The sequence below is a fragment of the Peteryoungia algae genome, assembly GCF_030369675.1.
Classification (GTDB): domain Bacteria; phylum Pseudomonadota; class Alphaproteobacteria; order Rhizobiales; family Rhizobiaceae; genus Allorhizobium; species Allorhizobium algae.
The window spans coordinates 780,919-835,118 of sequence record NZ_CP128477.1; the positions used below are offsets into that span (position 1 = coordinate 780,919).

Annotated in this window: 59 protein-coding genes and 5 tRNA genes (2 of these 64 only partly in view); 39 read left to right on the forward strand and 25 right to left on the reverse strand. The window is 60.5% G+C overall.

All coding sequences use genetic code 11. From position 1 onward, the window contains the following. From QTL56_RS03985 to recJ, 3 genes are all read left to right on the forward strand, one after another. Positions 1-578: the 3' end of a homoserine dehydrogenase gene (locus tag QTL56_RS03985; RefSeq protein WP_245136948.1), read on the forward strand. The gene continues 742 nt to the left of window position 1, outside the view; only the last 578 of its 1,320 coding nucleotides appear in the window; its start codon lies beyond the left edge, outside the window; the stop codon is at positions 576-578. Positions 579-746: 168 nt separating this feature from the next. Next, positions 747-944, forward strand: coding sequence for a hypothetical protein (locus QTL56_RS03990; protein ID WP_229576302.1), 198 nt, complete (start codon positions 747-749; stop codon positions 942-944). A gap of 140 nt (positions 945-1,084) precedes the next feature. Next, the gene (gene recJ, locus QTL56_RS03995; protein WP_245136947.1) at positions 1,085-2,890 is read left to right on the forward strand and encodes a single-stranded-DNA-specific exonuclease RecJ; all 1,806 of its coding nucleotides are present in this window, start codon (positions 1,085-1,087) and stop codon (positions 2,888-2,890) included. Between the two features lie 36 nt (positions 2,891-2,926). Here recJ and QTL56_RS04000 read toward each other — a convergent pair. The 5 genes from QTL56_RS04000 to gloA form a co-directional block, all read right to left on the reverse strand. After that, positions 2,927-3,001 (reverse strand) — tRNA-Glu (locus QTL56_RS04000). Positions 3,002-3,172: 171 nt separating this feature from the next. After that, positions 3,173-3,247 (reverse strand) — tRNA-Glu (locus QTL56_RS04005). A 170-nt stretch (positions 3,248-3,417) separates the two neighbouring features. After that, a tRNA-Glu gene (locus QTL56_RS04010) sits at positions 3,418-3,492 on the reverse strand. 156 nt (positions 3,493-3,648) lie between these two features. Further along, positions 3,649-4,617 carry a hypothetical protein gene (locus QTL56_RS04015; protein WP_245136946.1) on the reverse strand — a complete coding sequence of 323 codons (969 nt, stop codon included), beginning with the start codon at positions 4,615-4,617 and terminating at the stop codon, positions 3,649-3,651. A gap of 104 nt (positions 4,618-4,721) precedes the next feature. Then, entirely contained in the window at positions 4,722-5,162 is a 441-nt protein-coding gene (gene gloA, locus QTL56_RS04020) for a lactoylglutathione lyase (RefSeq protein ID WP_229576299.1), read from the reverse strand. Positions 5,163-5,345: 183 nt separating this feature from the next. On the opposite strand from gloA, the gene QTL56_RS04025 reads away from it, so the two are divergent. The 7 genes from QTL56_RS04025 to QTL56_RS04055 all read left to right on the forward strand — a co-directional run bounded on the left by QTL56_RS04025 (position 5,346) and on the right by QTL56_RS04055 (position 9,772). Beyond that, positions 5,346-5,924 carry a cold-shock protein gene (locus QTL56_RS04025; RefSeq protein ID WP_229576298.1) on the forward strand — a complete coding sequence of 193 codons (579 nt, stop codon included), beginning with the start codon at positions 5,346-5,348 and terminating at the stop codon, positions 5,922-5,924. Positions 5,925-5,928: 4 nt separating this feature from the next. Further along, positions 5,929-6,405, forward strand: coding sequence for a DUF192 domain-containing protein (locus tag QTL56_RS04030; protein WP_245136945.1), 477 nt, complete (start codon positions 5,929-5,931; stop codon positions 6,403-6,405). 105 nt (positions 6,406-6,510) lie between these two features. After that, a tRNA-Pro gene (locus tag QTL56_RS04035) sits at positions 6,511-6,587 on the forward strand. A gap of 83 nt (positions 6,588-6,670) precedes the next feature. Further along, the gene (locus QTL56_RS04040; protein ID WP_245136944.1) at positions 6,671-6,976 is read left to right on the forward strand and encodes an ETC complex I subunit; all 306 of its coding nucleotides are present in this window, start codon (positions 6,671-6,673) and stop codon (positions 6,974-6,976) included. Between the two features lie 33 nt (positions 6,977-7,009). Further along, a tRNA-Arg gene (locus tag QTL56_RS04045) sits at positions 7,010-7,086 on the forward strand. Between the two features lie 356 nt (positions 7,087-7,442). Further along, positions 7,443-8,897 carry a hypothetical protein gene (locus tag QTL56_RS04050; RefSeq protein ID WP_245136943.1) on the forward strand — a complete coding sequence of 485 codons (1,455 nt, stop codon included), beginning with the start codon at positions 7,443-7,445 and terminating at the stop codon, positions 8,895-8,897. Positions 8,898-8,902: 5 nt separating this feature from the next. Then, positions 8,903-9,772 (forward strand): hypothetical protein, encoded by an 870-nt coding sequence (locus tag QTL56_RS04055; protein ID WP_289393478.1) that lies wholly within the window; start codon positions 8,903-8,905, stop codon positions 9,770-9,772. Positions 9,773-9,906: 134 nt separating this feature from the next. Here the strand turns inward: QTL56_RS04055 and QTL56_RS04060 are convergent, their stop codons facing one another. Next, entirely contained in the window at positions 9,907-10,227 is a 321-nt protein-coding gene (locus QTL56_RS04060; protein ID WP_245136941.1) for a hypothetical protein, read from the reverse strand. A gap of 12 nt (positions 10,228-10,239) precedes the next feature. Here QTL56_RS04060 and QTL56_RS04065 point away from each other — a divergent pair, with 12 nt between their 5' ends. Next, positions 10,240-10,971 carry a nuclease gene (locus QTL56_RS04065; RefSeq protein ID WP_245136940.1) on the forward strand — a complete coding sequence of 244 codons (732 nt, stop codon included), beginning with the start codon at positions 10,240-10,242 and terminating at the stop codon, positions 10,969-10,971. A gap of 85 nt (positions 10,972-11,056) precedes the next feature. Here QTL56_RS04065 and QTL56_RS04070 read toward each other — a convergent pair whose 3' ends face one another. The 4 genes from QTL56_RS04070 to QTL56_RS04085 form a co-directional block, all read right to left on the reverse strand. After that, positions 11,057-11,830, reverse strand: coding sequence for an amino acid ABC transporter ATP-binding protein (locus QTL56_RS04070; RefSeq protein ID WP_245136939.1), 774 nt, complete (start codon positions 11,828-11,830; stop codon positions 11,057-11,059). Positions 11,831-11,847: 17 nt separating this feature from the next. Beyond that, positions 11,848-12,966, reverse strand: a complete 1,119-nt coding sequence (locus QTL56_RS04075) for an amino acid ABC transporter permease (protein ID WP_229576473.1) — start codon at positions 12,964-12,966, stop codon at positions 11,848-11,850. A 34-nt stretch (positions 12,967-13,000) separates the two neighbouring features. Next, complete coding sequence (locus QTL56_RS04080; RefSeq protein ID WP_229576293.1) at positions 13,001-14,194, reverse strand: amino acid ABC transporter permease; 1,194 nt, start codon at positions 14,192-14,194, stop codon at positions 13,001-13,003. Positions 14,195-14,362: 168 nt separating this feature from the next. After that, positions 14,363-15,391 (reverse strand): amino acid ABC transporter substrate-binding protein, encoded by a 1,029-nt coding sequence (locus QTL56_RS04085; RefSeq protein ID WP_229576292.1) that lies wholly within the window; start codon positions 15,389-15,391, stop codon positions 14,363-14,365. A gap of 354 nt (positions 15,392-15,745) precedes the next feature. Between QTL56_RS04085 and QTL56_RS04090 the strand changes: the two genes are divergently transcribed. Then, complete coding sequence (locus tag QTL56_RS04090; protein ID WP_245136938.1) at positions 15,746-16,939, forward strand: cystathionine beta-lyase; 1,194 nt, start codon at positions 15,746-15,748, stop codon at positions 16,937-16,939. 15 nt (positions 16,940-16,954) lie between these two features. On the opposite strand, the gene QTL56_RS04095 is transcribed toward QTL56_RS04090, so the two are convergent. Beyond that, positions 16,955-18,118, reverse strand: coding sequence for an FAD-dependent monooxygenase (locus QTL56_RS04095; protein WP_245136937.1), 1,164 nt, complete (start codon positions 18,116-18,118; stop codon positions 16,955-16,957). Between the two features lie 29 nt (positions 18,119-18,147). After that, positions 18,148-18,393: a zinc-finger domain-containing protein gene (locus QTL56_RS04100; RefSeq protein ID WP_112245802.1), complete on the reverse strand. Its 246-nt coding sequence runs from the start codon at positions 18,391-18,393 to the stop codon at positions 18,148-18,150. A 175-nt stretch (positions 18,394-18,568) separates the two neighbouring features. Between QTL56_RS04100 and QTL56_RS04105 the strand changes: the two genes are divergently transcribed. Then, positions 18,569-19,354, forward strand: coding sequence for an alpha/beta fold hydrolase (locus QTL56_RS04105; protein WP_245136936.1), 786 nt, complete (start codon positions 18,569-18,571; stop codon positions 19,352-19,354). Positions 19,355-19,357: 3 nt separating this feature from the next. Here QTL56_RS04105 and QTL56_RS04110 read toward each other — a convergent pair whose 3' ends face one another. Continuing rightward, positions 19,358-20,161, reverse strand: coding sequence for an enoyl-CoA hydratase-related protein (locus QTL56_RS04110; protein ID WP_245136935.1), 804 nt, complete (start codon positions 20,159-20,161; stop codon positions 19,358-19,360). A gap of 71 nt (positions 20,162-20,232) precedes the next feature. Here QTL56_RS04110 and cysE point away from each other — a divergent pair, with 71 nt between their 5' ends. From cysE to QTL56_RS04150, 8 genes are all read left to right on the forward strand, one after another. After that, a complete protein-coding gene (cysE, locus tag QTL56_RS04115; protein ID WP_229576287.1) occupies positions 20,233-21,057 on the forward strand; it encodes a serine O-acetyltransferase in 825 nt (274 codons plus the stop codon). Positions 21,058-21,196: 139 nt separating this feature from the next. Then, positions 21,197-21,400, forward strand: coding sequence for a DUF3126 family protein (locus QTL56_RS04120; RefSeq protein WP_006728476.1), 204 nt, complete (start codon positions 21,197-21,199; stop codon positions 21,398-21,400). A gap of 203 nt (positions 21,401-21,603) precedes the next feature. After that, positions 21,604-21,951 (forward strand): phasin family protein, encoded by a 348-nt coding sequence (locus tag QTL56_RS04125; RefSeq protein WP_229576286.1) that lies wholly within the window; start codon positions 21,604-21,606, stop codon positions 21,949-21,951. A gap of 241 nt (positions 21,952-22,192) precedes the next feature. Further along, entirely contained in the window at positions 22,193-22,540 is a 348-nt protein-coding gene (clpS, locus tag QTL56_RS04130; RefSeq protein ID WP_102019968.1) for an ATP-dependent Clp protease adapter ClpS, read from the forward strand. A gap of 9 nt (positions 22,541-22,549) precedes the next feature. Continuing rightward, positions 22,550-25,027 carry an ATP-dependent Clp protease ATP-binding subunit ClpA gene (gene clpA / locus QTL56_RS04135; protein WP_245136934.1) on the forward strand — a complete coding sequence of 826 codons (2,478 nt, stop codon included), beginning with the start codon at positions 22,550-22,552 and terminating at the stop codon, positions 25,025-25,027. A 73-nt stretch (positions 25,028-25,100) separates the two neighbouring features. Then, entirely contained in the window at positions 25,101-25,880 is a 780-nt protein-coding gene (locus tag QTL56_RS04140) for an AzlC family ABC transporter permease (RefSeq protein ID WP_245136933.1), read from the forward strand. Further along, positions 25,880-26,209, forward strand: a complete 330-nt coding sequence (locus tag QTL56_RS04145; protein ID WP_370660321.1) for an AzlD domain-containing protein — start codon at positions 25,880-25,882, stop codon at positions 26,207-26,209. Before QTL56_RS04140 ends, QTL56_RS04145 begins: the two co-directional genes overlap by 1 nt. A gap of 90 nt (positions 26,210-26,299) precedes the next feature. Continuing rightward, on the forward strand, positions 26,300-26,488 hold the full coding sequence (locus tag QTL56_RS04150; protein WP_245136932.1) for a hypothetical protein: 189 nt from the start codon (positions 26,300-26,302) through the stop codon (positions 26,486-26,488). A gap of 33 nt (positions 26,489-26,521) precedes the next feature. Here the strand turns inward: QTL56_RS04150 and QTL56_RS04155 are convergent, their stop codons facing one another. The 4 genes from QTL56_RS04155 to QTL56_RS04170 form a co-directional block, all read right to left on the reverse strand. Continuing rightward, entirely contained in the window at positions 26,522-26,941 is a 420-nt protein-coding gene (locus QTL56_RS04155; RefSeq protein WP_245136931.1) for an HIT family protein, read from the reverse strand. Between the two features lie 71 nt (positions 26,942-27,012). Next, positions 27,013-28,212, reverse strand: a complete 1,200-nt coding sequence (locus QTL56_RS04160; RefSeq protein WP_245136930.1) for a GNAT family N-acetyltransferase — start codon at positions 28,210-28,212, stop codon at positions 27,013-27,015. Positions 28,213-28,222: 10 nt separating this feature from the next. Then, positions 28,223-28,954 carry a glycerophosphodiester phosphodiesterase gene (locus QTL56_RS04165; RefSeq protein ID WP_245136929.1) on the reverse strand — a complete coding sequence of 244 codons (732 nt, stop codon included), beginning with the start codon at positions 28,952-28,954 and terminating at the stop codon, positions 28,223-28,225. Next, complete coding sequence (locus QTL56_RS04170) at positions 28,951-29,421, reverse strand: RidA family protein (protein WP_245136928.1); 471 nt, start codon at positions 29,419-29,421, stop codon at positions 28,951-28,953. Before QTL56_RS04170 ends, QTL56_RS04165 begins: the two co-directional genes overlap by 4 nt. A 131-nt stretch (positions 29,422-29,552) precedes the next feature. Here QTL56_RS04170 and QTL56_RS04175 point away from each other — a divergent pair, with 131 nt between their 5' ends. From QTL56_RS04175 to lpxB, 14 genes are all read left to right on the forward strand, one after another. Beyond that, positions 29,553-30,368, forward strand: a complete 816-nt coding sequence (locus QTL56_RS04175; protein WP_370660342.1) for a cell envelope integrity EipB family protein — start codon at positions 29,553-29,555, stop codon at positions 30,366-30,368. Positions 30,369-30,558: 190 nt separating this feature from the next. After that, positions 30,559-31,326 (forward strand): 30S ribosomal protein S2, encoded by a 768-nt coding sequence (gene rpsB, locus QTL56_RS04180; protein WP_245136927.1) that lies wholly within the window; start codon positions 30,559-30,561, stop codon positions 31,324-31,326. Between the two features lie 251 nt (positions 31,327-31,577). Next, the gene (gene tsf, locus QTL56_RS04185) at positions 31,578-32,504 is read left to right on the forward strand and encodes a translation elongation factor Ts (protein ID WP_229576277.1); all 927 of its coding nucleotides are present in this window, start codon (positions 31,578-31,580) and stop codon (positions 32,502-32,504) included. A 92-nt stretch (positions 32,505-32,596) separates the two neighbouring features. Continuing rightward, entirely contained in the window at positions 32,597-33,319 is a 723-nt protein-coding gene (gene pyrH / locus QTL56_RS04190) for a UMP kinase (RefSeq protein WP_229576276.1), read from the forward strand. Between the two features lie 61 nt (positions 33,320-33,380). After that, positions 33,381-33,941, forward strand: coding sequence for a ribosome recycling factor (gene frr, locus QTL56_RS04195; protein WP_245136926.1), 561 nt, complete (start codon positions 33,381-33,383; stop codon positions 33,939-33,941). 49 nt (positions 33,942-33,990) lie between these two features. Further along, entirely contained in the window at positions 33,991-34,734 is a 744-nt protein-coding gene (locus QTL56_RS04200; RefSeq protein ID WP_245136925.1) for an isoprenyl transferase, read from the forward strand. Between the two features lie 8 nt (positions 34,735-34,742). Beyond that, positions 34,743-35,576 (forward strand): phosphatidate cytidylyltransferase, encoded by an 834-nt coding sequence (locus QTL56_RS04205; protein WP_229576471.1) that lies wholly within the window; start codon positions 34,743-34,745, stop codon positions 35,574-35,576. Positions 35,577-35,642: 66 nt separating this feature from the next. Then, entirely contained in the window at positions 35,643-36,776 is a 1,134-nt protein-coding gene (gene rseP, locus QTL56_RS04210) for an RIP metalloprotease RseP (protein WP_229576273.1), read from the forward strand. Positions 36,777-36,971: 195 nt separating this feature from the next. Further along, positions 36,972-39,326 (forward strand): outer membrane protein assembly factor BamA, encoded by a 2,355-nt coding sequence (bamA, locus tag QTL56_RS04215; RefSeq protein WP_245136924.1) that lies wholly within the window; start codon positions 36,972-36,974, stop codon positions 39,324-39,326. A gap of 50 nt (positions 39,327-39,376) precedes the next feature. After that, entirely contained in the window at positions 39,377-40,441 is a 1,065-nt protein-coding gene (lpxD, locus tag QTL56_RS04220; protein ID WP_229576271.1) for a UDP-3-O-(3-hydroxymyristoyl)glucosamine N-acyltransferase, read from the forward strand. Then, entirely contained in the window at positions 40,434-40,901 is a 468-nt protein-coding gene (gene fabZ / locus QTL56_RS04225; protein WP_006728455.1) for a 3-hydroxyacyl-ACP dehydratase FabZ, read from the forward strand. Before lpxD ends, fabZ begins: the two co-directional genes overlap by 8 nt. After that, positions 40,898-41,713 (forward strand): acyl-ACP--UDP-N-acetylglucosamine O-acyltransferase, encoded by an 816-nt coding sequence (gene lpxA, locus QTL56_RS04230; RefSeq protein ID WP_245136923.1) that lies wholly within the window; start codon positions 40,898-40,900, stop codon positions 41,711-41,713. Before fabZ ends, lpxA begins: the two co-directional genes overlap by 4 nt. Positions 41,714-41,716: 3 nt before the next feature. Next, positions 41,717-42,607 carry an LpxI family protein gene (locus tag QTL56_RS04235; protein ID WP_245136922.1) on the forward strand — a complete coding sequence of 297 codons (891 nt, stop codon included), beginning with the start codon at positions 41,717-41,719 and terminating at the stop codon, positions 42,605-42,607. Next, the gene (lpxB, locus tag QTL56_RS04240) at positions 42,604-43,779 is read left to right on the forward strand and encodes a lipid-A-disaccharide synthase (RefSeq protein ID WP_245136921.1); all 1,176 of its coding nucleotides are present in this window, start codon (positions 42,604-42,606) and stop codon (positions 43,777-43,779) included. The genes QTL56_RS04235 and lpxB overlap by 4 nt, the downstream gene beginning before the upstream one ends. A gap of 3 nt (positions 43,780-43,782) precedes the next feature. On the opposite strand, the gene QTL56_RS04245 is transcribed toward lpxB, so the two are convergent. Beyond that, the gene (locus QTL56_RS04245) at positions 43,783-44,973 is read right to left on the reverse strand and encodes a GTP-binding protein (protein ID WP_245136920.1); all 1,191 of its coding nucleotides are present in this window, start codon (positions 44,971-44,973) and stop codon (positions 43,783-43,785) included. A gap of 94 nt (positions 44,974-45,067) precedes the next feature. Beyond that, positions 45,068-46,198: a zinc ABC transporter substrate-binding protein gene (locus tag QTL56_RS04250; protein WP_245136919.1), complete on the reverse strand. Its 1,131-nt coding sequence runs from the start codon at positions 46,196-46,198 to the stop codon at positions 45,068-45,070. A 99-nt stretch (positions 46,199-46,297) separates the two neighbouring features. On the opposite strand from QTL56_RS04250, the gene znuC reads away from it, so the two are divergent. From znuC to QTL56_RS04265, 3 genes are read left to right on the forward strand one after another with little or no spacing between them, the layout of a single operon-like run. Then, entirely contained in the window at positions 46,298-47,179 is an 882-nt protein-coding gene (znuC, locus tag QTL56_RS04255) for a zinc ABC transporter ATP-binding protein ZnuC (protein ID WP_245136918.1), read from the forward strand. Continuing rightward, a complete protein-coding gene (locus QTL56_RS04260) occupies positions 47,169-47,984 on the forward strand; it encodes a metal ABC transporter permease (protein ID WP_229576264.1) in 816 nt (271 codons plus the stop codon). The genes znuC and QTL56_RS04260 overlap by 11 nt, the downstream gene beginning before the upstream one ends. Positions 47,985-47,988: 4 nt before the next feature. After that, complete coding sequence (locus tag QTL56_RS04265; RefSeq protein ID WP_229576263.1) at positions 47,989-48,396, forward strand: Fur family transcriptional regulator; 408 nt, start codon at positions 47,989-47,991, stop codon at positions 48,394-48,396. Between the two features lie 12 nt (positions 48,397-48,408). Here the strand turns inward: QTL56_RS04265 and QTL56_RS04270 are convergent, their stop codons facing one another. The 6 genes from QTL56_RS04270 to QTL56_RS04295 all read right to left on the reverse strand — a co-directional run bounded on the left by QTL56_RS04270 (position 48,409) and on the right by QTL56_RS04295 (position 53,549). Further along, the gene (locus QTL56_RS04270) at positions 48,409-48,936 is read right to left on the reverse strand and encodes a gamma carbonic anhydrase family protein (RefSeq protein ID WP_245136917.1); all 528 of its coding nucleotides are present in this window, start codon (positions 48,934-48,936) and stop codon (positions 48,409-48,411) included. A 16-nt stretch (positions 48,937-48,952) separates the two neighbouring features. Then, entirely contained in the window at positions 48,953-49,225 is a 273-nt protein-coding gene (locus tag QTL56_RS04275; protein ID WP_370660322.1) for a hypothetical protein, read from the reverse strand. A 47-nt stretch (positions 49,226-49,272) separates the two neighbouring features. Continuing rightward, a complete protein-coding gene (locus tag QTL56_RS04280) occupies positions 49,273-50,667 on the reverse strand; it encodes a serine hydrolase (protein ID WP_370660343.1) in 1,395 nt (464 codons plus the stop codon). 167 nt (positions 50,668-50,834) lie between these two features. Beyond that, complete coding sequence (locus QTL56_RS04285; RefSeq protein WP_245136916.1) at positions 50,835-51,629, reverse strand: hypothetical protein; 795 nt, start codon at positions 51,627-51,629, stop codon at positions 50,835-50,837. A gap of 215 nt (positions 51,630-51,844) precedes the next feature. Continuing rightward, positions 51,845-52,453 (reverse strand): transglutaminase-like cysteine peptidase, encoded by a 609-nt coding sequence (locus tag QTL56_RS04290; RefSeq protein ID WP_229576260.1) that lies wholly within the window; start codon positions 52,451-52,453, stop codon positions 51,845-51,847. 484 nt (positions 52,454-52,937) lie between these two features. Continuing rightward, complete coding sequence (locus QTL56_RS04295; RefSeq protein WP_229575734.1) at positions 52,938-53,549, reverse strand: PilZ domain-containing protein; 612 nt, start codon at positions 53,547-53,549, stop codon at positions 52,938-52,940. A gap of 316 nt (positions 53,550-53,865) precedes the next feature. On the opposite strand from QTL56_RS04295, the gene QTL56_RS04300 reads away from it, so the two are divergent. Next, positions 53,866-54,200, forward strand: the beginning of a protein-coding gene (locus QTL56_RS04300) for a rhomboid family intramembrane serine protease (RefSeq protein WP_245136915.1). Its footprint extends 436 nt past the window's final position; the window shows 335 of its 771 coding nt (coding positions 1-335); its start codon is at positions 53,866-53,868; its stop codon lies off the right edge, out of view.

Genomic DNA, 54,200 nt, shown 5'->3' on the forward strand with positions numbered 1-54,200 from the left:
TCAAGTTGCTCGGCGTCGCCCAGAAGACCGAGAGCGGCATCGAGCAGCGCGTGCACCCGACCATGGTGCCGCTCGACAGCGTCATCGCGCAGGTGGATGGCGTGACAAATGCGGTCGCTCTCGAATCCGACATTCTCGGTGAACTGCTGATGGTCGGCCCGGGCGCCGGTGGCGATGCGACGGCTTCTGCTGTGCTCGGCGATATCACCGACATCGCCAAGAGCCGTCCCGGTGCACAGGAAGTGCCAGTCCTTGGTCGCCCGGCCCATCTTCTCGAGCCCTATCGCCAGGCTGAAATGCAGAGCCACGAAGGCGGCTACTTCATTCGCCTCACCGTACAGGATCGCACTGGCGTCTTTGCCAGCATTGCGACCCGGATGGCCGAGAATGCGATATCGCTGGAATCCATCGTCCAGCATTCCAAGGAGCCGGCCACGCCAGGTCGTCCGCAGACCATCATCCTCGTCACGCATGCCACCATGGAAAGCGCCGTTCGCACGGCAGTCGACGCGATCCAGCGCGAGGGATATCTGATTGGCGAGCCCCAGGTGATTCGCATCGAGCGTCCAAAGTCCTGATCGGGTGCATGCGCCTCGACGGCTGTTTCGGTGTCGGAGTGGCCGCGATCGGGGCGACACGGTCATTTATATGACGATTTATCGTCTCCATGTGGCTCTTCTCTCGCCAAATGGCGACAGCACGCGTAATCTGTTGCCTCTATCGGGTTCTTGGGGAGGAGCTCATCGATGGTGATCAAACGGAGCGAGCCGTGGCGGGAAGTTGGCACCGGGGCGCTGGACAATTGCGAACAATCGGGCTGTAGACCCAAAGCAGACGGCTCTTCGGCCCTCTCTTCGCACGCGCTTTCGGACTGGACGTTTCTCTTCGCATTCACGGCAATCATGATCATTCCGTTCGTCCTGGTCGCCTGGCTGATGTCCTGACGCAGTCAAACAGGTTGTCGATGGCGCGCCCGCCTCTGGTGATTTTCTCGGATCGGTATAGAACGGGGCTGGGGCACATGTGCTCCGCCTGAACCCTGTTTGCGCAGCTACATCCTCCTGCACAGCCGTAAAGAGCAGCAATGTCGACCGAACCGGTAGATCCCGTCATCCGCGCCTTCCTCGGTGTCGAGCATTCCGCCAGCGGCCAGCGCTGGATGTCACGCACGGATCAGGCAGGTCAGAACCGGGCGCTCGCCATCAGTCAGCTGCATGCCATTCCTGAACTCGTCGCCCGCGTTCTGGCCGGGCGCGGTGTAGGCGTGGACGAGGCGCCGGCCTTCCTGGACCCGACGATCCGCAACCTCATGCCGGACCCATCCAGGCTGACCGATTGCGATGCGGCCGCCAAGCGCATCCTTCAGGCGATCGACAGCAAGGAGCGCGTCGCGATCTTCGGCGACTACGATGTCGACGGTGCTGCGTCGTCGGCGCTGATGGCTCGTTTCCTTCACCATTTCGGTGTCGAGGCGGAGATCTACATTCCCGACCGCATTTTCGAGGGTTACGGTCCGAACGCGGCCGCCATCGATCAGTTGATCGAGCGTGGCGCCAATCTGCTGATCACCGTCGACTGTGGCTCGACCAGCATCGAGGCGCTGGGAGCAGCGGAGAGGCGTGGCGTCGACGTGGTCGTCATAGACCATCACCAGATGGGTCACGAGATGCCGGTCTGCCATGCTCTCGTCAATCCGAATCGTGAAGACGATCTGTCAGGGCAGGGGCATCTGTGCGCGGCAGGCGTCGTCTTCATGGTGCTGGTCGCCACGTTGCGATTGCTGCGCGAGGCTGGCCACCCGTTCGCGCGCTCGCTCGATCTGCTCGCCTGGCTCGATTTGGTGGCGCTTGCCACCGTTTGCGACGTCGTGCCGCTGAAGGGGCTTAACCGAGCCTATGTGACCAAGGGGCTGATCGCTGCCCGCCACCAGAACAATGCCGGTCTCGCAGCCCTCCTCAGGGTCGCGGGCATTGGCGGGCCGGTTACGCCTTACCACTTCGGCTTTCTCGTCGGACCAAGAATCAATGCGGGTGGCCGTATCGGCGATGCAGCGCTGGGAAGCCGTCTTCTGACCCTTGATGATGCCTCGGAAGCCGATCAGATCGCCCAGAAGCTCGACGAACTCAATCGTGAACGACAGGCCATGGAAGCGGTCATGCTGGCCGAAGCGGAGGCCGAAGCCATGGCAGAATATGGGACCGGCGAAAAGGCAGCGGTGATCCTGACCGCGAAGGAACACTGGCATCCCGGCATTGTCGGCCTGCTCGCCGCCCGGCTGAAGGAAAAGTTCAAGCGTCCCGCTTTCGCCATTGCCTTCGATCCCTTGGGCAAGGGCACCGGCTCTGGCCGTTCGATCCATGGCTTCGACCTGGGGCGCATGGTGCGTGCGGCCGTCGATGAGGGGCTTCTCGTCAAGGGAGGCGGCCATGCCATGGCGGCGGGCCTGACAGTGGAGCGGGCGAATCTCGGTCGTTTGCGTGGCTTCTTCGAGGAGCAGGCTGCAGCCCAGGTCTCTGCGCTCGCGGCGAACCAGACATTGAAGATCGACGGCGCGATCGGTGCCTCCGGGGCGACGCTCGCGCTGGTAGACCAGCTCGAGGCAGCCGGCCCTTATGGATCCGGGCATCCGCAACCGATCTTTGCCGTGCCGCTACACAGGTTGAAGGATGTGCGTCCGGTTGGGACCACGCATATCAAGATCACGCTGGAGGGCATGGACGGAAAGCGGCTGGAAGGCATTGCTTTCCGGGCCGCCGACACGGATCTTGGACATTTCCTGATGAACAATCGCGGCAATCAGATCCATGTTGCAGGCACGCTCAGCGCCGACCATTGGCAGGGCAACAGGCGCGTGCAGTTCCGCATCCTCGACGCCGCGAAGGCGCCGTAAACGGCATTCTGTTCAGCTTGTCCATGAAGATCGAAGTGGCACGCCCTAGGGGAGTCGAACCCCTCTTCCCAGAATGAAAATCTGGTGTCCTAACCGATAGACGAAGGGCGCGTGCGCTTCGGTGGCGCCCTTATGGCTGGAACTTTGGATGAGCGCAAGAGGCGTGAGCGCCGCCGCGTCGATTTTTTCCACAGGCATTGGTGCTGCACTTATCGCCAGCGCAAACAAATACTTGGCGATCTGTGGAGAACAGGACTGCAATGTCGCGAGGGAAGATCGAAGTGGCACGCCCTAGGGGAGTCGAACCCCTCTTCCCAGAATGAAAATCTGGTGTCCTAACCGATAGACGAAGGGCGCGTGCGCTTCGGTGGCGCCCTTATAGGCAGGCACCCGGAGGACCGCAAGTGGAAACTTGCTGATCCTCAACAGAAAAACTCCGGGGAATTGCAAGGGACGAAATCATCCCGAAAACCGTCGTCAAACTCGGTCCAGAGCGATTCTTGCAGCTGCGGGAGGGGTAAACGAAGTGGCACGCCCTAGGGGAGTCGAACCCCTCTTCCCAGAATGAAAATCTGGTGTCCTAACCGATAGACGAAGGGCGCGTCTGCTTCGTGGCGCCCTTATAGTCAGGCTGTTCCCGGACCGCAAGCGGCAATTTTGCGTTTCATGCAAAATTTGTGACAGATACGTCAAAGGCTGGGACAGGCAGCAAGAAAGCCAGTGATTGGAACGGCTTGCCCAGCAACATCAGCATCAGCTCAGGGTGTGGAAATGTCCGGGCTCTTCTTCTTGCCGCCCTTGAGCATGTCCGAAAGGGAAGGCAGCCAGGCCTTCTTTTTCTTCACTGCCTCGGCATCCGCCATGAGCTCCTCGGCTGGCAGGGGCTCGGCCGGATCGGCCTCTTCGACGGCGCCCAGCGCCTGCAACTGGTCCGGCGTGAGTTGGACGCGCTCAGGCATTTCAGTTGTCGTTTCACGAAGCGCGAGCATTTTTCGCTTCGGCCGAGGATCGGAGAGCTTCTTCAGCACCGGCTCCTCCGTGCTGGCCGTCACAGGATCCGTCAGTGGCAGCGACTCGGTCGCCACGGGCGCTTGATCCTGAAGTGCCTGCTGCTGCATCAGCATCGTCTGCTCTGGTGATGGGCTGAACAGGCTCTTGCGCACAGCATTGACGCCGAGCGTTGGCATCTCGCTCGGCACGAGGCTGCCGCGTGGCGACGCTTCGGTCGTTGCCATCTGGGTGGCCGTCGGATCGTTGGCTGCGGCAGGCTGGGCCCTCTGGCTGGCGGAAAACAGGCTATTGCTTCCAGCTGCAACGGTCGTCGGCTGCATGGTGAGTTCACCGAGATTGGCCGGCGCTGGGGCCTGCCCCGCCGGCTGAGCCTGTCCGGCTTGCTGCTGAAGGACCAGCACTTCCGGCGGCGGTTCGGCAATGTCGCTATAGGCGGCAGCCAACGGCACGGGTTTGCGCTTCAGGTGCGCCGGATCTGTCTCGTTTTGGGGCGGTGAAGCATCCGACGTCCCCGCGGCTTGTCCCGACATGGCAACGACATAGGGGTCCCGGAAGGCTTTCCCACTGCTGGACGGCGCCGATACCTCTTCGGAAGGCGCCGTTTCCCCGAGCGACAGCACCTCGTCGGCGCTCGTCTGGCACGAGGCGAGCAGCACGCCGCTCAAAACGGCGAGCAGACCGAATGTCGGCCTGCGAGGATCGGAATTGCGGGTCATCTGGCGTCTCCGTCGGTCACCTTGCGGGCAAGGAAAAGGGTCGCCGGGGCGACCCTCGTCTGGTGCGGAGACTAGGCGCGCAAACTTGCGCGAGGCGGTGGTCCTTACCAGGCGCCGGTATTGGCCATCGAGGCCCAGGGCTCGGCCGGCGCGAGGTTCTCGCCCTTCTGCAGGATCTCGATCGAGATACCGTCCGGCGAGCGGACAAAGGCCATGTGGCCGTCCCGCGGCGGGCGGTTGATGGTGACGCCGTTGTCCATCAGTGTCTGGCAGATCGCATAGATATCGTCGACCTCGTAGGCGAGATGGCCGAAATTGCGGCCGCCCGCATAGTCTTCTGTATCCCAGTTGTAGGTGAGTTCCAGGCAGGGGGCCATCTCGACCTTTGCGCGATCGAGATCCTGGTCAGCAGTCAGGAAGACCAGAGTAAAGCGTCCCTTCTCGTTCTCATACCGGCGAATTTCCTGCAGGCCGAACAGGTTGCAGTAGAAGTGGAGCGAGGCCTCGAGGTCCTTCACGCGGACCATGGTGTGCAGATAGCGCATGGATGTTCTCCTTTGACCCTGACGATATGGAACAGTCGCCAGCTTCGAGCAAGGCTGCGGCTGCAAAAGCAATTGGTGAAATGTAAAACTAGGGCTTGCGCAGATCCGTTGACCAAATGTTAATCTGGATTTCAAGAATCAGTTGACTGAGCAATGTGACGCGTTTTCGAGGGGCTTGGGGAAATGACGGACAGGATGCCATCGAAAGGACTCGGCGAGTTCGAAGAACTGTCCGGCGAAGCCGTCGATCTCATCGAGATCACCGGTGTCGTGAAATGGTTCGACGTCGCCAAGGGGTTCGGTTTCATCGTTCCCGACAATGGCATGCAGGATGTCCTGCTGCACGTCACCTGCCTTCGACGCGACGGCTATCAGACCATTCTTGAAGGCACCCGAATCGTGGCTCTCATCCAGAAGCGCGACCGTGGCTACCAGGCCTTCCGCATTCTCTCCATGGATCAGTCGACCGCCGTGCACCCCTCGCAGATGCCGCCGGTACGCACGCATGTGCAGGTGACGCCGACCAGCGGACTGGAGCGCGCGCTCGTCAAGTGGTTCAACCGCACCAAGGGATTTGGCTTCCTGACGCGCGGCGAGGGCACGGAAGACATCTTTGTCCATATGGAAACGCTGCGCCGATTCGGCTTGACGGAGCTGCGCCCGGGGCAGACGGTCATGGTCCGCTTCGGGCCTGGCGACAAGGGTCTGATGGCGGCAGAGATCCATCCTGACAATCCCGGCCCTGCGGCCAGGGCGCATTGACCTGATGAACCGTGTCTCGATCAATTTGAAAAGCGCCGTGACGGCGCTTTTCGTGTTTCTATGGCTGTCGGCGCCCGCGATGAGCGACGTTGTCTTCCCGCGCGGGCAACTCGCCTTCGAGACCACAGCAGGCGAGCGAATCACGATCGACGTGGAATGGGCGCTGACCGCCGAGCAGCGGGCGAGGGGGCTGATGGAGCGCCCGGAGCTTCCCGATCGGACAGGCATGCTCTTCGATTTCGGCGAAACCCGCATGGTCACGATGTGGATGGCCAACACGCCTGCTTCCCTCGACATGATCTTCATCGACGAAACCGGCAGAATCGTCCGCATCGCCGAACGCACGACACCGCTCTCCGAATCGATCGTCTCGTCGAGCGAGCCCATCCGCTACGCGCTGGAGATTCGGGGCGGTCATGCGAAGGAGCTGGGGCTCGACATCACCGCGCGTCTCGTCTTGCCGCTCGGTCTGCCGCAATGATCTCGGCCGGGCAGAGTTTTGGTCTGAAAAAACAGTGCCTGTAAAACCGATTTTTTAGTGTTGCGGCTGCAGGGTGAACCGTGTATTCCGGCTTCATTGCTTGAACGGAGTGTAGCGCAGCCTGGTAGCGCATCTGGTTTGGGACCAGAGGGTCGGGAGTTCGAATCTCTCCACTCCGACCAAGCAATCGAAGGACGCCGGCAACGGCGGCCGGGAAGTATGCGGCAGGCTGCTGTGCCGTGAAGTCTTGGAGATGGATGGGACCATGTCTGCGAAGATCTACCGCCCCGCGAAAACCGCCATGCAGTCCGGTAAAGCAAAGACCCATCTCTGGGTTCTGGAATTCGACCAGTCGGCGCCGCGTAAGATCGACCCGATGATGGGCTACACCACCTCCGGCGATACGCGCCAGCAGATCAAGCTGACCTTCGAGAGCCTGGAACAGGCCGAAGCCTATGCACAGCGCGAAGGCATCGAATATCGCGTGATCCTGCCCAAGGACGCCAAGCGCCAGCTCGTCTCCTACACCGACAATTTCCGCTATAATCGCCTGCAGCCCTGGACGCATTGATCCGGTTTCGGTCACGCCACGTGGCCTTGAGACGGTCCCTTAGCTCAGCTGGATAGAGCAAGTGCCTTCTAAGCACTAGGTCGTAGGTTCGAGCCCTACAGGGATCGCCATTTATGCCAATAAGTTGCAGATTTTACTGTTGGTGCGACCGTCTGGGGCAGAGGGTGCGACCTATATTCTGTTCTCGCACCGTTCTGGAAGCAACCGCTTTGGCCTCCGATCTGTTCAAACATGATGGGACCGAAGCGGGGCTCATTTCGTTGTAAGGCTTCCAGAAATCTTGTCGCGTAAAGTATTTTCGAAAGCACAAATATAAAACCCAATAGATCTTTTCCCAATTCGGATTGACAGCAATCCAGCGGCGAAGACTTGACCGCTCTTCTACAAAAAAGCAGTATTCTTCAGCCGTAGGATGATTGAGGTAGGGCGCATCCATCGGCGGATACTGCCTTGAAAGGGGGGGGACGTGAAGCGATTCTGGCATGCCGTTCGCGACGTCGTGGTGGGGCTGAAGGTGGATGAAGATTCGCCGGTCGCCAAATACAAAGTCGAACTGGAGCACGCGTCTGAACGTTTGAAGAAAGATCGCGAACGAGAACTTCATTTGCTCGAATTCAAGGCGAAGAATTTCATCGCTGCCCGGCAAACGGCTGTCGAGCGAACGGTTCGGCGCCTGAAGGCGGCTCATAGTCACTCGACGGCGGTCGTCGAGCGCGTTGAGAAGGAGCTTGAGGAGAAATACTCTCTCAAGACCGTTGCGCGGGCCGAACGGGAAAAAGCACAGGCCCAATTCGAGAAATGGCAGAAAGCAGTCGGCCGGCCTCCTTATCGTACTGAGCATCGGAGTCTTATCGATCGCCTACGTTTGACGCTTGAGCCCTTGCCAAGTTCCGACGGCGGCATCACTTCGATGGCGTCGACAATTGACACCAACGGCTCGCCCCCCCGTACCAGAAGTTTCATCTCGATTGCCGCTGGCATCATCGGCTTGGTGGTGATCCCGATGGATGTCATTTACGCGCTTCCAGGTTTCCGCGTCATCCTTGAGGATCCCTTCTTTGCTCAAATTGCTGCTGTGATTCTCGGATTGATGCTTATCTTCCTCGGTGGAACCTTGGCTTACCTAATTCCGCGGGCGTATTCGCACAGCGTCGATGATGCCGGAAATATTGCCGGTAAGTTCAATAAAGTCCCGCTCGCGCTGTTCATCGTTATCGCGATGTTGGGTTTGGCAACAATCTACGGGGCAACGACAATCCGCAGCATCGTGCCTGAGGCCAATGCTGCGCTTGCAGAGCAGAGCTCGATCAATATGGAGGTCAGCTCACTTCGAAGTCGCCCTCTGGGATCGACGACCCTCGAAGACAGACGCGAGGAAATCGTCCGATTAGAAGGTGCTAATTCAGGCCTGGTAGATAGAATGGCTGAGCTGAGGGTCGTCAATACTCCCCGGCTATCGGCCGACGCGCTGATTGCCATGTGTTTTTACGCGCTGGGAGTTCTCTCTGTCATGATCTCGCGTTCAGCTCATCGAGATCCAGTATTCGAGTATGAGCTTGCCGCATTATCATATGGCGGCGCGCTTGGTGCTGAGGTTGAGATTGCGAACAGCATTCAGTCTGGGCGCGCGAAAGCCGAGGCCCTATTGGCCGAGTTGAACGTGAACATAGAGGATCAAGAGAAGGAACTGGGCGACGTGCAACTGGATGAAGCGCGCAAGGCCTCTATTGAGGACAAGAAGCTGGAGATTGAGGCGCTAGAGGCCGACGACCGAGCAAAGATCAAGCGCGAAACGCTGGAGTACGCGAAGTATTTACGTCTGCTGACTCGCAGCCCTCGGCCGCTGCGCGAGTGGGAAGAACTTTACGGCGAAGGCAAAACCGAAAGTCCCAAACCGGTCATCGCGGCGGTGGCAGTATGAATCCGATGGCAGTTTTTATCCGAACTGTTTTTGTCGGCTTTCTTGTCCTCGTCGTGCCGGCGGGAATCGCCTTCGGCCAAAATTGCGATGGTGCAAGAAATATCTTGATCGTGGACCGGACATCTCAACTTAACGCCGCCGAAAGTCGAGCGTTAGAAGACGGAATAGCGATCATGTTCGAGGACAGAAGCTTCGGCGGCGAGCTGATGATTGGTGAGGTCCGTGGCAGTTCTCTATCTTCGGAATGGATTTACGAGAGCTGCGTTGCGCGGGATTACGTGCCATCCATCGCATGTGAAGGAGTTTTGTCAGATTCCAATCGGCCACAACATTTTCTAGATGACCCCTTCGACTGGATGAAAAATGCCGTGTTCGGAGGGCCCCAGCGGGAGCCTAACACCAAGGCGGTTTTACTCTGTGAGGCTGAGCGTGCTGAGGCAGAAACGCAGAGAGCAGAAGACAAAACCAAAGTTCTGGAAGAGCTGAGGCAAATCACAAAGAAGGCTGTTTCATCGTCTCCAACCGCGCTCGGCGACACCATCTTTCGAGTTGCCCAGGCAAGGTGCGCAAAGACATCTTGTAATCTTTATGTTTTCTCTAATCTCTTAGATGCCGGGTGGAAGGAACTTGTCGCCGCCGATGTGCAGCAGAGCGAGGCCGGGGCAAGGGCTGTCACGAGCTCATCGCGCTTGAATGGGGCTACAGTGAAGATAAACTCTGTAATGGTTTGGGGCTTCGGGTTTGACGAGCAAGATGGAGAGCAGAAATTCCAGCTCTCGGACGATGCTGCATTGAAACTTCTGGAATACTGGAAAGCGTTTTTCACGAAACTGTCAGGGGAAAATGTCTATATAGGCTTCGAAATGCCGCAGTAGATCTGCAGCCTTAAGCTCCCCCACCTTAGAATTTGTTCGCCAGTTGTTCTACGCCGCGCTTTGCGAGGTCTTTTCGTGCGGCCTTCTGCGTGTAGTAGCTGGCCATTCGAGGTCAGACCAGCCGAACATTGCCATCAGCTCGTGCGCGCTTGCGCCTCCTCCGCAGCGATGGTTGCGCCGGTTTTTCTCAGGCCATGGGCACGATAGGTATCCGGCAGGCCTGCTTCCTTTACTTGCTTTGCAACCCAGTTTCCGAAGCTCGCGCCGGACGCGAGGGGTTTGCCACTCTCGGTGATGAGAATGGCAACGTTGCCCGTCTTGGTCGCGTCAATCGAAGCCTTCAACGGCCGCATGATCAGAAGCTCGACGAGGGTCTTCGTCTTCTGTGTGCGCAGCGAGCTATTTCTGCCGCCGCCAACCTTTCGGAAACCCTTGCGAGCGATGATGGCCCTCATGAGAGGTTAACCATGTCCAGTCGCACCACCAGTTCCCGCCGCGCCCCCGCAAAACGCCGCAAGCCGAGCCGTTCATCCGGCGGCCAGGGCATGACGACATGGCTGGTCGTGCTCGGCCTCGTCGCCGGCGGCATCGCGCTTTACGAAAACCGCGCCACTGTGCTCAAGGACATGGCGCCGCTCCTGTCCCGGGATAAACCGGGGACCTCCCGAACGGAGGCGAAAGCGGAACCGCGCAGCGAGCGCGCTCAGAAGCCGGCACCGACCTCCGCGTCGAATAGCGCAAAGGCGCCCGTGCCACCCGCAGCGGTCGGCATGACCAAGGCCGTCGTCCCGGTATCGAGGCCGGCGGTCGCAGCCGCAGCCACCGGGCCGCTGACGGGCGAAAACTTCTCCGGCAAGTTCTATTTCTGCGGCACATCCGGCCTCGACAACTGCGTAATGAGCGGTGACACCTTCTGGTACCGGAAGACGAAGGTCGTGTTGGCCGATATTGCGGCGCCACGGACGGAGGGTGCGGCCTGCCAGCAGGAGCGAGATCGTGGTTTTGCAGCCAAGGTACGCCTGAAGGATCTGTTGAGTTCCGGCCGCTTTGATCTGGAGACCCTGAAGACGGCTGGACCCGGCATTGCGCCAGCAGTGTTGCGCGTTGCGACGCGTAATGGCCGCTCGCTCGGCTCCATCCTCGTTTCCGAGGGGCTCGCCAAACCGCGCATGGCCCGCCAGCAAGCATGGTGCCCGTAACATACGGTCAGCGATCGCATGAAAAATAAAGAGCCCGCCGCGATCGTCGCGGCGGGCTCTTTCATTGTGAACGGGTCGTGGGACCTCAGTGCAGGATCTGGCTGAGGAAGAGCTGGGTGCGCTCGTGCTGCGGATTGTCGAAGAACTCGGACGGCGAGTTCTGCTCGACGATCTGACCCTGGTCCATAAAGATGACGCGGTCGGCAACCTGACGGGCAAAGCCCATTTCATGCGTCACGCAAATCATGGTCATGCCTTCTTCGGCGAGACCTACCATGGTGTCGAGCACTTCCTTGACCATTTCCGGGTCGAGAGCCGAGGTCGGCTCGTCGAACAGCATGATCTTCGGCTTCATGCAGAGCGCCCGGGCGATCGCCACGCGCTGCTGCTGGCCGCCGGAGAGCTGGCCGGGATATTTGTTGGCCTGTTCGGGGATCTTGACCCGTTCCAGGAAGTGCATCGCCACTTCTTCCGCATCCTTCTTCGGCATCTTGCGGACCCAGATCGGGGCAAGCGTGCAGTTTTCCAGGATGGTGAGGTGCGGGAAGAGGTTGAAATGCTGGAACACCATCCCGACTTCACGCCGAACTTCGTCGATCTTCTTGAGGTCGCTCGTCAGTTCGATGTTGTCCACCAGGATCTTGCCCGTCTGGTGTTCTTCGAGGCGGTTGATGCAGCGGATCATGGTCGACTTGCCGGATCCCGAGGGTCCGGCAACGACGATGCGTTCACCCGTCATCACCTTGAGGTTGATGTCTCGCAGCACGTGAAAATCGCCGTACCACTTGTTCATGTTGGTCAGTTCGACCGCCACGTCGGTGCCCGACACGGTCTTCTGAGCGGAATTGGCTTCAGCCATGGTTGTTCCCCTTGTTCTTAGCGCTTGTGGCCGGTGTCGAGGTGCTGCTCCATGAAGGCGGAGTAGCGAGACATGCCGAAGCAGAAGATCCAGAATACGAAGCCGGCGAAGATCAGACCCGTGAGCGGTGTCACGGGTGTGGCCCAGGTGGCGTCGGTGAAGTTGAGACGGACGATGCCGAGGAGGTCGAACATGCCGATGATCGACACGAGCGATGTATCCTTGAACAGGCCGATGAAGGTGTTGACGATGCCCGGAATGACCAGCTTGATCGCCTGCGGAAGCACAATCAGGCGGACCTTCTGCCAATAGGAGAGGCCGAGCGAATCCGCGCCCTCATACTGGCCCTTCGGGATCGCCTGCAGGCCGCCGCGCACCACCTCCGCCATATAGGCCGAGGCGAAGAGCGATACGCCGACGAGCGCACGCAGGAAGTTGTCGATCGTCCAGCCGGTCGGCATGAAGAGCGGCAGCATCACGTTGGCCATGAAGAGCACGGTGATCAGCGGCACACCGCGCACCACTTCGATGAAGACGACGCAGATCATCTTGATCACGGGCATGTCCGACCGGCGCCCAAGCGCGAGCAGGATGCCGAGCGGCAACGAGACCGCGATGCCGACGAAGGACAGGATCAATGTCACCATCAGGCCGCCCCAGAGTGGGGTTTCCACCTCCGAGAGACCGAACCCGCCATGCAGCAGGAAGAAGGCGACCACCGGGAAGATGACGAAAAGCAGAAGCGCGTTCAATCCCTTGCGCGGTGCCTTGGGGATGAGCATCGGCACCAGAAGTGCCACGAACATGGCCCCGACGAGCATGACGCGCCAGCGTTCGTCGAGCGGGTAGCGCCCGAAGATGAACTGCGAGAAGCGGCTTTCGACAAAAGCCCAGCAGGCACCCGTCCAGCCGTCCGGCTGGATTCCGCCTTGTGCCAGTGTTGCACAGACCGCGCGATCTGCGCCGAACCAGGCGGCATCGAAGAACAGGAAGTTCAACGCACCCGGAAGGATGAGGGCGAGCACCGCGACCCCGATGAGCGTCAGGATGACGTCCTTGGGTGTCGCGAGCAGGTTCTTTCTGATCCAGCCTGCGATGCTGGCGTCGGAGGACGGAGCTGGCAGAGGAGCCAGCATTTCCTGGCGGATGTAAGTTAGGTCTTGTGCCATATCAACGCTCCACCAGGGCCATCTTGGCATTGAACCAGTTCATGAAGAGCGAGGTTACGATGCTGATGGAGAGATAGACGACCAGCCAGATGGAGACGATCTCGATCGCCTGACCTGTCTGGTTCATGGTGGTGCCACCGGTCGACACCAGTTCCGGAAAGCCGACCGCAACCCCGAGCGAGGAGTTCTTGGTCAGGTTCAGATACTGGCTGGTGAGCGGCGGAATGATGATGCGCATTGCCTGCGGCACGACGACGAGACGTGTCGTGGTCGAAGACTGCAGGCCAAGTGCCGATGCGGCCTCGGTCTGGCCCTTCGACACGCCCATGATGCCGGCGCGGATGATCTCCGCGATGAAGGCGGCCGTGTAGAAGGACAGCGCGAGATAGAGCGCGACAAATTCCGGGGCGATGACCGCGCCGCCGGACATGTTGAAGCGACTGGCGACCGGATAGTCGAAGGTCAGCGGTGCGCCGACGGCGATAAAGGCAAGAATCGGCAGGCCGACGATCAGAGCGAAAGCGACCCGGCCGGTGGCGAAGATCTGGCCCGTCTTCATCTGGCGCGCCTTGGCCCAGCGGGCGACACCGATTGCAGCGACGATCCCGATCAGCAAGGCGATCGGAATGATGCTCGAGCCTTCGCCCCATAGCGGCTTCGGAAAAGTCAGGCCGCGATTGTTCAGGAAGGTCGAGAACGGCAGCTCAAGCGACTCGCGCGGCTGCGGCAAGGTCGCCAGGACACCGGAATACCAGAAGAATATGACGAGAAGCGGCGGGATGTTGCGGAAGGCTTCCACATAGACTGTGCAAAGCTTGGCGATCAGCCAGTTGTGCGACAGTCGACCGATCCCGATGATGAAGCCGATGATCGTCGCAGTGATGATGCCGGTCACGGCAACCAGAAGAGTATTCAGAAGGCCGACGAGAATGGCGCGGCCGTAGGTCGAATCCGACGAATAGGCGATAAGGGTCTGCCCGATGTCGAAGCCGGCGCGGCCGCCGAGGAAGTCATAGCCCGAGGCCGTGTTGCTTCGAGCGAGGTTTTCGATGGTGTTGTTCGCGATGGTCCAGACGATAAACGTCATGATGGCGATCGTAGCGATCTGAAAGAAGATGGATCTTGCTTTCGGATCGTAGATCAGCGAGCCAAAGCTCTGCCCACCGGCAGGCAAACTGGTGGCGTGATCTGTCATTCTGTGCCAAATCCCCGAGGCTTATGTTAGCCTTTACTGTTATTGTTTTTTGCCAAGACAGCCGGCATTCTCTGATGTCGCTGCTGACCACAGCGCGCGTGCCGGTCTGAACACTTGGTCCTGATATGCGCGAGGCGGCTTTCGCCGCCTCGCAAGGTCAGCCGGATCTTAGCGGACCGGCGGTGCGTACTGCAGGCCACCCTTGGTCCACAGAGCGTTCACGCCGCGCTCGATCTTGAGCGGGGTGGTTTCGCCGATGTTGCGCTCGAACACTTCACCGTAGTTACCGACGCCCTTGATGATGTTGTAGGCCCAATCATTGGTCAGGCCGAGGTCGGTACCGATTTTGGTGTCGGCTTCAGAGCCGAGGAAGCGCATGATGTCGGGGTTGGTGGTGGTCGACTTGATTTCATCGACGTTGGCCTGGGTGATGCCGAATTCTTCGGCCTGCACCAGTGCGTAGTGCGTCCAGGAAACGATGTCGAACCACTGGTCGTCACCCTGACGAACGGCCGGTCCGAGCGGCTCCTTGGAGATGATTTCCGGCAGGATGACGTGCTCATCCGGGTTGGTGAGCGTCAGACGCAGCGAGTACAGGCCCGACTGGTCGGTCGTGTAGACGTCGCAACGGCCGGCCTGATAGGCGGCGTTCACTTCTTCCAGCTTTTCGAAAACGACCGGCTTGTATTCGAGGTTGTTGGCCTTGAAATAGTCAGCGAGGTTGAGTTCGGTCGTGGTGCCGGACTGGACGCAGACGGCGGCGCCCGACAGTTCGAGAGCCGACTTGACGTTCAGGCCCTTGGTGACCATGAAGCCCTGGCCGTCATAGTAGTTGACGGCGCGGAAATTGAAGCCGAGCGCGGTGTCGCGGCTGATGGTCCAGGTGGTGTTGCGGGCGAGCATGTCGACTTCGCCGGACTGCAGGGCAGTAAAGCGGCTCTGGGCTGTGGTCGGCGTGTACTTGACCTTCGTGGCATCGCCGAAGACGGCGGCAGCAACGGCCTTGCAGTAGTCGACGTCGAAGCCGGTCCAGTTGCCGGCTGCGTCCGGCGAAGCGAATCCGGCGAGACCCGTGTTCACGCCGCACTGGACGAAACCCTTGGCCTTCACGTCATCGAGCACGGCAGCGGAAGCTGCGGACGCGCCAAAACCCAGGACTGCAGCGCCAATGGCGGCTGACAGGAACTTGTTGTTCATTTTTCCCAACCTTTTTTCTCTTGTTGTATTCCAGCGACGGCCTTCTGCCCAAAAGCAGCGCACGTCGGCTCACGGCCTCCCGGTGCGAGCCTTTATATCTCAGTCGCAAAATCTTGCAGGGTCAAGTCTTTATGCCGCAGATTGGCCACAAAAGCGCATTTTTGCCAAAATCGCCCTCCGATTAGGCAAAAATGTGTGGTTTTTAGCCTAAGGTGATGAAAATGACGCCTTTTTGTCTGTGCTGATATACGTGAACTGCAAGACTTGCGCTTTGGATCGTTGGTTCGTGCAACTTGACCGGATCCGCCTGAGGCGCGAGAACCGCGGCATCCCACCGTGAGGAATCTTGATACCATGAGCAAACCAAAAGACTGGCTGGCCACCGCCGGCACCGACACGAAACTGTGCCATATCGGCTATGATCCGGCCGACTACCACGGCTTTGTCAATCCGCCTGTCGTTCATGCTTCAACGGTGCTTTTTCCCAATGCACGGGCCATGGAAATGCGCTCTCAGACCTACACCTACGGGACGCGCGGTACGCCGACCACGGATGCTCTATGCCATGCGATCGACGAGCTTGAGGGCTCGGCCGGCACGATCCTCGTCCCATCCGGGCTCGCCGCCATCACCGTACCCTTCCTCGCCTTCCTCTCGGCGGGGGATCATGCGCTCATCGTCGATTCCGTCTACTCGCCCTGCCGCCACTTCTGCGACACGATGCTGACGCGGCTCGGCGTCGAGGTGGAATACTACGATCCGGAGATCGGCGCCGACATCGAACGCCTGATCCGGCCGAACACGAAACTTGTGCATACCGAAGCGCCTGGTTCCAACACGATGGAGATGCAGGACATTCGCGCCATCTCGGATGCGGCTCACAAGCATGATTGTGTGGTGACGATCGACAACACCTGGGCGACGCCGCTCTATTTCAAGGCATTGGATTTCGGTGCCGATATCTCGATCCATGCTGCAACCAAGTATCCCTCTGGTCATTCGGACATCCTGATGGGCACGGTCTCGGCCAATGCCAAGCACTGGCCGGTGCTCAAGGAAGCCAACATTACGCTCGGTATCTGCGGCGCCCCCGATGACAGCTACCAGATCCTGCGCGGCCTGCGGACGATGGGTCTCCGGCTTGAGCATCACTACAAGAGTGCGCTCTCGATCGCCCGCTGGCTCGAGGCGCGCGATGATGTGGCGCGTGTCCTGCATCCGGCTCTCGAATCTTTCCCTGGTCACGCCCTATGGAAACGCGACTTCAAGGGCGCGAGCGGCGTCTTTTCCTTTGTGCTGCCGGCGCCTTCGCCGGAGAAGATCAAGCCAAAGACCCATGCCTTTCTCGATGCGCTGCAGATCTTCGGCCTCGGCTGGTCCTGGGGCGGCTATGAGAGCCTGGCAGTGCACGTCAACCTGGATGACCGCAGGATCCGCAAGGGCCCGACCGATGGTGCCGTGATCCGTCTGCAGATCGGGCTGGAAAATGTTGAGGATATCCAGGCCGATCTTGAACGCGGCTTTGCTGCAGCCGCAGCCGCCGTCTGACGGGCAGGCCCGTTGTCAGTCGCCGATCCGGTGGCCGTAGAGCCAGTCGAGATCGGCGGCGAGCTTTTCCGCAGGCCGGAGAGAGAGCACGAGATCCCGCCCGATTCTGATCGGCCCTCGGGCGTGATAGGCAAAGCGGTTAAAGTCGCCGCGGGATTTGACCCGGGCAGTGCGCGCCTTGCGCTCGATCGAGAAAGCCGCAAGCGCGGAGGGCAGGGGTGCGCGAGTAACATGCGAGGCGAGCGAGAATGCGTCCTCGATCGCCATTGCAGCCCCCTGGGCGGAGAAAGGCATCATGGCATGCGCCGCATCACCGATCAGGACCGTATCGCGCCCATTGTGCCAATTGCCGTCAGATGCCTGGTAGAGCGGCCAGAAGGTGGGCCTCTCTGCGCCGGCGAGAATTGTTCTGATGTCGCGATGCCAGCCTGAAAACTGTTCAAGCAGCATGGCGCGCCGCGCCGCATCTGCATCGATGGCCCAGCTTTCGTCGCTTCTCGTGCCGGCAGCGATGGCCACGAGATTGAAGCCGTCAATCTCCTTCAGCGGATAGCTGACCAGATGCGCCTTGGCACCGAGATAGGCCGTCACACCGTCTGGCGACAGGAATGCGGGCGCCGCATCCCGCCTGAGGGTGAAGCGCCAGGCGATATTGCCGGAGAAACTGACGGTGGGGCTGCTGGGGACTGCATCGCGGGCGACGGACCAGGCGCCGTCAGCGCCGATCACCAGATCCGGCTTTCGACCGGTGATCGAGGTCAGTGCATCCGCCCCGATCCCCTGGACCCGATGACCGAGATGCAGCTGGCAGAGCGGTTGATTGAGAGCAGCGCGCATCAGCCCCTGCTGCAGGGTCGAGCGATGCAGCACGCCATAAGGATGGCCCCAGCGCCTCCGGGCGAAATCTCCGGCCGGCACTTCGGCGAGATGTCTGAGGTCCCTGCCGGAAACAAGGCTGATGGCACGGGGTTCGTACCAGTGGCGTTCGAGTTCGCTCAGAACGCCCAGAGAATCGAGAACCCGCGTGGCATTCGGCGAAAGCTGCAGACCCGCGCCGACCTCCCCCAGTTGGGGCGCCTGCTCGATGACGTCGGATGAAATGCCCTTTCGTGCAAGGGACAGGGCAGCGGTCAGGCCCGCCACCCCGGCTCCAACGATGGCGGCGTGCTTGATGGACATGGGGATGGTGCCGATCGTGACCCCTGCGGTCACGCAGCCTTGACGTGAAAGACGCAGCCGGGCGGGTTGGTCTGTTCAGCTTTGAGGCTGGGATTGTAGCGAAAGAGTGTCGAACAGTAGGAACAGACCTTTTCATTGTCATGCCCCATGTCGATGAAGATGTGCGGATGGTCGTAGGGCACGGATGCGCCGGTGCACATGAATTCCTTCACGCCGACTTCGATCACGCGATGACCGCCGTCGTTCTGGAAATGGGGAATGGTGTGGCCGGCCATGTGTTGCTCCGAAAATGCTTTGCGAATTGGCGCGGACATTAGCGCCCTCCTTCGCAAATGTGTAGAGCCAGCACCTGGCAAAAATCACAGAAAATCCGCATGCGGCAATTGATGTCAGGGATGTCTTGGCTATGGTTGCCCGCCCAGGCTTACCCCGGTTCACAAGGACTGATCGATGAATCTCGACGCGCCATCGTTTTCCAGCTTTCGCAACGAAGGCCTCGAACTCGCCTATTTCGACGACGGCGATCCCGCAGGCGACCCGGTTTTGCTCATTCACGGTTTTGCCTCGACGGCCAGCGTCAACTGGGTTTTTCCCGGCTGGCTGAGGACGCTGGGAGATGCAGGCTATCGGGTCATCGCCATTGACAATCGCGGCCATGGCGCCAGCGCCAAGCCGCATGATCCTGAAGCCTATCACCCGACGTCCATGGCCGGGGACGCAGCCGCCCTGCTGACCCATCTCGGCATCGCCGACGCCCATGTCATGGGCTATTCGATGGGCGCCCGCATCTCCGCCTTCCTTGCCATCGAGCATCCCGACCGCGTACGCTCGCTCGTTTTCGGTGGGCTCGGCATCGGCATGTGCGACGGTGTGGGGGATTGGGATCCGATCGCCGACGCGCTGCTTGCTCCGTCGCTTTCCGACGTGGTCCACGAACGTGGCCGCATGTTCCGCGCCTTTGCGGATCAGACGAAGTCGGACCGGCTGGCGCTTGCGGCCTGCATCCGCACCTCCCGGGACCTGGTGCGCCGCGAGGACATTGCCAAGGTCGATCTGCCTTGTCTGATCGGCGTCGGGACGAAGGACGATATCGCCGGCTCGCCGCATGAGCTGGCCGAGCTGATGCCGCGTGCCATAGCGCTCGACATTCCCAACCGCGACCACATGCTGGCCGTTGGCGATAGGGTCTTCAAGAAGGCGGTGCTGGATTTCTATTCCGAACTTGAGCGCCGCTGACCCTCAGCGCCCCGTGAAAATCGGCCGGCGGCGTTCGGCGAAAGCTGCGCGGCCTTCACGATAGTCGTCACTCTCGAAGGTCGATGCACCGATGATTTCGGCCTCGCGCAAGAGGTCGTCATCTCCTTGTTCGACGGCGCGCAAGGCGAGCTTGGAGGCCCGCAGCGACAGGGGGGCATTGGCTGCGATCGTATCGCCGAGGTTCTGCGCCCGTTGATCCAGATCGTCGGGGCCTGTCAGTTCGGACAGAAAACCGCTGGCCAGGAGTTCCTGAGCCTTGAGGGCTCCACCGGTGAAGAGTAAGCGCCGTGCCAGCTGACTGCCCAGGCTCCGCACGAAATCCTGAACGGCATCGGCCGGATAGGCGAGGCCGAGCCGGGCGGCGGGCACCGCGAAGACGGCATCGGAGGAGGCGAGCCGCAGGTCGGCGGCTGCGGCCAGACCAAAGCCGCCGCCATAGCAGACGCCACGGATCGCCGCGATGACGGGGACAGGTGCTTCGCGTATGGCTGCGAAGGCGCGGCTGTTCGAAGCTTCGTAGATCCGGGCCGTCGCCGCATCCTTCCTTAATTCGCTAAATTCCGAAATGTCTGCTCCGGCACAGAAGTCTGCATGACCGCCGCCGGCCAGCACGATGACCCGGGCGCCCGCGTCGACATGCAGCCAATGGATGGCGTCCGGAATTGCGCGCCACATGGCTGCCGTAACCGCATTTTTCCGTTGCGGATTGTCGAGCACCAGAAGCCCCGTTCCAGCTTCACAGAAAGCCTTGATAAAGCCAGTGGCAAAGCTGTGCGATTGTTTCATGCGTGCCCCATTTGAGTTCGACAGGTGTTCGACTATATAATGCCATTCCAAGACGAACGAGGAGACCTGCAATGGTCGCACACAACGACGTCCTCAAGACAGAAACCGTCAAGTCCATGGATCCGATCTGGGACAGCCTGCGGCACGAAGCCCGCGTGGCGGCTGATCGCGATCCGATGCTGGCGGCCTTCTTCCATTCGACGGTGCTGAGCCACCGCTCGCTGGAGGATTGTGTAATCTACCGGATCTGCGAGCGCCTCGATCATTCGGACGTGCCGGCGATTGTCCTGCGTCAGGCCTTCGAGGCCATGATGAGAGATTGGCCGGAATGGGGCGCGATCCTGAGGGTCGACATACAGGCCGTCTACGACCGCGATCCGGCCTGCACGCGGTTCATGGAGCCGGTCCTCTATTTCAAGGGCTTTCACGCCATCCAGACGCATCGTCTGGCGCATTGGCTGTGGAAAAATGGACGCCGGGACTTCGCGCTTTATCTGCAGAGCCGATCGTCGAACATGTTCCAGACGGACATCAATCCGGCCGCACGCATCGGCAAGGGTATCTTCCTCGATCACGCCACGGGGCTTGTTGTTGGCGAAACGGCCCGCATCGGTGACAATGTGTCGATCCTGCATGGCGTCACGCTCGGCGGCACCGGGAAGGAAGGCGCCGATCGCCATCCGAAGATCGGTGACGGCGTTCTGATCGGGGCAGGGGCCAAGGTGCTCGGCAATATCGAAGTCGGCAGTTGCTCGCGCATTGCCGCCGGTTCTGTGGTTCTCAAGCCCGTGCCGAAATGCACCACGGTCGCCGGCGTTCCGGCGCGGGTGGTCGGTGAGGCGGGATGTGCCGAGCCGAGCCGCTCGATGGATCAGATGATCGCCTCGGAGATCTGAGGCGTCCGCGATGCGCCGGGCCGAGAGCGATCCGGCTTGCCGGGGGCAAACTTTTCTTTGCGGCTTTACATCGGCGGAAAGGCCGTGCGACAAGCGCGCAATTCGACCACTCCCCGAAAACAGTCCATGGAGAGACAGTGTGAAGCCGGAAGAACTGAAGAAGCTCGACGCCTATTTCAAGCGCACCTTCAACCCGACGATGAGCGTGAAGGCTCGTCCCCGCAAGGACGATTCTGCTGAAGTCTATGTCGGTGACGAGTTTCTCGGCGTGGTCTTCAAGGATGATGAAGACGGCGATCTCTCCTACAATTTCTCGATGGCGATCCTCGACGTCGATCTCTGATTGTCGGGCCATTGCCGACCGCCTAGCGGCGAGAAGCCTTTGATACGCGTTGCAAAGGGGGCTGTGCCGATGGGTACGGCCCCTTATTTGTTGTCCGGCTTACAATTGACGATTGTTGTGCAATGCACAAAATTGCTTGACCGATTTTGTGCGACTGCTATCTTTGGGCTATCTGATATGCCTGACAAGGGAGGAGTGTTCGCATGTTCAACATCGATGACGCCAGCAAGAAGAGCAAAGAAGCCATGGACACCATGATGAAGAACTATTCGGAGGTGACCAAGGGTTTCCAGGCGATTGCCACGGAAGCAACGGACTACTCCAAGAAGTCATTCCAGGACATGGCTTCCTACATGGAAGCCCTGACTTCGGTGAAGAGCGTCGAGGCGGCATTCGAGCTGCAGACCTCCTTCATGAAGTCTTCCTATGAGAGCTTCGTCGCAGAAGCGACCAAGATGGGCGAGATGTATGCCGATCTCGCCAAGGTCGCTTACAAGCCCTACGAGGGCGTTGTGGGCAAGGCCATGGCGCCGATGTCTGCTGCCGCCTGATCGAAGCTTGCGCGTAACATGCGAGACCGGCCGTGCCCTGCACGGCCGGTCTTGTCATTTGTACCCGCTGCTATAACCTGATTGTTCAATCTTCTCGCCATTGCGGTCTTCGTGACAAATTGTCGTCACTGATGTCCGGGGGGCTTAAAATCACCGCATAATGAACTACCTTACTGTGCTGAGTGTTCGTCCGCACCGATGTGTAACGGCAAACCGGCCGGACAACGGAGAATGAACTGAAATGACTGCAAAGCCGGTCTTCATGCAAAGCCAGGGTGACGGGGAAAACGCCAATCGCGGCACCTCGGTGATCACCCGCACCAAGCCGAAGACGAAGAAGCCCGATCTGTATCGCGTCCTGCTTCTGAACGACGACTACACACCGATGGAATTCGTGATCCATATCCTGGAGCGCTTCTTCCAGAAGGACAGGGAAGCCGCCACCCGCATCATGCTGCATGTTCACAATCATGGAGTGGGCGAATGTGGTGTCTTCACCTACGAAGTCGCCGAAACCAAAGTCTCACAGGTGATGGATTTCGCCAGGCAACATGAACATCCGCTTCAATGCGTCATGGAAAAGAAGTGAGGATCAGACGTGCCAACATTTTCGCCCAGCCTCGAAAAAGCGCTGCATCAGGCACTGACCTACGCCAATGAGCGTCACCACGAATACGCGACGCTTGAGCACCTGCTGCTCGCGCTGATCGATGACGCCGACGCCGCCGCCGTGATGGGGGCCTGTAACGTCAACCTCGATTCCCTTCGCAAGACCGTGTCCGACTTCGTCGACAACGATCTCGCCAATCTGATCACGGGTTACGACGAGGACTCGAAGCCCACGTCGAGCTTCCAGCGTGTCATCCAGCGGGCCGTCATCCATGTCCAGTCCTCCGGTCGCGAGGAAGTGACCGGCGCCAACGTCCTCGTTGCGATCTTCGCCGAACGCGAGAGCAATGCCGCCTATTTCCTGCAGGAGCAGGAGATGACCCGCTATGACGCGGTCAATTATATCTCGCATGGCATTGGCAAGCGGCCTGGCGCCTCGCAGGTTCGGAGCCCCCGTGGTTCCGACGAGGGAGAACCCGAAGTCAAGCAGGGACGCGAGCCCGAGGAAGGTGCTGCCAAGGGCAAGCAGGAAGCCTTGAAGGCCTACTGCGTCAACCTGAACGAAAAGGCCAAGACCGGCCGCATCGATCCCTTGATCGGTCGCCACAGCGAAGTGAACCGGACGATCCAAGTTCTGTGCCGTCGTTCCAAGAACAATCCGCTTTATGTCGGTGATCCCGGCGTCGGCAAGACGGCGATCGCCGAGGGGCTTGCCAAGCGCATCGTCGAGGGCAAGGTTCCCGAGGCCCTCGCGGACGCGACGATCTTTTCGCTCGACATGGGCACGCTGCTCGCCGGCACGCGCTATCGCGGTGACTTCGAGGAGCGGCTGAAGCAGGTGGTCAAGGAACTCGAAGAGTATCCGGGCGCTGTGCTGTTCATCGACGAGATCCACACGGTGATCGGTGCAGGTGCCACCTCCGGCGGCGCCATGGACGCGTCGAACCTCTTGAAGCCGGCGCTCTCTTCGGGAGCGATCCGCTGCATCGGTTCGACCACCTACAAGGAATACCGGCAGTTTTTTGAAAAGGACCGCGCACTTGTCCGCCGGTTCCAGAAGATCGACGTCAACGAGCCGTCGATCGATGATGCCATCGAAATCATGAAGGGCTTGAAGCCCTATTTCGAGGACTATCACAAGCTGCGTTACACCAACGAGGCGATCAAGTCGGCCGTCGAGCTTTCGGCCCGCTACATCTCCGACCGCAAGCTGCCGGACAAGGCGATCGACGTGATCGACGAAACCGGTGCGGCCCAGATGCTGCTGCCGGCGTCCAAGCGCCGCAAGCTGATCACCGAAAAGGAGATCGAGGTCACCATCGCGACGATGGCCCGGATCCCGCCCAAGACCGTGTCCAAGGACGACGAGATGGTTCTCGCCAACCTGGAAAAGGAATTGCGCTCGGTCGTCTACGGCCAGGACAAGGCGATCGAAGCCCTGTCGACGGCGATCAAGCTCGCCCGTGCGGGTCTTCGCGAACCGAACAAGCCGATCGGCTCCTACGTCTTCTCCGGCCCGACAGGCGTCGGCAAGACGGAAGTCGCCAAGCAGCTGGCCTCGTCGCTCGGCGTCGAACTCCTGCGCTTCGACATGTCGGAGTATATGGAAAGGCACACCGTCTCGCGGCTTCTCGGGGCGCCTCCCGGCTATGTCGGCTTCGACCAGGGCGGTCTCTTGACCGATGGCGTCGATCAGCACCCGCACTCGGTCGTGCTGCTCGATGAGATCGAGAAGGCGCATCCGGATATCTACAACATCCTGCTGCAGGTCATGGACCATGGCCAGCTGACGGACCACAACGGCAAGAAGATCGACTTCCGCAACGTGATCCTGATCATGACGACGAATGCGGGCGCATCGGAGATGGCGAAGTCGGCAATCGGCTTCGGTTCGTCGAAGCGCTCGGGTGAGGATGAGGAAGCGTTGAACCGCCTCTTCACTCCGGAATTCCGCAACCGCCTCGACGCGACGATCCCGTTCGCGCCGTTGCCTACGGAAGTCATCCACCAGGTGGTGCAGAAGTTCGTCATGCAGCTGGAGGCCCAGCTGTCCGAACGCAACGTCACCTTCGACCTGTCGGAGCCTGCAATCGCCTGGCTGGCGAAGAATGGCTATGACGAGAAGATGGGCGCCCGTCCATTGGGCCGTGTCATTCAGGAGCATATCAAGAAGCCGCTGGCCAACGAGATCCTGTTCGGCAAGCTGAAAAAGGGTGGTGTCGTGAAGGTCGGCACCAAGACCGACGAGGCGGGCGACGAGGTCCTCGATCTGGAAGCGATCTCAGAAGTGGCACCGGTCAAGCCGAAGCCATCAGCCGAGGTGGCCCCGGCCAAGCCGGCCAAGGCCAAGCGCAAGCCGGTCTCCAAGGCTTCCGTCGTTGAAGATGACGGCGACGTTGCCGTGATCGACGAGGCGCCCAAGCAGCCCAAGCGGTCGGCCGTGCCGAAGGTGCCGAAGAAGAAGTAAGCGCCGACGTCCATGAAAAAACCGTGCCGGGCGCAAAGCCCGGCACTTTCTTTTTGCCGATCCGGAATTTCAGATGTCTTCGGCTCCCTCCGATATTTCACAAATGCGGTGGTTTTTCACCGGCATGCGCGGACTCTTCAGTCTGCCCGCGATCATCCTGATGATCTCCTTCGTGGGTTTTTCGGCTTTTGCCCTGCAATCCGGCATCACGCGCGCCGAGGCCATGTTCATGACGGCGACCGTCTGGGCATTGCCGGCCAAGATGATCCTGATCGGCACGATGACAAGTGGTGCAAACCTGCTCGCGATCTTTCTTGCCGTCTCGCTGTCATCGATCCGCATGATGCCGATGGTGGCCTCGCTGGTGCCGGAAATGCGAACCGAGCGCACGCCGACATGGCTCCTGCTCCTCTTGTCCCATTTCATCGCGATCACGGCCTGGGTCTTCGCCATGGGGAGTTTCAAGACCGTGCCGCGGGAGGCGCGTGTCTCCTATTTCGCCGGGTTCGGGATTACGCTGGTAACGGTCAACACCATCCTCGTCGGCGTATGCTACGGGCTGGTGGCGAGTTTCCCGCCAGTCGTGGCGGGTCTCCTCTTCTTCCTCACGCCGGTCTATTTTATCGCTTCGATCTGGGCGACCGGACGGCAGTCCGTCGTCAAGGTCGCCTTCGTCGTCGGCATCGTCTCAGGGCCGCTTCTGGCGGCCGTTGTGCCAGGCTTTGATATCCTGATCGCCGGTCTCGGTGGCGGGACTTTGGCTTATCTCTTCGATCGCTACGCGATCCGGGGCGGCAAGGCCTCGGCGATCGCGGAGCCGATAAAGGACGAGCCGGTGGAGGAGCTGGTCTGATGGTGGATTACTGGCCCTATGTCGTCATCATCGTCGCCGGCTGGCTCGCGACCGATATGTGGCGCTGGCTGGGCGTCATTGCCGGAAATCGTCTGCGGGAGGGCTCCGAGGTGCTGAACTGGGTGAGGGCGGTTGCGACCGCGCTCGTCATGGCAGTAACCGCGAAACTGGTCGTCTTTCCCTCAGGCATGTTGGAAAACTCGCCACTCTGGCTCAGGTTGGCGGCCGCAGGTCTCGGCTTCGCAGCCTTCCTGCTCTCGGGCCAACGCGTCGTCGTCGGGGTCGTCGTCCCTCTGGCAATCCTGGGGGCTGGCCTGCTCTGGCTCTGAGATCGCATGCGATCACAGACGCGTGTGATCGCTGGATTTGCCACATTTCGCCTCCCAGATCGTGAATATCGGTCAAGAAAGGAAAGCGAAATGTCCAAGGTAGTACGCTTCCGAACACTGAAGCACGGCGATCCGCCCCGGTTCAAGGTTCTCCCGGAAGATCTGCGCAAACGGTCTCCTCGGATCCGCGCAACCCATTCGCCCCGTGCGTTCCCGATCATGCTTCTCGCGCTCGTCGGGGCCGCGGTCGCACTGGTGCTTGGTGGGATTGTCGGCTGACCTTGACGTTTGGCCACCATTGACGGCGCCTGTTCAGAGCGCAGCCTTGATCTTCTCCGCCTGAGCCTTCAGCACCTCGACATCGGCCATGCCACCGGCATGCGGTTTGAGCGGCAAGCCGTCATGCCTTGGGATCACGTGAAAATGCAGGTGGAAAACGGTCTGCCCGGCTGCGGGCTCGTTGAACTGCGCGACAAAGACGCCGTCGGCCTCGAAGGCCTCTTTCGCCGCATTGGCGAGTTTCTGTACGACCGGCATGAGCTTCGACAGCACGGCCGGATCGGCATCGAGCAGGTTGCGCGATCCAGCCTTCGGGATCACGAGAAGATGGCCGGGCGCCTGCGGCATGACGTCCATGAAGGCGAGCGTGTCTTCGTCTTCGTAGAGTTTGACCGAGGGAATGTCGCCGGCAAGGATCTTGGCGAAGATGTTGTTCGGATCATAGGCGGTCATGGTCGTCTCCTCGATTGTCCGGGCCACTTAACGGCAAGGCACGCCCCGCTTCAAGGGAGGGACTGTGCCTCTCAACCATCGAATTCCTCGCCTTCGCGCAGTTGGCGCTCACCTTTTCGGAAGGGGGTGTGTTCGCCGAGAAATTCGCCGATCTGCGCGACCTCGCGACGTTCCTGTTCGAGATAGTCCGCCACGGCACGACGCAGTCCCGGATGCGTGATGAAATGGGCGGAATGGGTGATGACAGGCTCGTAGCCGCGCGCCAGCTTGTGCTCGCCTTGAGCGCCGGCCTCGACGCGGGCGAGGCCCTTCTCCAGCGCAAAGTCGATAGCCTGATGATAGCAGACTTCGAAATGCAGGAAGGGGTGATCCTCGATGCATCCCCAGTGGCGACCGTAGAGGGCATCTGCGCCGATGAAATTGATCGCGCCGGCCACATAGCGCCCGTTGCGCTTCGCCATCACCAGCAGGATGTCGTCGGCCATGCGCTCGCCGACCAGTGAATAGAACATGCGGGTGAGATAGGGGCGCCCCCACTTGCGGCTGCCGGTATCGATATAGAAGTGGAAGAACTGGTCCCAGATCTCTTCCGTCAGGTCACGGCCTGTCAGCCAGTCGATGCTCAATCCGTTTTCGAGTGCTGACCGGCGTTCCTTGCGCAGAGTCTTGCGCTTGGACGAAGACAGCTCCGCGAGAAAAGCCTCGTGGTTCGTATAGCCCCGATTGATGAAGTGGAACTGCTGGTCAGTCCGGTGCAGGAAGTTGGCTCCCGTAACGGAGGTCAGCTCCCCTTGCGTAAGGAAGGTAATATGCGCCGAGGAGAATTCGAGTTCTTGCGCAACCTGCCGGAGCCCCTGGGCAAGGAGAGACTGGACCCGCATCACATCCTCGCCCTGGCGCACCAGGAGCCGCGGCCCGGTTGCAGGTGTAAAGGGGATGGAGGCTTGCAGTTTCGGATAGTAGCGTCCGCCGGCACGCTGAAAGGCGTCTGCCCAACCGTGGTCGAAGACATATTCGCCCTGGCTGTGGCTCTTGAGGTAACAGGGGATTGCACCGATCAGGCGCCCCTGTTCCTCCAGCAGAAGGTGATGGCCCATCCAGCCGGTCTCGGCCGTGGCCGAGCCCGAGTCTTCAATGGCCGAGAGGAAGGCATGCGAGGTGAAGGGATTGTAGCCGGCCCCGGAACGGCACGCTCCGGAGAGCAGGCCCCATTCGCTGGATGAAATCTCCTGAAAGGAGCCGACTACGCGGATCGTCACCTCGTCTGCCATGGATCTCCCGTCAGGCGATCGCCGGCGACTGGCGCGGGTCGAAGCCTTCGAATGTCATCTGATCAGCATATTTATAGGTCTGCGCCCGCATGATTTCATCCCTGACGGTCCAGGTAATCACAGGTGTGCCCTTTTCACGCAGGCCCGTGACGAACTCATTGGGCAGATGCGCGACGCAATAGGAGGTGAAATCGAGGCCGAGTTCCATGGCCTCCGCATGCGCGGCAAAGTTCTCCGGCTTCATGCCTTCCGCCGTCAGGCCGACCGGCCAGGGGCACTCTGCGAGTTTGAGGGCGCGCAGCAGGTGATAGTCGAAGCTCATCAGTGCGACCTTGCCCTCATAGCCTTCGAGCACCTCAAGCACGTCCTCGATAAAGCCGTCGTCATGTTCGGCATCGATCCCCTTGAGTTCGATCACCAGCGGAACCTGACCCTTCACCAGGTCGAGCATCTGGCGAAGCGTCGGGATCTTGTCCTTCGTCCCGCCAATGGACAGCATGCGCAATTCGCCGGCGGTGCGCTCACGCACTTCACCGGTCATATTGCAGAGACGTTGCAGGTCATGGTCGTGGAAAACCATCGGCACGCTGTCGGAGGAAAGCTGGATGTCACATTCGATGGCAAAGCCTGCCTCGATCGCCCGGCTGAAAGCCGAAAGCGTGTTTTCCCAGATGGTCTTGTTCATGTCGTGGTAGCCGCGATGGGCAATCGGCAGATCCTTGATCCAGTCGGCGCGGCTCACTGGGCAATCTCCAGGATGGCATCGATCTCGACGGCCGCATTCAGCGGCAGCTGCGCCACGCCGACGGCAGCGCGGGCATGTTTGCCGGCGTCGCCGAGCACATTGGCAATCAGATTCGAGGCGCCGTTGATGACCAGGTGCTGCTCGACGAAACCGGGCGCGGAGGCGACGAAGCCGTTGAGCTTGACGACCCGGGTGATACGCGACAGGTCGCCGGAAAGGGCAGCCTTGGCCTGAGCCAGGATGTTGATTGCACAGAGCTCGGCCGCTCTCTGGGCATCTGCGAGAGCGACATCGCCGCCGACCAGACCGATCACGGCCACTTTTCCGCCTTCAATTGGAAGTTGGCCGGAGAGAAACAGCAGGTTTCCGCTGATCACATAGGGCACGTAATTGGCGGCGGGGGCAGCCGCTTCCGGCAGGCTGATGCCCAGTGCTGCAAGGCGGCCGTCGATTGTGTCGGACATGGTCGATTCCCGGTCTGTTGATAAAAGGTGAGAAACTCGTGGCGACGAAAAGCATGTCTCGCTTTTGCCGGATGTGTTCTTATAACATCGAGGACGAGTCCAACAGGAGGGTGTCGATGTTTCCTTTGCGAATGGCGGTCCGTGCGTCGATGGCGCTTGCTGCCGTGGGCGCCACGGGGGCGGCGGCATCTGCGGCGACTGTCGGCCTCGTGCCGCACCGCGCCGTCTACGAAATTGTGCTGAAAGAGGCATCCGACCGCTCGGGCATCGAATCCGTGCGCGGGCGCATGGTCTATGAATTCAGCGGCTCGGCCTGCAAGGGATTCAACACCCAGTTTCGTTTTGTCACGCGCATCGACGTCGGCGACGGCGTGCGCGTCACCGATCAGCGCTCGACCACCTTCGAAGACGTGTCGGCTGGCAAGTTCCGATTCGAAAACAAGTCCTTCACCGACGACCAGTTGGACAAGGACGTGAGCGGCGCTGCCGCCGAAGCCGATGGCAAGGTCAGGATCGAACTCACCGGACCCGACAAGCGTGATATCGAGCTTGCTGACAGCCGTTTCCCCGCCGAGCACATGCTCGAAGTGATCTCCCGCGCCCGCAAGGGCGAGCAGGTCTTCGAATCACGGATCTTCGATGGCTCCGAAGATGGTGACCAGACCTTCCTGACCACCACGATCGTTGGTGGACCGAAGAAGTCGAGTGCTGCGGATCCGGAAGCCAAGGCCCTGGCGTCCCTTGGAACGCAGCAGTACTGGCCTGTCTCGATCGCCTATTTCGACGAGAAGACAAGAGGCGACCAGGTGCCGATCTACAGTCAGTCCTTCAAGCTTTACGAGAATGGCGTGACACGTGATCTCACGCTCGACTACGGTGATTTTGTCCTGGCCGGCAAGCTGACCAAGCTTGAAGTCCTTGGCAAGCCGAACGGCGATTGCCAGTAATCGGCAGAGGCCGCGGTATATTCGCCGCTTCCACACTTGATTTTTGGCCGTCGCACCTGTATGGCCCGCATCATTCCACACGCGAGGCTTGGGATCGACAGGGAGAAATCCTGCCGCTTCCGCCCGGTGGCAGGCCGAAAGGTCTGCTGTTTGCCTCGCGGGGGTTCAACCGGAAAAAGGAGAAAAAGGCATGGCATTGCCTGATTTTAGCATGCGTCAGCTTCTGGAAGCTGGCGTTCACTTCGGTCACCAGACGCACCGCTGGAACCCGAAGATGAAGCCGTACATCTTCGGCGATCGTAGCAACATCCACATCATCGACCTGGCTCAGACCGTTCCGATGCTGTCGCGCGCCCTGCAGGTCGTGTCCGACACCGTCGCTCGTGGCGGCCGCGTCCTCTTCGTCGGCACCAAGCGTCAGGCTTCGGAAATCATCGCTGACAGCGCCAAGCGTTCGGCCCAGTACTATGTCAACTCCCGCTGGCTCGGCGGCATGATGACCAACTGGAAGACCATTTCGAACTCGATCGCCCGTCTGCGCAAGCTCGATGAAATCCTGTCTTCGGAAGTATCTGGTTACTCCAAGAAGGAGCGCCTGAACCTTGAGCGCGAACGCGAGAAGCTTGAAAAGGCTCTCGGCGGTATCCGCGACATGGGCGGCACCCCCGACCTGATGTTCATCATCGACACCAACAAGGAAAAGATCGCGATCGACGAAGCCAAGCGCCTCGGCATCCCGGTTGTTGCTGTCATCGACTCGAACTGCGATCCGGACCTCATCGACTATCCGATCCCGGGCAACGACGACGCTTCGCGCGCCATCGCTCTCTACTGCGACCTGATCTCGCGCGCTGCCATCGACGGTATCGCTCGCCAGCAGGGTTCGTCTGGTCGTGACATCGGCGCCTCTGCCGAAGCTCCGATCGAGCCGGCTCTCGAGACCGAAGCAGAAGCTTGATGCTTCGAACGCGGCGGACCTGATCCGCCGCGCCCCGTCAAGGGATACGGCCGCCCGAAAGCTCGTCTGAGCCTCGGGCGGCCTCGCAATTCCGGCGACCTGTCACCGATACGGTCCTGAATGCGTTCAAGGTTTTCGTGGTGACCTGCTTCATCACGTTGTCACACTTCCGGGTACATTTCGTCCCCCAAACAGCATGCTCCGGGATCACGATCGGCTGGCGCATCGCTTGAACAGACAAGAGGCACACAATGGCTGAAATCACTGCAGCACTGGTTAAGGAACTGCGCGAAAAGTCCGGCGCAGGCATGATGGATTGCAAGAAGGCTCTCATCGAGAACGACGGTGACGTCGAAGCCGCCATCGACTGGCTGCGCGCCAAGGGTATCGCCAAGGCCGACAAGAAGTCGGGCCGCACGGCCGCCGAAGGCCTGGTCGGCATCAATGGCGCCGGCACCTCGGCCGTTGTCGTCGAAGTCAACTCCGAAACCGACTTCGTTGCCCGTAACGACGCCTTCCAGGACCTCGTCCGCGGCGTGGCTTCCGTTGCCATCGGCACCGACGGTACCGTCGATGCGATCAGCGCTGCCACCTATCCGGCCAGCGGCAAGTCGGTTGCCGACACCATCAAGGACGCAATCGCCCATATCGGCGAGAACATGACGCTGCGCCGCGCCGTCAAGCTCTCGGTCGAGGATGGTGTCGTCGCGACCTACGTCCACAATGCCGCCTCCGAAGGCCTCGGCAAGCTCGGCGTGCTCGTTGCGCTGAAGTCGACCGGCAACAAGGACGTTCTGGCTGCCATCGGCCGTCAGGTCGCCATGCACATCGCTGCGACCAACCCGCTTGCCATCCGTTCGGAAGAAGTCGATGCCGCCGTCGCCGAGCGCGAGCGCAATGTCTTCATCGAACAGTCGCGCGCCTCGGGCAAGCCGGACGCCATCATCGAGAAGATGGTCGAAGGCCGCATGCGCAAGTTCTTCGAGGAAGTCGCGCTTCTGTCGCAGGCTTTCGTCATCAACCCGGATCTGACGGTCGGCGACGCCATCAAGGCTGCCGAGAAGGATGCCGGCGCTCCGATCGAAGTCACCGGCATGGCTCGTCTGCTGCTCGGCGAAGGCATCGAGAAGGAAGAGAGCGACTTCGCCGCCGAAGTGGCTGCTGTCGCCAAGGGCTGATCGCCCTATCCTTTCAAGGGAAAACATCGGGCATCGCGTGACAACGCGGTGCCCTTCGTGTATCCGGCACTGAATTGAATTCGGGAGCACTCATGTCCGTCAAGCCATTGTTCAAACGCGTCCTCCTCAAGGCTTCCGGCGAGGCCCTCATGGGAAGCCAGGGCTTCGGGATTGATGTCGCGGTGGCAGATCGGATTGCCGGCGACATCGCAGAAGCCCGGCGCATGGGCGTGGAAGTCGGCGTCGTCGTCGGCGGGGGCAACATCTTCCGCGGTGTGGCTGTCGCCTCCAAGGGCGGCGATCGGGTGACCGGCGACCATATGGGCATGCTGGCAACCGTCATCAACGCGCTGGCGCTTGCCACGTCCCTGCGCAAACGCGACATCGATACGGTCGTTCTTTCGGCGATCGCCATGCCGGAGATTTGCGAGAGCTTCTCGCAGCGCGCCGCCTTGCACCATCTGGCGCAGGGCAGGGTGGTAATTTTTGCAGGCGGTACGGGCAATCCATTCTTCACCACCGATTCCGCTGCGGCATTGCGCGCAGCCGAGATCGGTGCCGAGGCGATCTTCAAGGGAACACAGGTGGACGGGATCTATTCCGCCGACCCGAAGAAGGAACCAGACGCCACCCGCTTCGACCGGCTCACGCATGACGAAGTCCTGCAGAAGGGGCTCGCCGTCATGGATGTTGCAGCTGTCGCCCTGGCGCGCGAAAACCACATACCGATCATCGTCTTCTCGATCCATGAGAAGGGTGGCTTCGGCGAAATCCTGTCCGGCGCCGGTCTCATGACCATCGTCACCGACAACTGATCAAAATGAATGGCGGACATCCAGTGATGCCGCCGGCTGAAAGAGCAATGGGAGAACCATGATGACCGCAGGGGTTGATCTCAACGACATCAAGCGCCGCATGGACGGTGCCATCAACGCATTCAAGAACGATATCGCGTCGCTGCGCACGGGCCGCGCCTCGGCCAATATCCTCGATCCGGTTATGGTCGAAGCCTATGGTTCGCGCGTGCCGCTGAATCAGGTGGCCAACGTGACCGTGCCCGAGCCGCGCATGCTGGGTGTCTCGATCTGGGACAAGTCCATGGCCAACGCTGTCGACCGTGCGATCCGCGAAGCCAATCTCGGCCTCAACCCGATCATGGACGGGCAGAACCTGCGCATTCCTCTGCCGGAATTGAACGAAGAGCGCCGCAAGTCGCTCGTCAAGGTCGCGCATGATTACGCAGAGAAGGCCAAGGTTGCCATCCGCCACGTCCGCCGCGACGGCATGGACGGCCTGAAGAAGGCCGAGAAGGATGGCGCTATCAGCCAGGACGACAGCCGTTCCCTGTCCGAGAAGGTGCAGAAGATGACCGACGAGACGATTGTCGACGTCGACCGCTTGCTCGCGGACAAGGAAAAGGAAATCATGCAGGTTTAAGGCAGAGTCGTCTTTCGCCGTACTCTCCGAGCCGCCTGGATCCTCGCCAATGTCGACAATTCATCATCGCATCGTTCCGCAGCATGTTGCGATCATCATGGATGGCAACGGACGCTGGGCGAACGCGCGCGGCTTGCCGCGAACCCTTGGCCACCGCAAGGGGGTCGAGGCGGTCCGTGAGACGGTAAAGGCAGCAGGCGAGGCCGGGATCTCGGTTCTGACCCTGTTTGCCTTCTCGTCGGAAAACTGGCGGCGACCGGAAGCCGAGGTCAACGAACTCTTTGGTCTCCTGAAAGCCTTCATTCGCCGTGATCTGGCCGAACTGCACCGGTCGGGAGTTCGTGTCCGCGTCATCGGAGACCGGCTGAACCTCCGCGACGACATTCTGTCGCTCCTTCTCGAAGCGGAAGAGACGACGGCCGACAATACGGCCATGACCCTCGTGATTGCCTTCAACTACGGATCGCGTGACGAGATCGCACGGGCTGCGGCACGTCTGGCGGTCGAAGTGCGGGCCGGCAGGCTCGATCCGTCCCAGATCGATGCACAAAAGCTCAACGACTTTCTCGATACGGCCGGCATTCCGGATCCGGATCTGGTGATCCGCACGAGCGGCGAGGAGCGTCTGTCGAACTTCCTGCTCTGGCAGGCGGCCTATGCCGAGCTGATGTTCGTGCCCGACTTCTGGCCGGATTTCACGCCGGCACTGTTCGACAGTGTCCTGGAACGATACGCGGCGCGCGACCGTCGCTTCGGTGGTCTGTCGGACAAAGCCGTGGCGGTTGGCTCATGAGCTTGACCATGTCGCGCGAGCTTCAGCTCAGGATCGTCTCAGCCATCGTCTTGGTCGTGGTGGTTCTCGCCGCGACCTGGTTTGGCGGCCTTGCCTTCAAGGCTCTGGCTGCGGCGATCGGTCTGCTGATCTATTACGAGTGGTCCACCATCACACGCCTTGCAGAGGGCAGCCTCAGGTCGAACGCTTTCGGCTGGTTGTCGATGGCGTTGATCAGCCTGAACATGCTCTTCGGAGAGGCCGACATGACAGTGCCGCTCTTTGCCGGCCTTGTCGTAACCATGGCCATTCCGTCCTTTCTCGGCCGCGTGAGCTGGTGGCAGTCTGGCGGTCTGTTCTATGCCGGCCTGAGCGCCATTTCGCTTTCCGCGATCCGGGGTGAGGATTCTCTCGGCTTCATCGCGATGCTTTTTGTCTTCGTCGTTGTCTGGGCGACAGACATTCTGGCTTACTTCGTCGGTCGGGCCGTCGGCGGTCCCAAACTTGCCCCGCGCATATCACCCGGCAAAACCTGGTCAGGCGCCGTTGGTGGCACCGTGGCCGGTGTCGCGGGTGGAATTCTGGTCGCCATGGCCCATTTTCAGGATGTCGGATTGTGGGTCGGGCTGGTGGCGCTGGCGCTGTCGGTTGCAAGCCAGATCGGCGACCTCTTCGAGTCCTTTATCAAGCGGCGATTTGGAGTGAAGGATTCGAGCAAGCTGATTCCAGGCCATGGTGGCGTGATGGACCGCGTCGACGGCCTTGTATTTGCCTGTTTTGCCGCGTTTTTCTTGGCCATCGGCAGTTCTGCCGGAAGTGCCAATGCTGTCGTGTCCATGGGAGCCTTCCTCTTCGGTCTTTGAGGATCGATTCAATCCGGCAACCGACGGCGCCAACCTTCGCCATGAGCGAGATCAGGATACGGATAGATGGATCACATCAGCACAATCTTCAGTTTCCTCGGCGGATATATCCTGCCTTACATCCTGATCCTGTCTGCGCTCGTTTTCATTCATGAATTGGGTCACTACCTTGCAGGGCGCTGGTCGGGCATCCGGATTCTCGCCTTCTCGGTCGGCTTCGGCCCTGAGCTGGTCGGCTTCACTGACAGTCACGGAACCCGCTGGAAGATATCGGCAATCCCGCTTGGCGGCTATGTGCGCTTCTTTGGTGACGCAGATGCTGCCAGCCGTCCCGATGGTTCGATGGTCGAAGAACTGACCGAGCAGGAACGCGCCCAGACACTGAACGGTGCCAAGCTGTGGAAACGCGCCGTGACGGTTGCCGCAGGCCCGATTGCCAATTTCCTGCTCGCCATCGTCATCTTTGCCGGCATGTTCGCGACCATGGGCAAACCGGTGTCGGATCCGGTCGTCGCCGACATCAAGCCTGGCAGCGCAGCTGAGGCTGCCGGGATTGCGCGCGGCGACGTTCTGGTGGCTCTCGATGGTCGCATCATCGAAACCTTCGACGATGTTGTGCGCTACATCACAATGCGGCCGGAAATTCCGGTCGAGGTCACGGTCCGCCGCGATGGTCAGGAGGTCGATTTCGATCTGGTTCCGCATCGGGCCGTAACGACCGATCGCTTCGGCAACGAGATGGAAGTCGGGCAGATTGGCATCATCACCGACCAGCAGGCCGGCAACTTCCGGATCGTGCAGCTATCGCCGGTGGAAGCCGTCTGGGAGGGCGTGCGTCAGACCGGCCACATCATTACCGGTACATTCGATTATATCGGCAACATGATCGCCGGCCGCATGAATGCCGACCAGCTGGGTGGGCCGGTCCGGGTCGTGCAGGCTTCCGGCCAGATGGCGACGCTCGGCGTTATCGCTCTGTTAAATCTGGCGGCGGTTCTTTCCGTTTCCCTGGGGCTTTTGAATTTGTTCCCAGTTCCGGTCCTTGACGGGGGCCATCTGGTTCTCTACGCGATTGAAGCAGTACGGGGGAGGCCGATGGGGCAGGGCGCACAGGAAATCGCATTCCGGATTGGTATGGCGATGATCCTGTCTCTGATGGTCTTCGCCACCTGGAACGATATCAGCCGTTTGATTGGCTAGACGGGGGAGCTTGCAAGCCGGGAAAGGATTTGTTTACGATGTTTCAAATCGATAGTGGCGATTGGGCCACGTGTTGAAATGAAGTAAACAGAAATTAACTCGCGCACTTGCTTGTAGGGTAAAACCCGTTAAAACCACACACGGGCCGGAGTCGGGTGCCGACTGCGGGGCAATTGAAGAAGGTATAGTATACACATGAAGGCTGGTTCAAAGTTTTTGAACGCAGTATCGGCGGTCGCGCTGTCTGCTGGTGTCGTGTCTTCGGGCGCAGGTATTGCCGTTCTTGCATCGGTGGTTGCTGCCGAAGCTGCAGTTGTTCAGCGTATTGATGTGCGCGGTGCTCAGCGTGTGGGTGCGGAGGCTGTACGCTCCAATATTTCGATCCAGCCGGGTCGGACCTTCTCCAACTCCGACATCGATGAATCGGTCAAGCGTCTCTACGCGACCGGCTTCTTCTCCGATGTGCAGATCTCTGTATCCGGCGGCACGCTCGTCGTGACCGTTGCAGAAAACCAGCTGATCAACCAGGTCGTCTTCAACGGCAACCGCAAGATCAAGGACGACAAGCTTCAGGCCATCGTCCAGACCCAGGCGCAGGGTCCATATAGCGACAGCCTCATCAGCGCGGACATCGAGCGCATCCGTGAAGCCTATGCCGCGATTGGCCGCAGCGACGTTGAAGTGACGACGCAGGTCGTGACCGTGGCCGAGGGCCGCGTGAACCTCGCTTTCGTCGTCAATGAGGGCGAGCGCACGAAGATCAGCACGATCAATTTCGTTGGCAACAGCGCCTATTCCGACGGTCGCCTTGCCGCCGTCCTGCAGACGAAGGAATCGGGTGTCCTGTCCTTCCTGACTCGCAAGGATGTCTACAATGAGGACAAGTTGCGCGCCGATGAAGAATTGCTGCGCCAGTTCTACTACAACCATGGCTATGCCGACTTCCGCGTGATCTCGTCCGAGGCCGTGTTGAGCGAGACCGGCAACGAATACACGATCAATATCACTGTCGACGAAGGTCAGCGTTACCGCTTTGGTGCCGTTTCGGTCGAGTCGACCGTCGACGGTATCGACGGTTCCGAGCTGCAGGGTCTTCTGGAAACCCGCGAAGGCAACACCTACAGCGCCCGCGATGTTCAGAAGTCGATGGAAGCCATTTCGCGCCGCGTCTCGTCGGCTGGTTATCCTTTCGCTCGCGTCGTTCCGCGCGGTGACCGCAATTTCGAGACCAACACCATCGGCGTGACCTATCTCGTCGACCAGGGTGAGCGCGCGTATGTCGAGCGCATCGAGGTTCGTGGCAATACCCGTACCCGCGACTATGTTATTCGCCGCGAGTTCGATATTTCCGAGGGCGACGCCTTCAACCAGGAAACCATCTCCCGTGCCAAGCGCCGCCTGGAGGCCCTCGGCTTCTTCGCGTCCGTCAACATTTCGACCCAGACCGGCAGCTCGCCGGACCGCGTCGTGGTCATCGTCGATGTGCAGGATCAGCCGACCGGTTCGTTCGGCATCGGTGCCGGTTATTCCGTCGGTGACGGTGGTCTGGTTCTTGAAGCGTCTGTCGAAGAAAAGAACTTCCTCGGCCGCGGCCAGTTCATCCGCCTCGCGGCCGGTGGTGGTTTTGACGACACGCAGACCTACAACTTCTCTTTCACCGAGCCCTATTTCCTCGGTTACCGTCTGGCCGCCGGCTTCGACCTCTTCAAGAGCTCGACCAGCAGCAACTCGGAATACGATTACGAAGAGCAGGGCGGCACGATCCGCGTGACCGCGCCGATCACCGAAGATCTGGCAACGACTCTGCGTTACACCTACAAGACCATCGATTACATCAATGATGGCGCGTTCGGGACCGACGGTGTTGCCGGCACAGCTGACGATACGATCGCAGATCCCTATATTGACGCGATCAGCGGCAGCACCTGGAAGCAGTCGATCCTCGGTCATTCGATCGTCTACAACACGGTCGACGATCGCCAGAACCCGCATGAAGGCATTTATGCAAGCTTTACGCATGAATATGCCGGCCTCGGTGGCGATTCCGAATACTACAAGGCTTACATCCGCGCCCGCATGTTCTACACGCTGTCGGACGAGTTCGACATCGTCGGCTCGTTGGCCGGTTCGGCTGGTCACGTCGTCGCTCTCGGCGACAACCTGAACGTCTTCGAGCAGTTCAAGATCGGCGGCAAGGAAGTTCGCGGCTTCGACAACAGCGGTATCGGCCCGCGTATGGGTGACGACTCGATCGGCGGCACGACCTACTTCGCAGCCTCCGCCGAAGCCACTTTCCCGCTTCCGATGGTCCCACAGGATCTGGGCTTCCGCGGTGCAGTCTTTGCCGACGCCGGAACACTGTTCGGCAGCGACCTGGCGAGCGATGGCGGTGCCCAGGGGACGAGCATGTCGCTCCGTGCTTCGGTTGGCGCAGGTGTGATCTGGAATTCGCCCTTCGGCGCTCTTCGTGTCGATTACGCGGTTCCGGTCGCCAAGGAAGACTTCGACGAGACCCAGGAATTCCGCTTCAGCATGGCGAACCAGTTCTAAGGCTGGTGGTCCAGAACTGCTGACAGTTTGACGTTCTGGAGCGTTTGCTGATGGAGCATAATCATTTCTTTCCGCCCCATTCAGGGGTGACCTTGGCTGCGCTTGCGCAGCAGACGGGGGCGGAATTGCAGGACGAGAGCCATGGTGAGCGGATCGTTCGATCCGTGTCGCCGGTGGCGCGCGCAAAGGACGGGGATGTGTGCTACATCCTCTCCCGCCGCAACCGTGATGAGCTGGCGACATGCCAGGCGACGGCGATTTTCTGCGAAAAGCCGCTTCTGTCCCTAATCCCCGCACATATTCCCGTTCTGGTCGCCAAAAGTGCCCATACCGCATTTGCGCTTGCAGGCGCTCTTCTGCATCCTCAGGGGCTGAAGCCGGCGCTCACGACATCGGAGCCGGCGAAGATTTCGCCAGCGGCCTATGTCGATCCTTCCGCAAGTCTGGAGCCCGGCGTCGAGATCGAGCCAATGGCTGTCATCGGTGCCGATGTCGAGATCGGCAGCGGGACGCGTATCGGGCCTGGCGCCGTTATCGGGCCGGGCGTCCGCATTGGCCGCGACTGCGTGATTGCCGGTGGCGCCACAGTCCAGGTCGCCCTTATCGGTAACAATGTCATCATCCACAACGGTGCCCGCATCGGCCAGGACGGCTTCGGCTATGCGCCGGGTCCCCGTGGCATGCTTAAGATCGTCCAGGTTGGCCGCGTCATCATCCAGGATCACGTCGAGATTGGTGCCAACACCACGATCGATCGTGGCACCATGGACGATACCGTAATCGGCGAGGGCACCAAGATCGATAATCTGGTCCAGGTTGGTCACAACGTTCGCATCGGGCGTCATTGTGGCATTGTGAGCCAGGTTGGCATTGCCGGCAGCACGGTCATCGGGGATGGGGTCATGATTGGCGGCGCCGCCGGCGTGAATGGTCATATCAAGATTGGCGACGGCGCACAGATTGCCGCCATGAGCGGCGTTCTTGCAGACGTGCCCCCGGGCGAGAGATACGGCGGTGTTCCGGCCCGCCCGTTGAAGGATTATCTGCGCGAGGTAGCGGACACATTGAGCCGCTACGACGGCCGCGCCAAGGACAAGGGAGCCAGCAATGACTGAACTCGCGAAGAGCGAATTGGGATCGGCTGATATCCTCGAGATCATGAAGCTTCTGCCCCACCGCTACCCCTTCCTGCTGGTGGACAAGATCATTGAGATCGACGGTGACAATTCTGCCATCGGCATCAAGAACGTCACGGCCAACGAGCCGCATTTCACCGGCCATTTTCCGGAAAGCCCGATCATGCCCGGCGTGCTTCTGATCGAAGGCATGGCGCAGACCGCCGGCGCGATCTGTGCCCGGTTGCAGGGCGAGGGTGGAAATCTCGTCTACTTCATGACGATCGACAATGCCCGCTTCCGCAAGCCGGTTGTGCCGGGTGATCGGGTCGAATTCCACGTCGTGAAGCAGAAGCAGCGCGGCAATATCTGGAAATTCCATTGCGACGCCAAGGTCGACGGCGCACTGGTCGCCGAGGCCGACATCGGTGCCATGATCATGCGCAAGGATCAGAAATGAGCCAGATCGCCGCAAGCGCCGTCATCCATCCGATGGCCGTGGTCGAAGACGGCGCGGTGATCGGTGAGAATGTCCGGGTTGGACCCTTCTGCCGCGTCGGTCCACGTGTCACGCTGAAGGACGGTGTCGAGCTCCTGTCGAACGCTGTCGTGACCGGATTGACCGAAATCGGCGCCGGCACGCAGATCCACCCGATGGCCGTGATCGGCGGTGTATCGCAGAGCCTCCACGAGGCGGGCGAAGATTCCAGACTGGTCGTCGGCGCGAACTGCACAATGCGCGAAGGCGTGACGATGAACTGCGGCACGGTTGGCGGCGGCGGTATTACGCGGGTCGGCGACAACTGCCTGTTCCTCGCGAATTCGCATGTCGCGCATGACTGCATTCTCGGCAGCGGGATTATTCTCTCCAACAATGTCATGCTCGCCGGGCATGTCCGCGTCGAGGACAAGGCCATCCTCAGTGGCGGCTGCGCCGTGCATCAGTTCGTCCGTATCGGTCGTCAGGCGTTCATCGGCGGACTGTCCGCCGTCGCCTATGATGTCATTCCCTATGGCATGCTGAATGGGAACCCGGGCATCCTAGGCGGCCTCAATGTGGTCGGCATGAGCCGGTCCGGCATCGAGCGTTCGGTCATCCATCAGGTCCGTCGCGCCTTCAAGCAGATCTTCGAGAGCGAAGGCTCGGCCCGTGCCAATGCAGCCGCGATCCGCGACGAATATCTCGACTGCCCACCGGCGATCGAAATCCTCGACTTCATCGCGGCTGAAAGCGACCGGGCGCTGTCTTCGCCCCATCGCGGCAAGACCTGATCCATGACGGCGGCCGCGCACCGTGACGGCCTGCCGCGGACCGGTCGCCTCGCGATCATCGCTGGCAGCGGAAAACTGCCGCTCTTCCTGGCCGAGGCTGCACGCGAGGCAGGCGAAGATCCATTTGTTCTCAGACTGAAAAATGAGGCCGACGACATCTGGCAAGGGTTCGACACCGCGGTGATCGGCGTCGGCGACATGGCAGGCCTTTCCGCCCTGTTCCGTCAGCATGATATCCGTCGGGTTGTGATGTCGGGTGCCGTCAAGCGACGCCCGGCCTTTGGCGATATCCGGGTCAATTGGAAATCCCTCCTGAAACTTCCCAGTGCGCTGAAGACCCTGCTGGCCGGCGGTGACGATGCCGTGTTGCGCATGGTGATCTCGCTGATCGAAGCGCAGGGCTGCGAAGTGCTCGGTGCACACGAGATCCTTCCAGGTCTGCTGGCAACGGTTGGACCGCTCGGGTCGGTTTCCCCGGACGCGGATGCGTTGAAGGATATCGGCAGGGCAGCGGATGCCGCCGAGACGCTAGGCAGGCTCGATGTCGGGCAGGGGGCGGTTGCAGTCGGTGGCCGCATCGTAGCCCTGGAAGGCGTCGAAGGAACCGACGCCATGCTGGCCCGGGTGCAGGGATTGCGCGCAGAGGGCAGGATCTCGCAACGCCGCAAGGGCGTTCTGGTCAAACTCTGCAAGCCGCAGCAGGATTTGCGGGCAGATCTGCCGACCATAGGGGTCTCGACTGTTGCGAACGCCAAGGCCGCAGGGCTCGCTGGCATAGCCGTCGAAGCCGGGCGGGCGCTCGTGGTCGAGCGCGACGCGATGATCGTGGCTGCGGATGCTGCCGGCATTTTCGTCGTCGGCATAGACCGGTCAAACAAGGAGCTTGGATCGTGAGCGATAAACCGCTGAAGATCGCCGTGATTGCCGGCGAAGTCTCCGGTGACTTGCTCGGCGCGGATCTCATCGCGCAAGTCAAGGCCATGCATCAGGGACCCGTCGAACTCGTCGGCGTCGGCGGTGACGCGCTCGAGGCGCAAGGCTTGAAATCGATCTTCGATTTTTCCGAGCTCTCGATCATGGGCATTACCCAGGTCCTGTCGAAACTGCCGCGCCTCATCAAGCTGATCTCGCTGACGGCGGATGCGATCATCAAGGCAGAGCCTGATCTGCTGTTGATCGTCGACAGCCCGGATTTCACCCATCGTGTGGCCAGAAAGGTGCGGCAAAAGCTTCCCGACCTGACCGTGGTCAATTATGTCTGCCCGAGCGTCTGGGCATGGAAGGAATACCGCGCCAAGGCCATGCTCGACTATGTCGATGCGGTGCTGGCGGTCCTGCCCTTCGAGCCTGCCGTCATGCAGCGGCTCGGCGGTCCGGAAACCTATTTCGTTGGCCATCGTCTATCGAGCCACGCCGATATCCGGCGCGTTCGCGAATCCCGCAAGGCGAGAGGCGCAAGAGCGGAGGGCGAGGGCCGCACCATTCTCCTGTTGCCAGGGTCACGTGGCAGCGAGATCACCCAGCTTTTGCCGGTCTTTGGCGAGGCCATGCAGGAGTTCGTCGCCCGCAATGGCGAGACGCGTTTCGTCCTGCCGACCGTCGCGCGACAGGAGGCGCGAGTGCGCGAGATCACCCGGGACTGGGCACTCAGGCCGGAGATTGTCCTTGGCGACGATGCAAAGTGGCGCGCCTTCGAGGAGGCGGACGCTGCGATCGCCGCCTCCGGCACTGTGATCCTGGAACTCGCACTTGCGCATGTGCCCGTCGTCTCCACCTACCGGGGCGACTGGATCATCCGCCTCCTCGCCAACCGTATCAAGATCTGGACCGGCGCTCTGCCGAACCTCATCGCCGACTATGCCGTGGTCCCGGAATATTTCAACGACGTGCTTCGACCGGCAAGCCTTGTGCGTTGGTCGGAGCGACTGTCGCTCGACACGCCGCAGCGCGCAGCGATGCTGAGCGGATATGACGACGTCTGGCGCAAGCTGCAAACAGAACGGCCCGCCGGTGAAACCGGCGCGGCGGTTGTTCTGTCCGTCCTGCAAAAGCGCGGAAAGATCTGATCCTCAGGCCCAACGGGCGAAGGGGTCGGCAAGTCCTTCCCACGCGGTCGGCGTAAATGCACTCGCGGATACGAGACAATCGTCCAGTTCGGCGGTGATCCGGTGCTGATCCATCTGATCAGCACCGATGAAGACGATCTCCTGCCGCCGGTCCCCCCATTCCTTGTCGAGATAGGGCGTCATCGCGTTGAGGAAGGCCGGGTCGTCGGGCCAGCGAGATTTCGGCACAGACGCCCACCACAATCCCATCTTGGTCGTCCGGACGAGCGGGCCGGCCTGGCTCAATTCCCCGACATGATGCGGGCGTGTGGCGAGCCAGAAGAAACCTTTCGCACGGATGACGCCCGGCCAGGAGCGATCGAGAAAGGCCCGGAAGCGGGTTGGGTCGAACGGGGCGCGGGCGCGGTAGACGAAGGAGCGGATCCCATATTCCTCCGTTTCTGGCAGATGATCGCGGAAGCCGTGCAGTTCCTGGAACCACAATTGATGCGTCTCGGCGTTGGCAAAATTGAAGAGCCCGGTCCCGAGGATGTCCTTTGCCGCCACATGGGCAAAGTCGGTCTCGATGACGCGGGCATCGGCATTCAGACCCGCAATGATCTTGCGCGCCGCATCGAGCTGCTCGGAGGTCGCCGTGCCGACCTTGTTGAGAATGATCACATCGGCGAATTCGATTTGTTCGACGAGCAGATCGACCAGTGTTCGATTGTCGTTTTCGCCAGCAGTCTCGCCGCGATCGGCAAGAAAATCGCTCGAGGAATAGTCGCCGATGAGATTGGCGGCATCGACGACCGTCACCATCGTGTCCAATCGGGCGATGTCGGAGAGGCTTCGGCCCTCGTCGTCGCGAAAGTCGAAGGTGGTGGCAATCGGCAGGGGTTCGGCTATGCCGGTCGCCTCGATCAGCAGATAATCAAAGCGTCCCTGTTCGGCGAGTCCGCGCACCTCGTTCAAGAGGTCGTCCCGCAATGTGCAACAGATGCAGCCATTGCTCATTTCCACCAGTTGTTCCTGCGTGCGGGAAAGCGCAGCGTCCCCGCCACGCACAAGCGCCGCATCGATATTCACCTCACTCATGTCGTTGACGATCACGGCGACCCGCAAACCGTCGCGATTGGCGAGGACATGGTTGAGCAGGGTCGTCTTGCCGGCCCCCAGAAATCCGGAGAGCACGGTTACGGGAAGCTTTTTCATGGAATGCCTCAAGCTAATGTAATAACATAACACGATCAGGCCGGAAAAAGGCGGAACCGAGGTTCCGCCTTTCGCGCCCGGGGGAGGGGCCAGATTATTGTGAGAGGCAGTCGCTCATGGCGGTGGCAAGATTGCGCATCAACTGGCCGTAAAGGGCTGGTCCAGCCTCGAGCGCACCGCCCTCGGGATCGAGAACACCAGACTTGGCCTGCGTGCCTTCGGTCACAACGCCGATCAGCTTTGGTTCGAACTGCGGCTCGGCAAACACGCAGGCCGCACCGAGCTCCTCGATCTTGGCATGGATGGTCGACAGCCGCTCGGCGCCCGGCATGGATTCAGGGCTGACGGTGACCGATCCTGCCACTCGCACGCCATAGCGATTCTCGAAATACTGATAGGCATCGTGAAAGACGATGAAGGGCTTCTCGAGCACTGGTTTCAACTGAGTGGCAATCTCCGTGTCGAGCGCCTGGATTTCGATATCGAGAGCAGCGAGATTGGCCTCATAGGCAGTCTTGTTCACGGGATCGGCCTCGCTCAGGCTCTTGGCGATTGCGGCTGCCATGGCCTTGGCATTGGTCGGGTCGAGCCACAGATGCATGTCGGTCCCGCCATGCCCTTCTTCGGCGTGATCGTGCGCCTCCGGAGCATGGCTCTCGTGTCCGTGGTTATCGCCGGCCTCTGCGGCGTCTTCCGCCGCATGGTCGTGTCCGTCTTCATGGGCGTGCTCGGCTTCACTGTGATCTGGCTTGCCGGCTTCTTCAGCGCCGTGATCATGAGCATGATCCTCGCGGCCTTCATGGGCGTGACCCTCGTCATTCTCGCCATCTTCAGCTTGCTCGCCGTGGTCGTGCCCCTCAAAGGCGCCGCCCTCGCGAAACGACAGCTTGGTCAGTCCTGGCGTGTCTTCGAGCTCGACCACCTTGGCCTTCTTCGGCAAAGCCTCCAGTGGCTTGTCCAGGAACGCTTCGAGGCCCGGGCCAATCCAAAACACGAGATCTGCATTCTCCAGCGCGCGGGCGTTCGATGGCTTCAGTGTGTAGGTGTGCGGGGAGGCCGCACCCTCGACGATCAATGAGGGTTCGCCGATGCCCTTCATGATCGAGGCGACGAGCGAGTGCACGGGTTTGATCGAAACCACGACATCAGGAGCCGCCGAGGCGAGGGTGGGGGACAGGAAGAGAAGCGTTGTCGAGGCAGCCAGTCCAAGGCGATTGCAGGTCATGCAGAGCTCCCAATGTCGTTATGTAATACAATTACGTCCGTTGCGTAATGCTATAACGTGTGGCATAGGAGGTGGCAATATGAAAATTTCGAGAAACCCATGAATGCCATGAAATCAGGGGAGGCCGCACCGCTGGTGTCACTCGCTGGCGCTGGTGTCTACCGCAACGGGCGTTGGCTCGTACGCGGGGTGGACTTCTCCGTTCGCCCGGGCGAAATCGTCACGCTGATCGGCCCGAACGGCTCAGGCAAGTCGACAAGCGCCAAGATGGCCATTGGTGTCATGAAAGCCGACGAGGGGAGGGTCGAGCGCAAGGCCGGCCTGCGGGTCGGATACGTGCCGCAACGTCTGGCGGTCGACTGGACGATGCCGCTCACCGTGCGGCGCCTGATGACCCTGACGGCGCCTCTGCCGGCGGAAGAGGTTGACGCAGCACTCCAGGCTGTCGGTATTGCGCATCTGGCCGGGGCCGAGGTTCAGCATCTCTCCGGCGGGGAATTTCAGCGGGCCTTGCTTGCCCGTGCCATGGCGCGCAAGCCGGATATCTTGGTCCTCGACGAACCGGTCCAGGGCGTCGATTTCTCAGGCGAGATTGCGCTGTATGACCTCATCACATCCATTCGCAATGCGACCGGATGTGGCATCTTGCTGATTTCGCACGACCTTCACGTGGTCATGGCGGAGACCGACACGGTGATCTGCCTCAACGGTCACGTCTGTTGCCGGGGAACACCGGCTGCCGTCAGCCAGAGCCCGGAATACATGCGGCTCTTCGGCGCCAAGGCAGCGCAAACGCTCGCCGTCTACAGCCATGAACATGACCACACGCACCTGCCCGATGGCCGCGTGCAGCATGCTGACGGAAGCGTGACGGATCACTGCCATCCGGAAGATGGCCACCACCATGGCCATGATCACCACGAAGACCATGACCATGGCCATGGCCACCATAAGAACCGAGAGCACGATCATGCTGGATGACTTTTTCGTCCGCGCCATGCTCGCCGGCATCGGTCTTGCGCTCACGACCGGGCCGCTCGGCTGTTTCGTGATCTGGCGGCGGATGGCCTATTTCGGCGACACCATGGCCCATTCGGCCCTGCTTGGCGTGGCGCTCTCGCTCTTCTTTTCACTCAACCTCATGGTCAGCGTCTTCGTGGTCGCTGCGCTCGTCTCGCTGATCCTCATCGTCCTGCAGAAGCGACAGGGGCTTTCGGCGGATGCGCTGCTCGGCATCCTCAGCCACGCGACCCTGGCAATCGGCCTTGTCATGGTCGCCTTCATGACCTGGGTCCGGTTCGACCTCATCGCTTTCCTCTTCGGCGACATCCTGGCCGTGACGCCGACGGACGTCGCCATCGTCTGGATCGGTGGCCTCTTCGTGGTAGCCATCATTGCCTGGCTCTGGCGGCCGCTGCTCGCCGGCACGGTCAATGTCGAACTCGCCGAAGCCGAGGGCATGCAGCCTGAGCGGGCGCGGATCATCTTCATGCTGCTGATGGCACTCGTGATTGCCATCGCAATGAAGATCGTCGGCATCATGCTGATCACCTCGCTGCTGATAATTCCGGCCGCCGCGGCCCGACGGTTTGCCACGACGCCGGAAGTCATGGCGGTGCTCGCTTCGGTGATCGGGGCCGTTTCTGTCGTCATGGGTCTCTTCGGCTCGCTGACCTATGACACGCCGTCCGGACCCTCGATCGTGGTCGCCGCGCTCCTGCTCTTCATCATCAGCCTGTTGCCCCGACCGGGCGGCCGGACAACCGACCTTCGACCGAGGGCCTGACCCCATGACCAAGACCGATCTCACGCGCAATCAGTCACTCGTCTTCGACGCGCTCGTGGACAGCGACGGGCCGCTCTCGGCCTATACGCTGCTTGATCGGCTGAGGGAGCATGGTTTTCGCGCGCCGCTGCAGGTCTACCGTGCGCTCGACAAGCTCGTCGAGTTCGGCATGGTCCATCGGCTTGAAAGCCTGAATGCTTTTGTCGCATGCGCGCATCCGCATGACGGCTGCTCGGGGCACGGCACCGTGGCCTTCATGATCTGCAACAAGTGCGGTCATGTGACGGAGTTTCACGACCATGACGTCGATCATCGGCTGGAAACCATTACCCGAAGCCGCAGCTTCAAGCCGGAAAAGACAACGATCGAGATCAGGGGATTGTGCGCGACCTGCACCGAGATCGCGGCCTGACGGCGGCAGCGCCTAGAGGGGCTGCAGATCCGAGGCAAAGCGGCGCCAGTTGCGCACATAATTCTGGGCAGAAAGCCTCAGTCCCGCAATCGCCGCGTCGTCGAGCGTCCGCACGACCCGTGCCGGTGAACCGACGATGAGGGAATTGTCCGGGAAACTCTTGCCCTCGGTGATCAGCGCATTGGCGCCGACGAGGCAGTTGTCGCCGAGCCGGGCACCGTTCAGCACCGTTGCGCCCATGCCGATCAGTGAGTTGTTTCCAATTGTGCAGCCATGAATGATGGCATGATGGCCGATGGTGCAGCCCTCGCCGATCTTCACGCCCTTGCCGGGATCGGTATGCACCATCACGCCATCCTGGATGTTCGAACCCTTGCCGATCACGATCGGATCGTTGTCGCCACGCAGAACTGCCCCGAACCAAATGTCGACATCATCACCGATCTGCACATCGCCGATGACCTGCGCATTCGGTGCGATCCAGTACGCGCCTGTGGGCGGCAGTTTCGGAACCCTGTCTCCCAGACGGTAGATCGGCATCGTCGGATCCGTGTCCTCAGCGCAGGCGCAGGATGACCGGGAAGCGCCCGGCCTGGGACGAAATGTGGAGATGGATGCTGGCTTCCGGTTGCGAATACCGCCAGGCGCGAGCCCCGTGCGACAGCAGAAGTCCGATCAGATCCTTGGTCTTGGAACGCTTCTCCCGAAAGCCGATCTCGGTGAGACGGTAGGCCGCTTCATGGAGCGGGTGCAGCATGTTGTTCGCGGACGTCAGGCCACTATTGTCCTGATCATCGACGGGTTGGTATCTGAAGTCTTTCGTTGCCATTCCGTATTCCTCGTAAACAGTACAAGTCGAGGTGCGGGGTGACCGTGTTACTGGGCGGCGGCCCAGCAACCGATACCCTTCTTCTTCAAGGCATTGCAGGCGTTGACTGCGTCCTTCTGGTCGTCAAATCCACCGAACCGGGCGCGGTAGATCTGCTTGGCGCCGTCGCCATAGGCAACGGTGAAGGGGGTGGCGGAACGCAATACTTTGCCGCCTTTATCCTGCGCTGTGCGCAGAAGATCCATGGCCAGATCCTTGTCCGGCGACGTGCCGATCTGGACCACCCAGCCGGAACGCGGCGCGGTGGATGCTGTGGTGACGCTGTCGATTTCTGTCGGTGTCGCGGAAGCGGCAGCGACGGACTGGGTGACATCTGCCGGCTCCACCGCTGCTCCAGAATTCGGCATGTAGGCGGGGGCGGGGTGAGGCACTGGAACAGCGTCGCGGGAACTTGCTGCAGGCGCGGTCGGCCGCATGGTTTCCAGAGCCGCACTGGCGGCATTGACTGCCGGCGAAGCAGCATAGGCCTGCGCCACGCCGTTATAACGGACACTCGGCAGAGGGCCGGTCTGCGGCAGGTTCGGCACGCCAGCGTCGCCGATGGAGGCCGTCGCCTGGGCGGGAGCCATGGACGTGTCGTTTTTCGCTATGAGTTTGCCACCACCACGCGAACTCGAGGCTTCGGGAAAGTAGCGATTGACGAGACTGGTCATCTGCGCGTTTCGGCGAGCTCCGGACGTTGCGCCGAGCACGACTGCCACGATCGATCGGCCATCGGCCTCTGCGGAGGTCGCGAGATTGTAGCCGGCAGCGCGAGTGTAACCCGTCTTGATGCCGTCGACGCCACGCACCTGGCCAAGCAGACGGTTGTGGTTTCCAATCGTCTGCTTGCCGAACCGGAAGCTGCGGGTGGAGAAATAACCGTAATACTGGGGAAAGTGCTGGCGAAGTGCGATGCTGAGCCGAGCCTGATCACGCGCAGTTGTCATTTGCGCCGTGTTCGGCAGACCATGGGCATTGCGATAGGTGGTCTTCGTCATGCCGAGACTGCGCGCCTTGGCGGTCATCATCTGAGCAAAGCGCTGCTCGGACCCCCCGACATATTCGGCAAGTGCCGTCGCAACGTCATTGGCGGAGCGCGTCACGAGTGACAGGATCGCCTGCTCGACGGTGATGCTGCGCCCCGTGCCGACACCGAGTTTCGATGGCGGCTCCTTGGCGGCATTTGCCGAGAACGGCACCTTGCTGTTGAGGGTGATGCGGCCGGCCTCCAGCGCCTCGAAGACCATATAGAGCGTCATCATCTTGGTCAGCGACGCGGGATAACGCAGGCTGTCGGCATTTTCGCTGTAGAGAACCTTGCCCGTTTTGACGTCGATGACGATCCCGGCATATTTGGGATTGGCTTGGGCCACGCTGGAGGCGGCGACCGTTGTTACGATGACCGCAACTGCTGCGACGACGAACCGACGAAGGGCGGCGGCGAAGTTGTAGCTTCCCAGAACTTTGTGCACCACGATACTCTTTAATTGCGTAATTGACGACCGGACGCTTTCCCCCAATCGCGACCATCTCTATCGACCCTACGGAATGAGCCTTACCAAGAGGTTTATGATGAACGGTCGGTTGACGCTTTGAGTGGATTTTTAGACGTCCCGCTGGAAGAGGCCGCTCTGCTATGGCTCTTCACATAGGTGCGCACGGCGTCATCAATGGCCTGCCAGTCTGGGAGCAGGCGGCTTGAAAAGCGGTAGAGAACGCTCAGGTCCTCGCCGACATGAATGTCGCGCTGGCAGTCGCTGCTTCCACCATTCTCGGGCAGTTCGGGCAGCGTGCAGCGGATTGCGTATTGTTGCCCATCGGGCAGTGTCCCCGTGAGAAGGCTCTCACCTTCATAGCCGGTCGCGCTCCGGAACGTGTGTATTTCAAGGCCACCCGGCCCCGGATCAGATCCTGGGTTGATCAAGTGTCTGTAGATGGGTTCCACCCGACCGGACATGTCCCGTGACATTGTGCTCTGGGACATCTGCAGGAAGATCAGGTTGTGTGCGAGGCTGAGGTCGTCGAACCGTCTCCGCTCTGCGCTGGAATAGCCGGTGAGTTCCGGCCATAGCAGGTAGAGATCAACACGTTCGGCGTTCCCGCCCAGACGCTGCTGTTCGAATCGGATCGTGTTGGCCGGGAGCGAGAGCTGGTCTCTCCCAATGGTGATCTCGACGATCTCGGTGCTCTCTGTATGTCCCGCAAGAGAGAGGCGCTCTCCATAGGCGCGTCCGAACCAGCTGATGGCGACCGAGGCCGCGGAGAGAAGAAGAACGGCAAGCGTCACGAGCACCAGGAAGCGCGTTGAGATCAGTGGCGCCTGTTCGTCCTCTGGTTCCAATTCGCCTGCCCCAGCCCGCATGTCGGCTCCATCCTCTGGGCGGAACGTCGTCGACGCGTTCTCGCCTAAGACAAGATTTCGGCTGGCATGGTTAATTTGCGGTTAAGGGTGGGCGCGAAGGCGTGCGACGGGCAAAAAGGAGAGCCGGTCCCGGTTGGACGGGACCGGCTCATTGGCTCCGGTCGGGGGACGGGTAGGCGGGGACAGACCGGGCCAGAAAGAAGGGGCAGCTTGGCTTATTGGGATACGCTGCCAACGGCGCCGGCGCGTCCGTCCTGGAGTTTCACCCAGCGGCTGGGTTGGCTGGACGACTGACGCTTCAGATAGGTGTATTCGGTCTCGGACCACAGCAGCACCTTGTTGCGCATGTTGTCGAGAATGAAGTCGCCGTGGTCCGTGCGGATGGTCAGAACGGCATGCCCCTCTCCATTCGGCTGCAAGACGACGGTCATCAGGAGGTCGGCTGGGTCGACACCGCGATCGATCAGCATCTTGCGCTTGAGCAGGGCAAAATCTTCGCAGTCTCCGACGCTCCTGGGATAGGCCCACCGCTCCTCGACGCCGTAGATCTCAAGGTCGGTGAGGGGGGTGATCGAGCTGTTGACGGTGTAGTTCACCTCAAGGATGCTCTTCCAGAGTGCTTCGGTCAGCTGCATCGGGCCGCTGTCGACCTGGCTTCCTGCGCATTCGCCGGCATAGGTCCGGCAGAACTCGTAGTGACCGATGGGCGGATTTGCCTTGCCTACGATCTGCATGTTGGCCGGCATGGCCGAAACCTGGAAGGCCAGTGCGCCGAGGATGGCGGCGGCCAGAGTTCCAATACCCAGAGTTTTCTTTGTTGTCATTGGTTGTCTCCTGGTGATGGAGATAGCAATGACAGGGAAAATTTGATGCGCCGCGAAGAATAGCGCTAAGATAAAAGGCGAAATAGATGAAAAGCAAAATCTATATTTAGATGTATTTGAACTGTATTTGATTCTATATTGTGGAAAACTCTCGACATTATTGATTCAAATGTGATCGATTTTGCCGGGGCCTGCTTCGACAGGATCGATAAAACATATAGAATACAAAGGCTTGGATTCCCTACGCGTATCTGCTCCCAAACCGCCGATGGCTAGCCGTCCGAGGGATCTGCAGGTGGGAGTCGAAGCGAATTCTGCGGAATGTGCTCGGCCGGCTATCGGCCTATTCCGAAATGGGGCCTTCCATGGGCTGAATCTTTTTCTGGAATTTTGTCCCGCTCTGGCACGCATTTTTTTATGCGCCATAGAAAAAGGCGCCTCGTGATTGCCACGGGCGCCTGGATCCGGACTTGTGTGGTTGAGCCTAGAGGAATTCCGTCAGGGCTTCGCGCGACTGCAGCGTCAGGAATTCGATGGCCACTCCTTCCAGGAAGTGGCGTACTACGCGCCCGCGCATATTGCCGAGACGAACGGCCGAGCCGATCGGCGGGCGGATGTCGATGTCGACGGCGGCGCCCGAGAGCGAAAGGTCCATCAGGCGGCAGGGATAGGCCTTGCCGTCTTCCAGTGTCAGTTCGGTCCGGGTCTGGCGTGGCGTGAGGCGGTCGTGGCGCCGGTCTTCCGGCAGGCCCAGTTCGTGCTTGTTGGCGATCCAGGTCAGCTGGGCTGCGAGTTTTTCACGCTTGCGGACCGTGGCGTTGATCGTGATGACAAAGCCATCCTCGGTCAGCTTCACCACAGTGCCTTCGATGCGGCCGAGGTGGTCGATATAGGCAACGATGCGCTCATTCGGGCGTGGCATGCCGGCACAGGCAAAGCGCACATCTCCCGGCGACATGTCGACGACCTTGCAGACATACTCTTCATAGCTTGCGAGCATGAGCCTGCCTTGCAGGCTGACGGCAACGCGCTGGAAGGCTCGTTGCTGTCCCGGCGAGGCGATCGTGGAGCTCTGGCTTGCCTGCGGCGAGTACATCATGAGAAATCTGTTCGTTCCTTTGTTCCTCGACAGTAGTGGGTGAGCCGTTAATATTGTGTTTGCTCTCTGCCTCGCCTTTTCACGACGGAACGCAATTCGCACCCGGGTTAAGGTTAAGAACTCGTTTCATTTGTTTCATTCGAGGAAAGCTGCCATCAAGAGTGCAGCACACGCGAAGGTAAGCCTTCGGCACCACCTCCAGTCGGCGCAACGATCTGTCTCGCGCCTGCAAGGCCACTCGGTTTCCCGGGCGGCCTTTTTTTTATCGGCCAGCTGCATTACCTCATGCAGGCAGACGAAACAGGAGTGGCCTATGCAGGACGAATCGGGATCGCGGCGCGACGAGCCCCCGCAAGGCGCAATGCCTGAACCTGCTCCAGAGCGGACCTCTTCCGACAATCCCCCGATCTTCAATTTGCCGCCCGGTATCCTCGCCGCCCTCGCTCTGGTGATCGGGATCTATGTCCTGCAGGATTTCGTGTTCTCGGAACGCACCAATCAATGGGTCGCCGTCGAGTTCGGCTTCTCTCCGGTCCGTTATCTCTACCCCCTCGGCGAACAGTCATTCGCGTGGCTCTGGACGCCGGTCTCGTATTCGCTGCTGCATGGCAGTTTTGAACATCTCGCCTTCAACAGCCTGTGGCTTGC

Excerpts from the sequence above, each read along its gene's own strand:
- QTL56_RS03990 (WP_229576302.1), top strand. The coding sequence starts at position 747 with ATGGTGATCAAACGGAGCGAGCCGTGGCGGGAAGTTGGCACCGGGGCG.
- recJ (WP_245136947.1), top strand. The coding sequence starts at position 1,085 with ATGTCGACCGAACCGGTAGATCCCGTCATCCGCGCCTTCCTCGGTGTC.
- QTL56_RS04015 (WP_245136946.1), bottom strand. The coding sequence starts at position 4,617 with ATGACCCGCAATTCCGATCCTCGCAGGCCGACATTCGGTCTGCTCGCC.
- gloA (WP_229576299.1), bottom strand. The coding sequence starts at position 5,162 with ATGCGCTATCTGCACACCATGGTCCGCGTGAAGGACCTCGAGGCCTCG.
- QTL56_RS04025 (WP_229576298.1), top strand. The coding sequence starts at position 5,346 with ATGACGGACAGGATGCCATCGAAAGGACTCGGCGAGTTCGAAGAACTG.
- QTL56_RS04030 (WP_245136945.1), top strand. The coding sequence starts at position 5,929 with ATGAACCGTGTCTCGATCAATTTGAAAAGCGCCGTGACGGCGCTTTTC.
- QTL56_RS04040 (WP_245136944.1), top strand. The coding sequence starts at position 6,671 with ATGTCTGCGAAGATCTACCGCCCCGCGAAAACCGCCATGCAGTCCGGT.
- QTL56_RS04055 (WP_289393478.1), top strand. The coding sequence starts at position 8,903 with ATGGCAGTTTTTATCCGAACTGTTTTTGTCGGCTTTCTTGTCCTCGTC.
- QTL56_RS04060 (WP_245136941.1), bottom strand. The coding sequence starts at position 10,227 with ATGAGGGCCATCATCGCTCGCAAGGGTTTCCGAAAGGTTGGCGGCGGC.
- QTL56_RS04065 (WP_245136940.1), top strand. The coding sequence starts at position 10,240 with ATGTCCAGTCGCACCACCAGTTCCCGCCGCGCCCCCGCAAAACGCCGC.
- QTL56_RS04070 (WP_245136939.1), bottom strand. The coding sequence starts at position 11,830 with ATGGCTGAAGCCAATTCCGCTCAGAAGACCGTGTCGGGCACCGACGTG.
- QTL56_RS04075 (WP_229576473.1), bottom strand. The coding sequence starts at position 12,966 with ATGCTGGCTCCTCTGCCAGCTCCGTCCTCCGACGCCAGCATCGCAGGC.
- QTL56_RS04080 (WP_229576293.1), bottom strand. The coding sequence starts at position 14,194 with ATGACAGATCACGCCACCAGTTTGCCTGCCGGTGGGCAGAGCTTTGGC.
- QTL56_RS04085 (WP_229576292.1), bottom strand. The coding sequence starts at position 15,391 with ATGAACAACAAGTTCCTGTCAGCCGCCATTGGCGCTGCAGTCCTGGGT.
- QTL56_RS04090 (WP_245136938.1), top strand. The coding sequence starts at position 15,746 with ATGAGCAAACCAAAAGACTGGCTGGCCACCGCCGGCACCGACACGAAA.
- QTL56_RS04095 (WP_245136937.1), bottom strand. The coding sequence starts at position 18,118 with ATGTCCATCAAGCACGCCGCCATCGTTGGAGCCGGGGTGGCGGGCCTG.
- QTL56_RS04100 (WP_112245802.1), bottom strand. The coding sequence starts at position 18,393 with ATGGCCGGCCACACCATTCCCCATTTCCAGAACGACGGCGGTCATCGC.
- QTL56_RS04105 (WP_245136936.1), top strand. The coding sequence starts at position 18,569 with ATGAATCTCGACGCGCCATCGTTTTCCAGCTTTCGCAACGAAGGCCTC.
- QTL56_RS04110 (WP_245136935.1), bottom strand. The coding sequence starts at position 20,161 with ATGAAACAATCGCACAGCTTTGCCACTGGCTTTATCAAGGCTTTCTGT.
- cysE (WP_229576287.1), top strand. The coding sequence starts at position 20,233 with ATGGTCGCACACAACGACGTCCTCAAGACAGAAACCGTCAAGTCCATG.
- QTL56_RS04125 (WP_229576286.1), top strand. The coding sequence starts at position 21,604 with ATGTTCAACATCGATGACGCCAGCAAGAAGAGCAAAGAAGCCATGGAC.
- clpS (WP_102019968.1), top strand. The coding sequence starts at position 22,193 with ATGACTGCAAAGCCGGTCTTCATGCAAAGCCAGGGTGACGGGGAAAAC.
- QTL56_RS04140 (WP_245136933.1), top strand. The coding sequence starts at position 25,101 with ATGTCTTCGGCTCCCTCCGATATTTCACAAATGCGGTGGTTTTTCACC.
- QTL56_RS04145 (WP_370660321.1), top strand. The coding sequence starts at position 25,880 with ATGGTGGATTACTGGCCCTATGTCGTCATCATCGTCGCCGGCTGGCTC.
- QTL56_RS04150 (WP_245136932.1), top strand. The coding sequence starts at position 26,300 with ATGTCCAAGGTAGTACGCTTCCGAACACTGAAGCACGGCGATCCGCCC.
- QTL56_RS04155 (WP_245136931.1), bottom strand. The coding sequence starts at position 26,941 with ATGACCGCCTATGATCCGAACAACATCTTCGCCAAGATCCTTGCCGGC.
- QTL56_RS04160 (WP_245136930.1), bottom strand. The coding sequence starts at position 28,212 with ATGGCAGACGAGGTGACGATCCGCGTAGTCGGCTCCTTTCAGGAGATT.
- QTL56_RS04170 (WP_245136928.1), bottom strand. The coding sequence starts at position 29,421 with ATGTCCGACACAATCGACGGCCGCCTTGCAGCACTGGGCATCAGCCTG.
- QTL56_RS04175 (WP_370660342.1), top strand. The coding sequence starts at position 29,553 with ATGGCGGTCCGTGCGTCGATGGCGCTTGCTGCCGTGGGCGCCACGGGG.
- rpsB (WP_245136927.1), top strand. The coding sequence starts at position 30,559 with ATGGCATTGCCTGATTTTAGCATGCGTCAGCTTCTGGAAGCTGGCGTT.
- tsf (WP_229576277.1), top strand. The coding sequence starts at position 31,578 with ATGGCTGAAATCACTGCAGCACTGGTTAAGGAACTGCGCGAAAAGTCC.
- pyrH (WP_229576276.1), top strand. The coding sequence starts at position 32,597 with ATGTCCGTCAAGCCATTGTTCAAACGCGTCCTCCTCAAGGCTTCCGGC.
- frr (WP_245136926.1), top strand. The coding sequence starts at position 33,381 with ATGACCGCAGGGGTTGATCTCAACGACATCAAGCGCCGCATGGACGGT.
- QTL56_RS04200 (WP_245136925.1), top strand. The coding sequence starts at position 33,991 with ATGTCGACAATTCATCATCGCATCGTTCCGCAGCATGTTGCGATCATC.
- QTL56_RS04205 (WP_229576471.1), top strand. The coding sequence starts at position 34,743 with ATGTCGCGCGAGCTTCAGCTCAGGATCGTCTCAGCCATCGTCTTGGTC.
- rseP (WP_229576273.1), top strand. The coding sequence starts at position 35,643 with ATGGATCACATCAGCACAATCTTCAGTTTCCTCGGCGGATATATCCTG.
- bamA (WP_245136924.1), top strand. The coding sequence starts at position 36,972 with ATGAAGGCTGGTTCAAAGTTTTTGAACGCAGTATCGGCGGTCGCGCTG.
- lpxD (WP_229576271.1), top strand. The coding sequence starts at position 39,377 with ATGGAGCATAATCATTTCTTTCCGCCCCATTCAGGGGTGACCTTGGCT.
- fabZ (WP_006728455.1), top strand. The coding sequence starts at position 40,434 with ATGACTGAACTCGCGAAGAGCGAATTGGGATCGGCTGATATCCTCGAG.
- lpxA (WP_245136923.1), top strand. The coding sequence starts at position 40,898 with ATGAGCCAGATCGCCGCAAGCGCCGTCATCCATCCGATGGCCGTGGTC.
- QTL56_RS04235 (WP_245136922.1), top strand. The coding sequence starts at position 41,717 with ATGACGGCGGCCGCGCACCGTGACGGCCTGCCGCGGACCGGTCGCCTC.
- QTL56_RS04245 (WP_245136920.1), bottom strand. The coding sequence starts at position 44,973 with ATGAAAAAGCTTCCCGTAACCGTGCTCTCCGGATTTCTGGGGGCCGGC.
- QTL56_RS04250 (WP_245136919.1), bottom strand. The coding sequence starts at position 46,198 with ATGACCTGCAATCGCCTTGGACTGGCTGCCTCGACAACGCTTCTCTTC.
- znuC (WP_245136918.1), top strand. The coding sequence starts at position 46,298 with ATGAATGCCATGAAATCAGGGGAGGCCGCACCGCTGGTGTCACTCGCT.
- QTL56_RS04260 (WP_229576264.1), top strand. The coding sequence starts at position 47,169 with ATGCTGGATGACTTTTTCGTCCGCGCCATGCTCGCCGGCATCGGTCTT.
- QTL56_RS04265 (WP_229576263.1), top strand. The coding sequence starts at position 47,989 with ATGACCAAGACCGATCTCACGCGCAATCAGTCACTCGTCTTCGACGCG.
- QTL56_RS04270 (WP_245136917.1), bottom strand. The coding sequence starts at position 48,936 with ATGCCGATCTACCGTCTGGGAGACAGGGTTCCGAAACTGCCGCCCACA.
- QTL56_RS04275 (WP_370660322.1), bottom strand. The coding sequence starts at position 49,225 with ATGGCAACGAAAGACTTCAGATACCAACCCGTCGATGATCAGGACAAT.
- QTL56_RS04285 (WP_245136916.1), bottom strand. The coding sequence starts at position 51,629 with ATGCGGGCTGGGGCAGGCGAATTGGAACCAGAGGACGAACAGGCGCCA.
- QTL56_RS04290 (WP_229576260.1), bottom strand. The coding sequence starts at position 52,453 with ATGACAACAAAGAAAACTCTGGGTATTGGAACTCTGGCCGCCGCCATC.
- QTL56_RS04295 (WP_229575734.1), bottom strand. The coding sequence starts at position 53,549 with ATGTACTCGCCGCAGGCAAGCCAGAGCTCCACGATCGCCTCGCCGGGA.